This is a genomic window from Helicobacter pylori, from assembly GCF_003636935.1.
In the GTDB taxonomy this organism is placed as follows: domain Bacteria; phylum Campylobacterota; class Campylobacteria; order Campylobacterales; family Helicobacteraceae; genus Helicobacter; species Helicobacter pylori_CH.
The window spans coordinates 1-57,671 of record NZ_MVVH01000008.1; the positions used below are offsets into that span (position 1 = coordinate 1).

Here is a 57,671-nt window from a genome sequence, read left to right on the forward strand (position 1 = left end):
TGAGGGTTAATTATGATGATTTGAGAGCCAATTATGACCGGCTTTTACAAAACGCCTCGCCTTTATTGGAACTCTCTCAAAACACCACTTTTAAAATCTATCGCAAAGCTTATCAAAAATCCTTACCTTTGTTGCGCACCATAAGGAGATGGGTTAAAAAATAAGGCACATTTTAAGACTGATTAAGAAACTGGAGCGCTATTTTAAAATGCGCTAACGCTTCTTTTTTGAGCGTAGGGTTTTTGAGCATGTCCTCTAAAGCATGGGTGCTTAAAAAATGTTTGGTTTTTAAAGACACGATGCGCCCAAAGGATTCTTCTTTAGAAAGGTTTAAAAGGCGTTTGGGCAAAATCTCGCCAAATACGATAATGACTTTTGAAGCGCTGTTGTCTAATTGCCATGTTAAATGAGGCAGGCATGCGTTGATTTCTTCTTCTAGATTAAGGCTGTTAGAGTCGCATTTAAGGAGCGATAAAATACTGCAATCTTTTAAGGGGTAGTTAAAAACCTTTTGGATAATGCTCTCTAACATGGCCGCTTTTAAATTGTTTAAGAAATGTAATTGGCTATCCAGCATGGGGGTGAGCGTGATAAAAGTGATCTTAGATTGAGCGTTAAAAAGCCCAACCACCGGTTTTGAATTTTGATGGCGTTTGCACAGATTGCAATTTTCTATGCCCTCATAAACTTGTTTGTTAAGGGGTTTGTTTTGGGGTTTTGTAAGATTAATATTCGTGTAAGTTTCGCCCAAAAGACGCTCCATATAAAGGGAGCGCAAAGTTTGAAAGCGTGAATGTTGCAAAGCGTTCAGTCTTTATGCTTTTTGAAAGCATGAGGGCTTAGCATGTTTTCTGGCTTGAAAATATCGTCCAGTTGCTCTTTAGTTAAGATTTTCTTTTCTAAAGCGATATCATAGATAGAGCGATCGCTTTTTAAAGCTTCTTTAGCGATCATAGCGGATTTTTCATAGCCGATATGCGGGTTGAGTGCGGTAACGATACCAATGCTGTTGAAGACATAATCATGGCAAATCTTTTCATTAGCCGTGATGCCTTCCACGCATTTAGTCGTCAAGGTTTCAATCGCACGCCCTAAAATCACAAAGGAATGGAAGAGCTTGTAAGCGATAACCGGCTCAAACACATTGAGCTGCAATTGCCCTCCTTCTGCGGCTAACGCCACGCTCAAATCATTCCCGATCACCGCAAAGCACACTTGATTGACCACTTCAGGGATCACCGGATTGACTTTACCGGGCATAATAGAGCTACCCGGTTGCATTTTAGGCAAATTGATTTCATTCAACCCGGCTCTAGGGCCTGAGCTGAGCAGTCTGAGATCGTTACAAACCTTAGAAAGTTTCACTGCAATACGCTTTAACACCCCACTCACTTGCACATACGCCCCCGTGCTTTGAGTGGCTTCTATCAAGTTGTTAGCCATGACAAAGGGGCGACCCGTTACTTCTTGGATTTTCTTTTCAATCAAACTGCGATAATCCGGATGCGAATTGATCCCTGTGCCAATCGCTGTGCCGCCTAAATTAAGCTCTCTTACCCAATTCCTAGCGTCTAAAACCTGCTCAATATCCCTATCAACCATCAAGGCATAAGTTTCAAATTCTTGCCCTAAAGTCATAGGCACAGCGTCTTGAAGCTGGGTGCGCCCCATTTTAATCACATGAGCGAATTCCTTAGCTTTTTGAGCGAAAGCGTCCCTTAAAGCCTTCATGGGAGCGACTAAATTACTCAAGCGCTCATAAATCGCAATTTTTAACGCGCTAGGATAAGCGTCATTGGTGGATTGAGAGCGGTTGACATGGTCGTTTGGATGGCAAAATTGATACTCGCCCTTTTGATGCCCCATGTATTCTAAAGCCAAATTAGCAATGACTTCGTTCATGTTCATGTTCGTGCTTGTGCCAGCCCCCCCTTGAATCATATCCACAATGAATTGATCGTGGTATTTACCATCAACCAACAAATCGCATGCATGGCAAATGGCAATTTTAAGCTTTTCATCAATCAAGCCTAATTGCGCGTTCGCTAGAGCAGCCGCTTTTTTGACTTGAGCGAAAGATTTGATAAAAACAGGATAACTGCAAAGCTTGTCGTTGGTGATGAAAAAATTTTCACTCGCTCTTAAAGTCTGAATCCCATAATAAACCTCGTCGCTAATTTCCATTTGCCCAATGAAATCATGCTCAATACGCATAAAAGCTCCTTATGTAATAATTGAAAAATATTCTAGCTATTGTAACCAAATCTTGGATTATTTTTCTTTTAAGCGCGCAACTTTTGCCCCTAAGGCGTTGATTTTATCCTCCAATCTCTCATAACCCCTATCCAAGTGGTAAATCCTATGCACCCTACTCACACCCTTAGCCACTAAGGCGGCTAAAATGAGAGCCGAAGAAGCCCTTAAATCGGTCGCCATCACATCGCTTCCGGTAAGCTCTGTGGATCCGCTAATGGTAGCCACATTCGTTTTTAGGCTGATATTAGCCCCCAAGCGTTGCAATTCGCTTGCATGCATGAAGCGGTTTTCAAAAAGCGTTTCTTCAATCACGCTCGTCCCCAAACACTGCGTGGCTAACGCCATGAATTGCGCTTGCATGTCTGTGGGAAAGCCCGGGTATTCTTTCGTGGTGATTTCAAAGGCTTGGCGTTTTTTGGCCGGATAAATTTCTATAGAATTTTCTTGAATGTTTAGCGAAAAACCAATTTCTATGAGCTTGTCCGTAATCGCTTGAAGATGGTTAGGGATGATATGATTGACTTTAAGCTGGCTGTTAGTGATAGCCCCCACGCATAAATAAGTGCCTGCTTCAATCCTATCGGGTATGATTTGAATATCTTTTAAATTCAAAGCGTCATTTTCTACCCCCCTAATCTTTAACTCACTACTGCCAACGCCCTCAATTTCTACCCCCCCACTCTGTAAAAACGCGCACAATTGAGCGATTTCTGGCTCTTTAGCGGCGTTAATGATGCGCGTGATCCCTTTGGCAAGACTGGCTGCCATGAGAGCGTTTTCTGTGCCTGTAACGCTGATTTTATCAAATAAAATATCATTGCCTTTCAAGCCTTTAGGGGCTTTTGCATGGATATAGCCTTGCTCAATTTTGATTTCAGCCCCTAATTGTTGCATCGCTTTTAGGTGTAAATCCACTGGCCTTGCTCCTATAGCGCACCCACCGGGCAAACTCACTAAGCATTCTTTAAAGCGCGCTAATAAAGGGCCTAAAACCAAAATGGAAGCGCGCATTTTACGCACCAAATCGTAAGTGGCTTCGGTGTGGCTCAGGGATTTGGCACTGATTTGAAGCGTGTGAGGATTGAGCCATTCTAGTTCTGCGCCTAAATTTTGCAACAATAACGCCATCGCTTTTATATCCACCACTTGGGGCAAAGATTTGATTTTGACTTCTTGTTGGCTTAAAAGCGTGGCGGCTAAAATGGGGAGCGCGGAGTTTTTCGCCCCTGAAATTTCTACCCCCCCTTTTAAAGGGACTTGTCCTACAATCTCTAAAAAATCCAATTCTATCCTTTTTCTTTTTTATTCTTAAGGGCTAAGCCGGTAGCGTTAGCGATTTTTTGCGCATGACTAGGGTTAGCGTTTTCTAATTCTTGTCCAAAATTAATAGCGTCTTCTAATTCAAAAAATTCTGAAGCGACTAAATTTTGGATCGTTTCTAGCCACAGAGTTTCTTTATCTTTGGGGCAAATTTTAAAACGCTCATTGAAGCTGTTTTTAAGTTTTTCTAAAGCTGGCGCGCTTTTAAGGTTTTTGATTTGTTCGCTCAAATTTTCTAAAGAGAGGCTTTTATTGGGCATTTCTTGCTTTAAGGGAGGGCGAGTAAGCCTCCAAACAAGCCCCACCAATAACACAGGGAGCAAGCACACAAAGAGAATCAAATACATGTAAGCGTAATAAGTCAAATTGCCCATGTTGATAAGATTTATAAGCGTTTTTTATAATAGGCGTTACTCGCTTCAATATAGCCTTCCACGCTCCCGCAGTCGTATCGTTTGCCTTTGAACTGGTAAGCGATGATGCGCTTTCTTTTGGCTTGAGCGCGTAAGGCGTCTGTGATTTGGATTTCATTGTTTTTGCCCGGTTGCGTCTCGCTTAAAATTTCAAAAATATCCGGGGTTAGAATGTAGCGCCCTATCACGGCTAGATTGCTTGGGGCGTCTTCTTGGCTTGGTTTTTCCACCATGTCTTTGATCTCATACACCCCTTCTTCTAACCATTCGCCCCTAATCACGCCGTATTTTGAAACTTCTTCTAGCGCCACTTCTTCAATGGCGACAATAGAGCATTGGTATTTTTGATACAATGAAATCATTTGCTTTAACACGCTGGGATACTCATGGCTTATACATAAGTCATCGGCTAAAATCACCGCAAAAGGCTCATTGCCTATGAGGGCTTCTCCGGTTAAAATCGCATGCCCTAAGCCTTTCATTTGCTTTTGGCGCACATAGGAAAAACAGCATTTTTCTATAATGTTACGAATGCTTTTTAGGGCGTTTTCTTTGTTGGTGCCTTGGATTTGATGCTCTATTTCATAGCTGGTGTCAAAATAATCTTCTAAGCTTCGTTTATTCCTGCCTGTAACGATCGCCATCACTTCACAGCCCGCTTCCATCGCTTCTTCTACAGCGTATTGGATTAAAGGCTTATCCACAATGGGCAGCATTTCTTTAGGAATGGTTTTAGTGATCGGCAAAAAGCGCGTGCCATAGCCAGCGGCAGGAAAAAGGCATTTTTTAATCATGGTTTGTCCTTTGTAAGAGTTTGTTCTAAAAACGCATCAATAGGGATGAAATTCCCAAAAATTTCTTGATAAATCAAGTAATTGAGCATGACCCTAAAGCCATACATGCGAGTCTCGCTATAAGGCATAAGCTCCATGCTAAGCCATGGCTCAAAATGATTTTTTTCTTTAAATCGTTTGGAGCTTTCTAGCCACCTCCTTAAAAACCCAGGCCCAGCGTTATAAGCGTAGGCGACAAAAAGGGGGTGGTTGAATTCTTTTTTCAAATGGTTCAAGTAATAATTACCAAATTTGAGGGCGATATTGGGGTTAAACATGTCGTTTAGATCAACATTATCCATGCCAAGGCTTTTAGCGAAAGGCCCTACATTAAAGGGCATGATTTGCATAAGCCCTAGAGCAAAGGAGCGAGAGATTAAAGCCGGGAGCAAGAAACTTTCTTGCCTAGCGATCGCATACGCCATCGCCCTTTCATCAACATTTTGCCACTCAATAATGCCCTCATAAGGGGATAAGTAATAATAAGTATTGTCTTTATTGCGTTGGCTTAAAAGATAGGTCAATTCAGGAGCGCTTTTTTCATAATACAAGCTTTTTAGCATCGCATTAAACGCGCCCTCATCTTTCAAACTCAAGGTTTTTTCCTTAAAAATTTGCCACGAAAAAGGATCGTAAGTGTTAAAAGGAGGATCTTCTTGGCTTAAATTTTGAATGTGAGAAATGATGCGATAACTGGGCGTGGTTTGGAGTTTGCGGTTTGCATAAAGACTATAGAGGTTTAGGGCAGGGCTTTGTGAAAGGCGTTCTAAAGTTTTTTTCTTTTTAGAGACTAAATACTGCCAAAAAACCGCTCTGTTTTTTGAAAAATCATCGTCTTTGACAACCTCTTCAGATCGTTCAAAATACTTGAGCGCTTTAGAGGGTTTTTTGCACAAGATTTCATTGATCCCTAGGATAAAAAAGGTTTGCGCATTGCTGTGGGTGGCGTTACTTTTAGCCAGAGCGTCTTTAAAATGATCCAATTTAGGATCTAAAATAACCTGATAGATCAAGCGGTTAAACGCCGGGTAATCTTCATCTAAAAGGCGGTTTAACTCTTTAATAGGGATATGCTTTTCAAAAATTTGGAGCTTTTTTTCATAACTCAAATGATTGAAAAGCGCGCTAAACACTTGCGCGTTAGCCTTAAACAAAGAAGCGCTCACATGCTTACTTTGCAAAATTTCTAATTCTTCATAGAGAACGGGGTAAGCCTCTTTGATTTTAATTTGTAAGGGCTTAAGGGTTTGAAGGGGGATTTTATCAAAATCTCTGATTTTTGATTTTAAAGCGATAGCGATACAGCTATTTTGGAAAGTGTCTGTTTCTTCTAGAATGCTTTCTAAAGTGATTTGCTTGCAATAAATATCTTCAGGCAATTTCACATCAGGGCTTTTTTCTGAATCGTCTGAGCCTTTTTCTTGCATGGCCTTTTGTAGGGCGTTGTTTTTATTTTGAGTCAATTCATAGGCTTTTTTAGCGTTTTCTAAAGTGGTTTTTTTATCGCTAATATAACGCCATAAATAATAATCCCTAACGATCCCGGCGGGCTTTTTTTCTAAATCTTTTAAACTCAACTCAGTTTGAGAAAAACCAACGCCAAGCGCACCGATAAAAAATAAAATAAAAAAACGCATGCGGTTATTTTCTTTAAAGGCTTTTGGCGAGCATGAAAAGCCACTGAATGAGGGTCAAATCTAAAAATTTCAAAACAATGACCACCACTAAAGGAGCGAAATCCAACCCGTTAAACACCAGCTTGAATTTAGAGCGTAAAAAATAAAACACCGGCTCACACAAGCGAGCGAGAATTTGCATGATGGGGTTATTGGGGTTAGGCTGCACAAAACTGATAAGCGAATAAATGATCACCACCCACATATAAATCGTAAGGAGCGAGCTTAAAATCACCGCTATCGCATTAATAAGGGTAGAAAAGATCATGCTTTGAGCCTTAAAACTTCTTGATAATGGCTTTGGATATAGGGGAAAATCAAAGGCAATTCAACGCCATGCGAGTTCCCGGTCAAAAGGATGCGCAAAGGTTTGAAAAAATCCTTACCCTTAAGCTGGCTTAATCGCATGGCTTCTTTTTTAAAACTTTCAAAATCCTTATACGCTTGAAAATCCATGCTTTTTAGAGCGTTAAAAAGCGCTAAACAACGCTCTTTAAAATCTTCATTTTCATAAGTTTTAGCAATATCTTTTGGCTCTAAAAACAACGAAATTTTTTCTTTCAATTCTAAAAGCGTGCCACATTCTTCTATAAACAATCTTAAAAGCCCTAGGAGGTTTTTATCTTTTATTGAAGTGAGTTCTAATAATTTTTCATCGTCTAAAAGCTTTAAATGCTCGTGGTTTAAGTGTTTTAAATATTTCAAATTAAAATGAGCCGGGGAACTGGAAAGATTTTCTAAACTAAACCATTCTATCGCTTCATCAAGGCTAAAAACTTCCTTAGGCACTTTATTACCGATAGTGATGAGGTAATTCACAATCGCAACCGGCAAAAACCCTTGATTCAAAAGCCATTTCACGCTGGACGCTTCGTCTCTTTTGCTCATCTTTTTACCGCTTACTTCATCTAGAATAATGGGCAAATGCGCATAAACAATCGGATCGTTTGAGCCTAAAGCTTCTTGGATTAAGATTTGTTTAGGAGTGTTGCTCACATGATCTTCGCCTCTAATGATCAGACTGATTTTATAAAGCAAATCATCGCATGCGCAAGCGAAATTATAAGTCGGGCTTTTATCTTTTCTCAAAAGCACAAAAGAATCCAATTCATAAGGCTCAAATCTCACTTCTTTTTTAATCGCATCATTGAAAGACACCGCATGATTTGGGGCTTTCAAACGCACCACAGGGGCATGGTTCTTGTCTTTTTCTAAAGTGGCCCACTCGTCTAAATACCTGAAAGGGCGTTTTTCATTTTTGGCTTTTTCTTTTTCTCTTTCTAAAAACTCCGCGCTCGCATAACAATAAAACGCTTTATGTTCTTTCAGTAATTTTTCTGCCATTTCTCTGTGATAATCTATGTTATGGCTTTGATACACGAGCTTGTCCCAGCTTATCCCCATAAGCTTTAAAATCTCTAAAATTTCTCGGTCTTTGCCTTCAATGTTACGCTCCTTGTCCGTGTCTTCAATGCGGATGAGAAAGGGTTTATGTTGCTGTTTAGCCACAATGTAGTTAAAAATGGCTGCCCTTAAATTCCCTATGTGCATATCCCCTGTAGGCGAAGGCGCAAAACGAAGCATAAAAACCCTTTATTTAAAAATAGTTTTTGATTATACCTAAAGAATACTTAATTATATTGTGGTAGTTCTGTTTTATCAAACATGAATAGGCATTATTCAAGAGATTAGCGCTTGGCTAACGCCAAGCTCTTTATGATTGATTATCAAAAAGCTAAAAGCGTTTTTTATTCAATCACTTCATAAATAACTTCTGTCTTCCAGCGGGTTTTAGGGGTGATTTCTTGGTTACGATAACCAAAACTAGCCATTACCGACACGCCAAATTCTGCCGTGTTCAGATAGCCTTTTTCCTCTAAATAAGCCTCCACTTTTTCTTGATCATACCCTTCAATCGGGCAAGAATCAATCCCTAACATGGCCGCTGCCATCATCATGTTTGCCATTTGGATATAAGTCTGCTTGCTAGCCCAATCAAACAAAGATCGTTCGCTATTGAGTTTAAAATCGTTCTCTTGGAAATTTTTGATGATTTGAGCGAACCTTGAATTAGAATCATAATCCCTTTTTTTAACCTCATGCATCACTTTCTTAACATAATCGCTGTCATAAGTAACGCCTTTTCGCGCAAGATAAATGACAAAATGGCTCGCTCCCTCCAAGCTAGAAAGCCCCCCCCAGGCCATCGGTTTTAAATCTTCTTTCATGCGTTCATTTTTTAATAAAAGCATTTTCCATGGCTCAAGCCCGATTGAAGAAGGGGCTAACCTCCCCACTTCAACCAAAGCTTCCCAATCCTTTTGTGAAATACGACGATTAGGATCGTATTTTTTTGTAGCAAATCGTTGGTGCTGTAAAGCAATCACTTGTTCTCTGTCCATTTTAATGTTCTCCTTTTTCTAAATAATGATAAACGGCTGCCATATCCATTTCGCCTAAACCGGATTTTTCCGCTTGAGAATAAAGTTCTTGCGCCTTGAATAAGAATGGCAATTCAATCGCCTCTCCTGCTTCATTGTTAGCTAAACGAATGTCTTTGAGCATGAGTTTCAAACTGAAAGCGGCCGGATAATTGTCTTGTAGCCACATGCCTTTTTTAGCTTGAAAGAGAGGCGAATTCATGCCAGATTGGCCAATAATTTGTAAAAACAACTCTGCATCAACCCCTAAATGTTTGACTAATAGCAAAGCTTCTGAATAAGCAACCCCCATTTGAGCCAAAAGGCTATTAATGGATAATTTAGCCCCTGCCCCTTGACCAATCTTACCCAAATAAAAGGTTTGACTCCCCAAATGCGCCAAAACAGGTTTGAGTTGAGTGATCACTTCTTCATTACCGGCTGCTAAAATCAATAACGCCCCAGCTTTAGCCGTGCCAACCGATCCTGAAACGGGTGCTTCAAGGTAAGTTACTTGATGCTTTTGAGCGATTTTTTCCAAAGCCAAGCTTTCCAAAGGAGCGATGGTGCTCATATTGACTACGATTTTTTCAGACATCTGTTCCCAAAATTTTGGCACTAAAACAGCATCAATCGCCGTTTTATCCGAAAGCATGATAAAAATCAGATCAACTTTAGCGGCTAAATCTATAGGGTTAGTATAAACCGCTACGCCCTTTTCTTTTAAGGAGGCTGCTTTGCTCTCTGTTCGGTTATAAACCGACACTTCTAAATTTGCATCATGCAAACGAGTTGCCATAGGAGTCCCCATAGCCCCTAGTCCAATCCATCCGATTTTCATTTAATCCTCACTTATTAGCGTGAATACGCCACTAAACCATCTAACCAAGCTTGATGGCCGTTTAGCATCACATTAGGCACAGATTCCGCTAAAGCTTTAGCAGGGACTCCTAACTGAGTTTCTTGGGTTAGAATACGCACACGATCATTATCTAATTTTTCAACTAGCCATGCGTGATAGGCTTCAAGATATTCATCGCCTTTAGCTTCATTCCAACCTCTCCAAGCCAAACGCAGTATGGTGTCTTTCAATTCAAACTCTTCCACTTGCGCTTCAATGAGAAAGCCAAAAGTTTCAAAGCGGAAACGAGTCTTGTCTTTAAGAATGGCATTGTCTTGATGATACACATGGAAATTCCCTGAATTTTTGTAATACTTTTCCCAACAAGACGCATCTCTTAAATGCTGCACCACTTTATTAAAATCCAAACCTTTGACAATGACTTCATTAGACACAAAATTATCAGTCTCTCCTGGAATCCATTTCTTAGGCCATTGAATCGCATTCATCGTTATCATGTTTTCTCTGTTTTTAATTTTTTCTGCCTATTGGCGAAAGGTTTATAGCATCATTAGGTAAATAATGACCCTTAACCCATTCAATCAGCCATTCTAAAGCGTTATTTTTAGGGTTAGCGATGACTAAATCTAAGCATGCGTTTAAAATTTCGCTGATTTTTTGGTGTTGGTAGCCCAAGCTTTGAAGCGCGCCGCCCTTAAGGGCTAGGTGTTCTTTTTTAAAAGGCTCGTTAGAATCAAAGATTTCTTTTAACAAGCCTTTAATTTTTAAAGCGTGTTTGGGGTTTTCTAGCGCATAAAAATCTAAAGCCAAATTAAAAGGCTCTAAATCGTGGTTTTTCAATAAAAATTTTAACTCTGTTTTGTTATGAATATTTAAAAAAGCTTTGTGGCATTCTTTAGCTTTTGAAAATAAAACACAAGTTTTTTTAGGGTAGCGTAAATTTTCCAAACTTTTTTGATGCTTAAAAAACCCCAATAATCTTAATTCCAGATTGAAAGGCGCGTTTTTTAAAAACCCTAAATTTTCTATTTTTTCTTGAGTAACCAACTCCAAAATTTCTTGATATTCTTTGGCCACTTCATAGGCGTTTTTCCCCATAAGAAGCTTATTCAATTCGCTTTGTAAGCGCTCTTTAGAAAGGTGTTTTAACAAATCCTTACACGCAAAAACCGCTTCTTTAGTGCTTGGCGCTATCTTAAAGCCTAAAGTCGCGCTAAATCGTAACGCTCTTAAAATCCTTAAAGCGTCTTCAAAAAACCTTAATCGCGCTTCCCCCACGCATTCAATCACTTGATTTCTAATCGCATTCTGCCCTTTAAAAGGATCAATAATCCCTTTTGTAGGGCTATAAGCGATCGCGTTCATGCTAAAATCGCGCCGCTTTAAATCGTCTGTTAAATGAGCGCTAAAAACCAATTCTTTAGGCTTTCGGTGCTTGATATGCCCTTTTTCAATTCTAAAAGTTGTGATTTCATAGCTCTGATGGTTTTTAAGAGCCGTGATCGTGCCATGTTTGATGCCGGTTTCTAGCACCCTAAAATGGCGCTTTAAAAGAAGCTCTTTACTTTCATTCACTAAAGCGTTTGAGGTTAAATCGTAATCTTTTGGGGTAATGCCCATCAAACAATCGCGCACGCACCCCCCTACCAAGTAAAGCTCATAAGGGGATTTTTCATAAATATCAAACAATTCTTTTAATTCTGTATTTAACTCAAACACGCTTTTTGCTCTTAAAATTTCTTTGTGTTATTATATCTTTTTAGAATTTTTAAGGAATGTTGATGGGACAAGAAATTTGCGTGATCAGTTTTAGCGGTGGGCAAGACAGCACCACTTTAGCCGTATGGGCGAAAAAGCGTTTTAAAAAAGTCTATTTAGTGGGGTTTGATTACGCGCAAAAACACTCCGTGGAATTAGAATGCGCTCAAAAAATCGCTTCTCTTTTACAACTCCCTTATGAAATCATCTCATTAGATTTTTTAGAAAATATCACCCGCTCCGCGCTTTTTAAAAACTCTAACGATTTAATGGGGCATTCGCATGCGCAAAATAAAGATTTACCCAACTCTTTTGTGCCTAATCGTAACGCCATTTTTATCACCCTTTTGCATTCTTACGCGCAAAAAATAGGGGCTAGTAACATCGCTTTAGGGGTTTCGCAAGCGGATTTTAGCGGCTATCCGGATTGTAAAGAAGATTTTATTAAAAGCATTGAATATGCCCTAAATTTAGGATCAAACACGGCGATTAAAATCCTAACGCCTTTAATGTTTTTGAATAAAGCGCAAGAATTTCAAATGGCTAAAGATTTAGGGGCTTTGGATTTGATTATCAAAGAAACGCACACCTGCTATCAAGGAGAGCGAAAAATTTTGCATGCTTATGGCTATGGCTGCGGTGAATGCCCGGCATGCCAACTGAGAAAAAAAGGCTATGAAGAGTTTCAAACTAAGGCTTTGTTTCAATAAAGCTAAAAATGCTCAAAAGCATGGCTTAAGATAAGTAATCAAAGAGCGGTAAAAAGCATGTTTTTAATGCCCTTTAAATGTATATGTATAATTGAGATAACCACTCACCACTCTTCTAATAGTATTATCATAGACACCAAAAGCTGGCACTTTAACCCCTAATTCCACGCTAGAACCCCCAAGATACCTTCCAGCATGATATTTATCACGATTCCAACGAACGCCAAATTTCCCTTGAAATTGAAAAATAGCCGTAGTAGCAGGAGAAAGCCAAGTGCTAGCCCCTATGTTCACGCCAATAACAAACCCAGAAGAGCGTTTGACGATATAGTCTGTTGAGGAATGTCGCTTATCTAGATCATCGTTTTTCCACAAATTAATGAGCAAATCGGTATCAAAACCATAGGGTAAAAAAGCAATTAAACCACCCATATAACCAACTTGGTAACCGAAAAAGAGAGAGTGCCTAAACCCTATAATCTTTTTTTTACCCAAAAAATATTTATACCCAAAGCTGAGTTCATTGAAAAGACCGCCCGATCCGCCATTTCCTGCGAATCGGCTAGCGATTTTGTTTGAATCTTTCACTGCATTTAAGGCGTTTTGCACATCTCTTATGGCTTTTGTGTTTTGTTCGGGGAATAATGAATTTTTTGCGTTATTGATCACTTCATTTAAGGCGTTTTCTGCTGAAGCTTTTTTGCCGATGCTGCCTTGTCCTTTAATATAGCTTCCTTCTAGAAAATTTAAACCTAAATAAAACCCGTTCCTTTCAGCGTGGAGCCAAAGAGAGAGAGAGAGTTAGTAAGAGAGCTTTTTTCATGGTTTTTCTTTATTTTTCTTTGGTTTAAGATTTGATATTATGATTAGGTATTTTATCATAAAAATGAGATTTTAGCGATTGGGTTTTAATGAAAAGCGCAATTAAAATAATGAAATAGCCACAAAACCACCGCTTAATGAATATTAAATTAAAAACATGTTAATCTTTGGTTATTTTTAAAATTTAGGAAATCCCATGCATCAAAACAATAAAACTTTTTTACCCCACCAATCCGCTCACCTCTCTAAAATCATTCTTTTTTTAAACACCGGCTTTTTAGCCTATCTGTTAAGCGCTTGTGGGGCGAATGTGCCTATAGAAGAAGTGTTGGTTAAAGATCCCAAAGAGACCAAAGCCCAAGAAGTCGCTAGAGAAGAAAGCGCCATCCAGCAAGAAAACGCCACTATTGATGCGCGCACCACGCCTTTAATCAATCGTTTCACTAATTATAACGCTTATGGCTCTTTAAACGGCTTTTACAATTCAGTGGATAATCTCAATTCGCCCATGCAAAACGGGATGTATGGAGGCTATTACATGCCCTATTATTACATGCCCTATGGTTTCATGCCTTATGGGTCAGGTCTTATGCCTTATGGGCCTTATGGGTATGGAGCGCCTGGATACTTCCCTTACGCTTTTTATTGATTAGTTTATTCTAACATGCTATGGTGGCGTGATAAAGGAAGGCTATATCAGAGGAGATCTTATGCGTATAATTAAAAGTTTATTTCTTGTATCGTTTGTGGCTTATAGTAGCACGTTCGCAGCGGATTTAGAAACCGAAACTAAAAGCGAAAAAAAAAGCAGTAAAAATTTTTACAAATTCCATAAAAACCATGGATCAGAAACCGAGGCTAAAAACGACAAAAAGCTTTATGATTTCACTAAAAATAGCGCTTTAGAAGGCATAGATTTAGAAAAAAACCCTAACCTTAAAAGCCATAAAAAAAGCGACAAAAAGTTTTACAAACAACTCGCTAAAAACAATATCGCTGAAGGGGTGAGCGTGCCGATTGTTAATTTCAATAAAGCTCTGTCTTTTGGACCTTATTTTGAAAGGACTAAAAGCAAAAAAACCCAATACATGGACGGCGGGTTGATGATGCACATCCGCTTTTAAGCCCTTATTCATAATCCAAAAACGCATGCACTTTAAGAGCAAGGGTTTTGGGGAAATATTGCACAAACAAATCCAAAAACACTTTTTCGCCAAAGAAATCCCCAACGATCGTTACTTCTTGGACGCTAAAATTTTGCGCGTTATCCCAAATGAAATTCCCTAAAAACTCCGCTAAAGAATCCAAAATCCCCAAACTCAAAATTTCATTTTCCACGCCTGCGAGCCTGAAACTCATCGCGCTGTGCATGATCTTTGAAAAGTTTAAAGCCATTTTCAAAGAATCGTCTTTAAGGATTTTATAATCAATCCTAGGGCCTTTAGGGCGTAAGCATTCTTTAGCCAAAGAAATAACGCTCTGCGCGCAAAAATCCTCGCTATAACCCAAAACAAACCCTAAAATGCAAAAAAAATCCAATAAATTCGCGCCCCCTAGATTGTATTTAGAAAGCTCTACAATGCGCGCGTAAAAATCAGGGAATTTAGTAGCGTAGTTTTGTAGCATTCTGGAGGCTTTTTCATCTTGTTTGAGGGTGTTAAATATTTGATTGAAATCAAAACTGACGCTTAAAAGCGTTTTTAAAGAACCATTAGCATGCAATAACAACCTTGTAGGGCGCTTGAAACTGAGATACAAAACGATAGAATTTTGGGTTGTGCTTAAAAACTCTAATTCATCTTTAAAGGGAATGGCAGAAAGGTTGTTTTCTAACACGAATTTTTTAGTGGGTGTGATCAAGCGTTTAGGGGTTCTAAAAAGCGTTTCATAATATAAAAGCGCTTCTTGTGGATCATTTGCATGCATAAAAACAAATTCTATACCCTCATCTTGTAAAATACGGCACAATAAATTCAATATGGGGTCAAAGGGTAGTTGGGCTATGATTTCATCGTTTTTAAAAGTGTCCTTAAACACGCTTTTTAATGGGGCTTTGATAGAGGGTTTTTCCAAACTGGCTAAATATTTAGCGTCCTCTAAAGGCAATTTAGTGCAGCTCAAAACGCTAGAAAGATCGCTAAAAATAACGCTTGAAGAGGGATTTTTTAAAGAAAGGGATAATGCCCCCCTAGAAGTGTGAACAGGGATACAATCTTGCGTTTTAAGCGCCTCTTTTAATTGGGTTAAACAACCTATAAGCTCTTTAGGGCTATGGATTATAGCCCCCTTAAAAGCGGTGTTTTTGACAAAACCCAACGCATTGGCATACAAAGATGCGTTTTTATCTAAAAAATCTTGATGCTCTTTAGCGTTCATAAAAAGGGGCTTTGAAAGGCTTGTTGTTTGGAAAAGATTTTCATCTAAAGGCTCTGTGATTTCCTTTAAAGACAAAAAGCTAAAATCTAAAGAAAAGGGCAAGATCTCGCTTAATTTTTGCGCGAACCCTAAAGTAATCTCAGCACTCGCTTGGAGGTAGAAAGAAGCCGTATTATCCTTATAAACGCTATAAAAACGCGCTTGCAAATTGCATGCCATTTGCTCTAAAAGGGGCGTAAAAATGAGATTCGTCTCTTCATTAACACATTTAAAAAGAAAGACAAACGCCAATTCAAAAACCCTTATAAGAGAGTTCAGCGATACAATCTAGGGCGATATGATCAATGCGTTGCATTTTAACTCCCCATGCGTTGAGTTGGGTTTCTATGGCTTTTAAGGCTGTTTCTAAAGCGTTTAACATTTCGCTTGAAAGCTTGAAAGTGGTCTCGCTCCCTATCACAAAAGGCACAAGCCCCACGATAAAAGTTTTAGGTAAATCCCCTAAAAACTCCGTGAGCCTTAAAGTGTGCAGCATCTCCACTTCATGCGCGCTCCCAGCCCATGTGATTTCTTTAGGAGCGTCCTTAAAATCAAAGGCATAGACTGATCCTATCTCAACGCCTTTAGCGCTCACGCAATCCAAAATCAAAACCTTTTCATACGAAGTGATTAAAGGAATGAGTTGCTGAGCCATAGTCCCCCCATCCACAATATCCACGCTAGGGAAAAAAGAAAAATTCTTTTTAAGGTAGTGGGCTAGATGCACCCCAATCCCTTCATCGCCAAAAAGGATATTGCCAATGCCTAGAATTAAAATTTTTTGACTCATTCTTTGGTATAACCATAACCATTAATCATAGAATCCGCCCCTGAACTATCATACCGGATAGAATGGAAAAACACCATATAAACATGCACAGGGACAAACAAAATAAACCCCCAAGTCGCTAAGTGGTGGATAAAACGAACATTCGCTAACCCCCCACAAAGCGCTTCAAACCACTTAAAAGCGCTCCCTAAAAACGCCCCAAGCCCCGCATGATAGACATTATAATACAGCACTATCCCGCTCAAACTCATCAATACGATCAAAACAACCAAAGTGAAATAAGCCACGAGTTGGATAGGGTTATACGCTCCTTTAGTGTGGGGTTTGCCGCTGATAAGAAAATACGCTTTCATCTGATCTATCCAGGCTTTTGGGCTTAAAAGTTGGCTGAAACTCCTGCGTTCCATTAAGCTTTCTTTAGTGAAAAAAAGATAAGTTCTAAAGATTAATGCGCTAATGAGCAAAAACCCAAACATGACATGAAAAGAGCGCACATAAGCTTGTAAAAGATACACCCCTTTATAAAAACTAGAATTAGGCTGCAAAAAAGGGTAAGCGATGTAAAACCCTGTAGCGATTAAAGCGAAAATACTCAAAGCCCTAACCCAATGGAAAAAGCGCACAAAACCTGAATATTCTTTGTGTAAAACGACCTTATTCATTTTATCCATGCGTAACCCTTTTTAGAATTTAGCGAAATTAGGCTCTACTTTAAACTCGTTTAAAGACTGCCCTTTAAAATCCATCACATGCACGGAGCATGCGATGCATGGGTCAAAAGAATGGATAGTCCTAATGATTTCTAAAGGCTGGGTTAAATCAGCGATTTTAGTGCCAATCAAGCTCATTTCATAAGCCCCCCTTTGATTTTGAGAATCTCTAGGCCCCGCATTCCAAGTAGATGGCACCACCGCTTGGTAATTTTCCACCACGCCGTTTTTAATACGCACCCAATGGCTTAGCATGCCCCTTGGCACTTGACCAATGTAGCGCCCTTTATATTCTTGATTTTTATCAATGTGATAAGGAGCGCAAGTGCTTTGATCGCTCTTTAGATTTTCCACTAACGCATCAAACGCCAAAAGGCCATTATCAGCAATCGTTTTAGCTTCAATACACCTTGCAGCTGTTCGCCCAAGCGTTGAAAACAACGCCTCTAAAGGCAGTTTAGTGTCTTTTAAAAACTTCGTAGCCACTTCAGTAACATAAGGGTTTTTCGCCGCTAAACCCACCACTACGGAACTTAAAGGGCCTACCTCCATGGGCTTACTGTCGTATCTGGGCGATTTGATCCAAGAATATTTATTTTTAGTGTCAAGCACTTTAGCAGGGATTATTTTATTTTCAATCCCCACGCTCTCGCCGTCTTTTAAACCGGTATAATGCGGATTCGTTTGCCCGTCATAAGGGTGGAGTTGCACCTCTTTAGTGTCTTCATATTGGTACCAAGAATGCGTAACCTCTTCTTTAATCAAACTCTCATCAATGGGGTGCAGTTTAGAAATATCCCCATCAAGCACCACCCCACTGCTCAAAAGGTATTTATCCTTCCCGAGCAACACTTCTTCATAAGCGATAAAATTCCTTAAGCCACAGCCTTTAATAACGGATTGCTCGTTAGCGAACATTTCGCCTGCCATCACCAAATCAGGGTAGTAAGCATGGTTGATGAAATTGGCCACCACTTCAAACTTGCTCTTCCACTCCGCCAATCTCGTCGGATCCAATATATCCATAACACTCGTAACACCCCCCACCGTTAGGCTTTGTGGGTGAGGTTGTTTAGCCCCAAAAATAGCGGTCATTTTCGCCGCTTCCCTTTGGATTTCTAAAAGCTTGAGGTAGTGGCTTAAGACGATTAAATTTTGCTCTGGGCTTAAACGATAGGTTTTATGCCCGTAATAGCCGTTACTGAAAGGCCCTAAAGATCCGCCTTTAGCGAAATCATTCAAGCGTTTTTGAACCGCTTTTAATTCGCCCGCACCAGTATTAATGGGATAAGGGCTGTATTTGAAAGAAAGTTTTGCCGCTTGAATGGGATCAGCTTTTAAAGCGCTCATAATATCGCACCAATCAAGCCCATGCAAAGTATAGAAATGCACCACATGGTCATGAAAAAGCAACGCCATGTTCATCAAAGATCGCACCAATTGTGCGTTTAATGGGGGGGTGATGCCTAGAGCGTTTTCTACTGCTGTGATACCGGCCTTATAATGCGAATAAGTGCATACCCCACAAATCCTTTGAGCGATAAAGCCTGCATCTCGTGGGTCTCTGCCTTTAATAATGGTCTCTAGTCCCCTAAAAAGCGTCGAAGAAGAAAACGCATCGGTGATCACATTATCATCATCTACAATCACTTCAATCCTTAAATGCCCCTCAATCCTAGTGATAGGATCGACTACGATTTTTTTTGACATGTTAATCCCTTACTCTTTGTTTTTGATCGCTTTAGAAAGGAGCGCATGCGCGACAATGCCAATAGCGGTTGCGCTGAGTAGAGTCGTGCCTACTTTATCCGCTACTTTATCAGCCCCTAAGCCGTCAAAGGCGGTTTTAATGGAGCGGTTCGCTAAAGGCTCTTCAAAAGGACTCATCGTATCCCAAAAATTAGGCTCAGAACACCCTATGCACCCATGCCCTGCACCTATGGGCCAAGAAGTGTGTGAATTGAAGCGGAGTTTGGAGCAATTGTTAAAAGTGTAAGGCCCTTTACAGCCCATTTTATACAAACAAAAGCCCCTTTTAGCGTTTTCATCGCCAAAATGCTCCACAAATTCGCCCGCATCAAAATGCCCTCTCCTTTCGCACAAATCATGGATCCTGTTCCCATAAGCCCAAGAGGGGCGGTTATACGCATCTAATTTAGGAAGAGCCCCAAACATCAAGTAATAAAGCACATTGCCCACGATATTTTTTTCACTAGGTGGGCAACCGGGAACGTTGATCACGGGTTTATCAATGATTTTATGCAAGGGTTGCGCGTTAGAGGGGTTAGGGTAAGCCGCTTGCACGCCCCCAAAACTGGAGCATGTGCCTATGGCAAAAATAGCCGCTGCGTATTGAGCGGCTTTTCTGCACTCTTCAGCCCCTGTTTCAGCGTTCGGGCCTTGAGTGAGGAAGTATTCGGTGCCTTGGGGAATACCGCCTTCTACCATTAAAATGTAATTGTTTTTATGCTTTTCTATGGCGTCATGCAAGCTTTTTTCAGCTTGAAAACCGCTCGCTACCATGATGGTCTCATGGTATTCTAGGTTGATGTAATCAAAAATGATGCTATCAATGGTGGGGTCTGCACTCCTTAACAAGCTCTCGCTACAACCGGTGCATTCTGCCATGTGCAACCAAATCACAGGCAATCTGTTAGCCACCTCCACCGCTTTCAAAGTCAAGGGAGCAAAACTAGCCGGCAAAGCTAAAGTCGCGCTCATCATGCCCGCCCACTTCAACAAATCGCGCCTGGAAATGCCCGCACCCTTAAACTCGTCTTGCAAGTTTTTATGCTCGTTGTGAGCGTTAAACGAGCTGACTATCTCAAGGCGTTCTTCAATCTTTTGATAGGTCTTTTTTTCATCGTAGAACATGACCACTCCTTAATTGGAAATTTTCATTATCTTAACATAATAAAAATAATGTAGTGGCAATTGATTATTTTTTAACTTTTATTTTAGATGAAAGGAATTTCTTTAACATTAAGTTTCATTTGGATAGAATTTCCCCCTATTTTATTAAAAAAGGAACAAAATGAAAAAAGTACTCATCATTAACGGAGGCAAAGCGTTCGGGCATTCTGGAGGGAAACTCAATGAAACCTTGACTGACCATGCAAAAAAGACTTTAGAATCTTTAGGGCTAGAAGTGGATACAACGATCGTGGATAAAGGCTATGAAAAGAGCCAAGAAGTGGAGAAATTCTTTAGCGCTGATGCGACGATTTGGCAAATGCCTGGCTGGTGGATGGGCGAGCCTTGGATTGTGAAAAAATACATTGATGAAGTCTTCACTTCAGGGCATGGGAAGCTTTACGCTAGCGATGGCAGGAGTTCGCAAAACCCCACTAAAAACTACGGGAAAGGGGGCTTGATGCAAGGCAAAAAATACATGTTGAGCTTGACCTGGAACGCTCCCATTGAAGCCTTTAATGATCCTAGTGAATTTTTTGAAGGGGTGGGCGTGGATGTTGTGTATTTGCATTTGCATAAAGCGTTCCAATTTTTAGGGCTTTCAGCGTTGCCCACTTTTATTTGCAACGATGTGATGAAAAACCCCCAAGTAGAGCAGTATCTTAACTCCCTCACCACGCATTTGTGCCAAGCTTTTGGCAAGTGATTTTAAAATTTTTTTAACCCCCCATTTCTTTGGGGGCTTGTTTGTTACACAATAAAGTCTCTGGGATTGAGCTCACAGCCTAAGATGAGATCTTTAAGATTACTGCCCACATTTTGCAAATTCGCACCGCTTACAAAGTAAAATCCGTATTCTTCAAAAGGCACAACAAGAGTGCCATCTCTATCCCTTAATTGCGCTTTTGCTTTATCCAAATAAATATAGCTTGGATACACATCGCCTATGTAGCTTTCAAAGGCTTCTCTGGCATTTTCTAGCAAGTAGTCTATGACAGCGCTAGTTAATTCCTTAGCGTTTTTTACCGAACGCTTCTCATTATTGGGGAGTCTGACGCTTTGAAACTTATAACAAGTTAAGTTATCATCAAGGGTTTTATGAAGCTCTCTTGTGCGGTATTCTTTAGGCAAATCTTTAAACAATCCCACTTGACAAAATTGATTCGCTAAATATTCGCTCCTGGCTCTCACTTCCTCTATCCCCCAAGAATGGGTGTTATTGATGAAATAGTCGTTTAAATGCAAGGAGCTGTATTTTTCCATAAGCTCTATTTTTGCCTCGTAAGATTTGTTGCCAAGCCTTTGATTTTTCTCCTTCAAAGTTAGATTCCCAAAATTATGGAGGTAATCTTGCTCAAAAGTGAGATAATCCCCCACCCCATCGCGCCATTCTTGTGTGGGGGTTTGGGGGTAGAAATGCTCCACTTCTAAATTTTCTTCTCTTGGCGGTTCGGCGTTGCTTAGCTTTTCTATCTCAAGCAAGATGAATTTGTACACATAATTTGTTGAATAATCGTTACGCACAAGAAACGCCGCTTTAATTTGATCGTCATTAGGAAATACCATTTGACCAATGCTCTTGCCCAGATAGCGCTTGAGCGTATCGGCTGAAACATTTTCTGGCTTTCTGTATAATTCTAGCTGTTTGTATAAAGGATAAAGAACTGTATTGAGCGCATTGTTAGAATTTCCGCACACGCTTCGGCGCACGAAGTAGCTGGTAAGGATTTGCAAAATTTCATGGAAGTTTTCATAATCCAATTTGCCTTCTTCAAAGTCTCTGGCGCAACGCAAAATAAAAGGCTTTGCCACGCCAAATTGGATTTTCACAAGATCCTTAATACGCAAGCGTAAATTCGCTAACTGCTGCGGGTCTCCACGATGCAAAAAATAATGATCTCTGTCTAAAAAGATTTGATAGATTCTGCCATATTCACGCATATCGCTCATAAGGGCTTCTACATCAGAGATATTTTTTCTATGATGGGTTTTTAGCGTGTTATACACTTCACGCTCTTCTTTTTTTAATTTATCTTCAAAATAGATTCTTAAATAGGTTAGAATAAATTCATTCAAATCCTTTTCGCCAAGCCAATTTTCTAAAGGAACCCAATAAGTGTCATAAAGATGTTTCTGCCTGTCAGAATTTTCCCCCATCATCAGATAGTTGCGGATGAGATCCAGCCCTTTTAATTGCACGCCGGTAGCGTTAATGCTTTCAAACACCACTTGCGGATCGTCTTCGCCTAGCTCTAAGCCTATGGCTACGATTTTAAGCCGCAAAAACGCGCCATAAATCTCTTCTATGCGATACCCTTTGCTGATATAATTTTTAAGCTCTTTGATGAAAAATTTATAATTTTTCCCAATGTGCGATTCTCCTTGTATCTCATGCGATCGATTTTGCATGACAAGATCAAAGGCTTCTTTGTCGCTTTTAATGGGCTTTAGGCGCAGCCTTTATCCTGTAAGATTGAGTAATCCGTCAATCTCTTTTTTTATCCCTTCATTTTGTATCTTTGTCTCTATGGCTTTAAGCAAAAGCATGATAGTGGTAATCCTTTGCTGCCCATCAATGATGACAAATTCTTGCAGTTGTCTTAAGCTCTTTTCATCATCAATCAAATGCAAAATATAAGTGATAGAACCCATGAAATGCGTTTTCTTGTTTTGAGAAATACTGACAATATCTTGCAGTAATTTTTCGCAATTTTCTTCTTCCCAAGTGTAGTTTCTCTGGTATACAGGGATGGAAAATATCGTGCCTGGTAGGGCAAAAAATTCGTTAACGGTGCTTTGTGTTACTCTCATCGCTTTTCCTTTTGAATCAAATTATCATTGCACCGAGTATTAAATCAAAAAAAAAAAAAAAGAGCTTAAATTTTTGAAAAAGTCGCAATTTGAGGCCGAATTTATCTAAAAAAGATAAAAGAGCTTGCACAAAGCAAGCACTAACCTCTTAAAAATGCGATCTTTAGGGGGGTTTTAGTTATGGGGCGAGAATGATTTCAAAATACCCTCTATCCCCTTAAGAAAGAGTTTGGCTATTACTAGGGTATCTCATAAGAATTGTATGGCATGAACAAGCGCCCGTAATTAGGATTCACGCGCAATAAATGCTCTTTGAAATTCCCATAATTACGACAGCTTGACTCAAAACCATTATCGCATGCATACGAGAATAAATCCAAAGCCCTTTGATCGTCTTGAGGCACGCCCAAGCCCTTTTGATACAGCACGCCTAAATTGTTACAGCTCCCCAAAATCCCCCCATCGCATGCCATTTGGAAATATTTCGCCGCGTAGTGGTTATTCAAAGGAGCCCCTAAATCCCCATTCGCATAAATCCAGCCCAAATTCGCGCACCCCATCATATCCCCCGCGTTACAAGCCAAATAATTCAAATCCACTTGACTGAGCTGCGCCTTATCAATGCCATAAATATTATTCACATTAGACATCAAACCCAGATTATAGCACCCCATATCATTCCCATTTTCGCATGAAAATTTATAATAACTTATCGCTTTGTAATAATCTTTTGGGACCCCACTCCCGTTAGCAAACATCCACCCCAAATTATTGCATGCGAGCATATCCCCCCCTTGACAAGCCACCGCATACAATTGCAAAGCGTTTTCTTTATCGTTCGTATCCGCATTCTTCTTGTTTTCATACATTTGAGCCAGATTCGCACAAGCGGTCGCATCGCCCCCACTGCAACCCATTTCATAATAGCGAGCGGCCTTTAGTCTGTTGGTTTGGATCCCTACCCCATTAGCATACATCGCCCCTACCGCAAAACACCCGGCCGCATTGCCGTTATCACACGATTGGGAAAAAAGCTTAAAAGCCCCTTGATAATCGCCCTTTTTAGCCAAATCAATACCGGCAGAAAGCTCGGTTTGAGCGTTTTCAGGCGATCCTAATTTGTCTAATAGATTGGAGTTATCGTTTTTAGGGGTGATCTGGGTGTTAGGGTTTGGCGCGCCCTTAGCGTTAGCGGGGTTTAATTCAGGGGGCGTGTTTTTTGGGGCTTGATTGTTTTCTTCAGCGCCGCTAAGCTGTAAGATTAAAAAAACAAGCCATAACAAACTTTGTTTGAGCATTCTTTTAATCCTTAATGCAGGTTTTGATTCAACTCAATTTTTTTCACGCTCCTAAAAGCGATCAGCTTGCCATTTTGACTATTGGAACGAAAATGCACGCCATTTTTTCCGGAAAGCTCTTTGCCTTTGTAAAGATTGTTCGCATGCTTTTCTAAATTGTTATTCACTTCTAAAAGTTTTTTAAACTCATTTTCTTCAATTTCTATCACGCTCCCGGCTAGTATCGCAACGCCTGCATCCACAATACAGCCATCGCCTAGACTGATTCCGGTAACGCTATTAGCCCCTAGCAGACAATTTTTCCCGATGCTAATGGGGTTGTTATTCCCTCCACTTAAAACGCCTAAAACGCTCGCGCCTCCACCAATATCAGTGCCTGCTCCCACCACCACTGACGAAGAAATGCGCCCCTCATTCATGCACACTCCCATAGCCCCTGCGTTAAAATTCACATAACTAGCCCCGGGCATTTGAGTGTAACCTCCGGTCCCTAAATACGCCCCAAAGCGCGTTTTTGAGCTATCCAATAAGCGGATATTATCAAACTCAGGGATCAATTGCATCAAATAGCGCGGGAATTTATCTACAAAATCAATGCTAGGGAAATGGCCTCGCATTTTTAAAGCCACTTCGTTCATTCTGAGCCATTCTAATTCATAAGGCTTGTTACCGCTCCAGGCCGCATTAGAAAGCTGGTTAAAAATACCCTCTAAATTCAAACTCCTCAAAGGGGCTTTCCCTAAAGAAAGCGCTAAAAGTTTCATATACGCGCTCTCCACGCTCTCGCAAGGCTTATCTTCAAACAAGATCACCAAGCGATAAAGAGACTCCCCATCGCTATTTTTCAAACGATTTTCCTCTAAAGCCTTTAAAAGCTCTAAAACCACTTGGATATTTTTATGAGCCATTTTATTAGAGTAGGCTTCATTCAAAAAGGGCGTATAAAACTCTAGCGCTTTTAACACAAAACTTTCATCAATCTCAACGACGCGCTCGCTCGCACTCTCTTTTAGGATTTTGTCTTTAGAAAGCGAATTACAAAACACCGCATAAGAGCCTAGATTTTCCTCTTTCCAATTCAAAATGGGGTAAGTGGCGCATAAAATCTTTTTGGAAATAGGGGCAATATCCACCCTAGCAATGCCAAAACCTAAAGGCTCTTTATAGCTATTAGATTGCTGGTAGTTGCTCACAAAATTTTTAAATTTATTCATCATGCCTAATCCTTTAAACTTTTTTCTCTTTCTTTAGCTAAATTTTCCACTTCTATCACAAAAGTTTCAAACAAATCCTTTTCAGCCAATTTGTGAATGACTTTACCCTCTTTAATGATCAAACCGCTGCGATTCCCAAAAGCGATCGCCATGTCTGCATGCTTGGCTTCACCCAAAGCGTTCACCACGCAACCCATCACGCTAATGTCTAAAGGGGTTTTAATGTGGCTTAGGCGTTTTTCTACCTTGCTCGCCATATCCACTAAATTGGCTTCAATCCTCCCGCAAGTGGGGCAAGAAATCCAATTAATCCCCTCTTTCAAACGCCCGCTATGGCGTAAAATCGCTCGAGCCACTTTGATTTCATTTTCTAATTCCCCTGTAATGGATACGCGCATCGTATCCCCAATGCCTTCCATTAAAAGCCCCCCTAAAGCCATAGCGGATTTGATGCTGGAGCTAAAAAGATTACCCGCTTCAGTAACCCCCAAATGGAAAGGATAGATCACAAGAGGGCGTAGCATTCTATAAGCTTCTGTGGTGCGCATCACATCGCTCGCTTTTAAAGAAATCTTAAAATTGGTAAAATCCAAATCTTCTAAAAGTTTGGCGTTATACAAAGCGCTTTCTACCATGCCTTTTGGGGTGGGTCCGTATTTTTGATCAAACTGCTTTTCTAAACTCCCGGCATTCACGCCAATTCTTATAGGAATGTTTTTTTCCTTACAAGCATCAACCACCGCTTTGATTTTGTCTTTAGAGCCGATGTTTCCGGGGTTAATCCTTATCGCATCCACGCTTTGAGCGGCAATGAGAGCGAATTTATAATGGAAATGAATATCAGCGATTAAAGGCAAAGGAGACACTTTTTTCAATTCTTTTAAGGCTAGAGCGTCCTTTTCATTACTCACCGCCACCCTCACCAAATCAGCCCCAGCGAGTTTGAGTCGGTCAATTTGATTTTTAGTGCTTTCAATATCAGCGGTTTTACTAAAGGTCATGCTTTGCGTGCTAATAGGAGCATCACCCCCTATAGCGACGCCACCGATAAAAATTTGCTTGGTCTTAACTCTATTTTCTAGCATCAAACCTCTTCATCAGTTAAATTCTTATGCGCTATTATACTCTTTTATGCGCTCTCTTTTATGTTCTCTTTCGCTCTTTTTTAACGCTTTCAATGATAAACGCTTAAATTTTAGGTAAGATTAACCATTCCATTTTAAATTAAAGTAGCCCTATGACTTTTGAGCCTTATCCTTTTGAACGATTAAGAGCCTTGTTTAAAGAGATCACCCCTAAAAAAAGGGGGCTAGATTTAGGCATCGGCGAGCCGCGATTTGAAACGCCCAAATTCATTCAAGACGCTCTTAAAAACCACACCCATTCGCTCAATATCTACCCTAAAAGCGCGTTTGAAGAGGGTTTGAGGGCGGCTCAAAAGGGTTTTTTTAAACGCCGTTTTAAGATAGAATTGAAAGAAAACGAATTAGTTTCCACGCTAGGATCTAGGGAAGTGTTATTCAATTTCCCTAGTTTTGTTTTATTTGACTATCCAAACCCCACTATCGCCTACCCTAACCCCTTTTATCAAATCTATGAAGGATCAGCCCAATTCGCTAGAGCTAAAAGCCTTTTAATGCCCTTAACTAAAGAAAATGGTTTCACGCCAAGCTTGAATGAAAAAGAGTTGCAAGAAGTGGATTTAGTGATCCTAAATTCCCCTAACAACCCCACCGGAAGAACCCTTTCTTTAGAAGAATTGATCGCTTGGGTCAAACTCGCCTTAAAACATGATTTTATTTTAATCAATGATGAATGTTATAGTGAAATTTATGAAAATACGCCTCCCCCTTCGCTTTTAGAAGCTTGCATGCTGGCTGGTAATGAAGCGTTTAAAAATGTTTTAGTGATCCATTCGCTCTCCAAACGCTCTAGCGCTCCAGGGCTAAGGAGTGGTTTTATCGCTGGGGACAGCAGCCTTTTAGAAAAATACAAAGCGTTTCGCACCTATTTAGGCTATACGAGTGCTAATGCGATCCAAAAGGCCAGTGAAGCGGCTTGGCTAGATGATAAACATGCAGAATTTTTCCGCAATATTTATGCGAATAATTTGAAACTAGCGCGAAAAATCTTTAAAGACACGCTCATTTATCCTTATAGTTTTTATGTGTATCTGCCCGTTAAAGATGGCGAAAATTTTGCTAAAACGCTTTATCAAAACGAAGGCATTACTACTTTACCGGCTTTGTATTTAGGGCGTAATCATATCGGTGCTGACTATGCGCGTTTAGCCCTTGTCTATGACACCCCCCTTTTAGAAAAGCCTTTAGAAATCATAGAAGCTTACCGAGAAAATCATGCTTGAAACCCCAAAAGTTTTACTCAAAAACTTGCAAGATTGCAAGATCCATTTTATCGGTATAGGGGGGATTGGCATTTCAGGCTTAGCCAAATACCTTAAAGCTCAAGGGGCTACAATCAGCGGATCTGATATTGCCATAAGCCCTAGCGTTAAATATTTGAAAGCTTTAGGCGTAGAGGTTAATATCCCGCATGATCCAAAGGCGATTAACCATCAAGATGTCATTATCCATTCAGCCATTATTAAAGAAGACAATACCGAAATACAAAGGGCTAAGGAACTAGAAATCCCTATTTTGTCTCGTAAAGACGCTTTGTATTCTATCCTTAAAGACAAGCGCGTTTTTAGCGTGTGTGGGGCTCATGGAAAGAGCAGTATCACGGCCATGTTGAGCGCGATTTGCCCCGCTTTTGGAGCGATTATTGGGGCGCATTCTAAAGAGTTTGATTCCAATGTGCGAGAGAGCGCGGATATGAGCTTGGTTTTTGAAGCCGATGAGAGCGATTCAAGTTTTTTATTTTCCAACCCTTTTTGCGCGATTGTGCCTAACACAGAGCCAGAACATTTGGAGCATTATGACCACGACTTGGAGCGCTTTTTCTTTGCTTATAAATATTTTTTAGATCATGCTCAAAAAAGAGTGATCTATAAAGAAGATCCTTTTTTAAAAAACTATTCTAAAGACGCCATTGTTTTAGAAAAAAAAGACATTCATAATATCCAATACATTTTAAAAGACGGCGAGCCTTACACTTCATTTGAATTGAAAGATTTGGGGGCTTTTTTGGTGTGGGGGTTAGGTGAACATAACGCTACGAATGCGAGTTTGGCGATTTTAAGCGCTTTAGATGAATTGCATTTAGAAGAAATTAGAAATAATTTATTGAATTTCAAAGGCATTAAAAAACGCTTTGATATTTTGCAAAAAAACGCGCTCATTCTCATTGACGATTACGCCCACCACCCCACTGAAATCAGCACCACTTTAAAAAGCGCTAGGATTTATGCTGATTTATTAAACACGCAAGAAAAGATTGTAGTGATCTGGCAAGCGCACAAATATTCTCGATTAATGGATAATTTAGAAGAGTTTAAAAAATGTTTTTTAGAGCATTGCGACCGGTTGATCATTTTGCCTGTTTATAGCGCGAGTGAAGTCAAAAGAGACATTGATTTGAAAGCCCATTTTAAGCATTATAACCCCACCTTTATAGACAGGGTGCGTAAAAAAGGTGATTTTTTAGAACTGTTAGTCAATGATAAGGTAATAGAAACGATTGAAAAAGGGTTTGTGATAGGCTTTGGAGCGGGGGATATTACCTACCAATTGAGAGGCGAAATGTAATGGGCGTAGCGGTTGTTTTATTTTTAACGCTAGTTTTATTGTTTTTAGTTTTAAGGGATTTTGGTTTAGCAAGCCCCAAACAAAAACTTGTAGCTTTTGTAATCGTAGGGATTATAGGGGCAAGTATCAGCGTTTATACTTATCAACAAAACCAGCAAAACCAACAAGAAATCGCTTTGCAAAGAGCGTTTTTAAGGGGGGAAACCCTGTTGTGTAAAGGCATTAAAGTCAATAATCAAACCTTTAATTTAGTGAGCGGGACTTTGAGCTTTTTAGGCAAAAAACAAACCCCTATGAAAGATGTTCTTGTGGATTTGGATTCTTGTCAGACGCTTCAAAAAGATCCCTTAATCCAACCTTAATGATGAATAATAATAATACCCCACCCAAACCCCTAGAAGAAAGCCTGGATTTAAAAGAGTTTATCGCTCTTTTTAAAACCTTTTTTGCCAAAGAAAGAGATACTGTTGCTTTAGAAAACGATCTCAAGCAAACTTTCACTTATTTAACTGAAGTGGATGCAATCGGTTTACCCACACCAAAAAGCATGAAAGAAAGCGATCTTATTCTTATCAAGCTCACCAAATTAGGGACGCTCCATTTAGATGAAATTTTTGAGATTGTCAAACGATTGCGCTACATTGTCATTTTACAAAACGCTTTTAAAACTTTCACGCATTTAAAATTTCATGAACGCCTTAACACTATTGTCCTGCCCCCTTTTTTTAATGATCTACTCGCTTTATTGGATGATGAAGGCAAAATCAAACAAGGGGCTAACGCCACTTTAGACGCTTTGAATGAAAGTTTGAACCGCCTTAAAAAAGAGAGCGTAAAAATCATTCACCATTACGCCCACTCTAAAGAGCTTGCTCCTTATTTAGTGGATACGCAAAGCCACCTTAAGCATGGTCATGAATGCCTTTTATTAAAAAGCGGGTTTTCTAGCGCGATCAAAGGCGTTGTGCTAGAAAGGAGCGCTAATGGCTATTTCTATCTTTTGCCTGAGAGCGCGCAAAAAATCGCCCAAAAAATCGCACAAATTGGTAATGAAATAGATTGCTGTATTGTTGAAATGTGTCAAACTCTAAGCCGTAGCTTACAAAAACACCTTTTATTTTTAAAATTCCTTTTTAAAGAATTTGATTTTTTAGACAGCTTGCAAGCCAGACTTAATTTCGCTAAAGCCTACAATTTAGAATTCGTCATGCCAAGCTTTACGCAAAAAAAAATGGTTTTAGAAAACTTTTCGCACCCCATTTTAAAAGAACCAAAGCCCTTAAATTTGAAGTTTGAAAAATCCATGCTCGCTGTTACTGGCGTGAATGCGGGCGGGAAAACCATGCTCTTAAAATCGCTTTTAAGCGCAGCGTTTTTGAGTAAGCATCTCATTCCTATGAAAATCAACGCTCATCATTCCATTATCCCCTATTTCAAAGAAATCCACGCCATTATCAACGACCCCCAAAACAGCGCGAACAATATCTCTACTTTTGCAGGCAGAATGAAGCAATTTAGCGCTCTTTTATCCAAAGAAAACATGCTTTTAGGCGTTGATGAAATTGAGCTAGGGACTGACGCTGATGAAGCGAGCAGCTTGTATAAAACCCTGTTAGAAAAATTGCTTAAGCAAAACAACCAAATCGTTATCACCACGCACCACAAACGCTTGAGCGTGTTAATGGCAGAAAACCAAGAAGTGGAATTACTAGCCGCTCTTTATGATGAGGAAAAAGAACGGCCCACTTACACTTTTTTAAAAGGGGTTATTGGCAAAAGCTATGCGTTTGAAACCGCTTTACGCTATGGCGTGCCGCATTTTTTGATTGAAAAAGCGAAAGCCTTCTATGGCGAAGATAAGGAAAAATTGAACGTTTTGATTGAAAATTCCAGCGCGCTAGAAAGGGAATTGAAGCAAAAAAATGAACGTTTAGAGAACGCTTTAAAAGAGCAAGAAGATTTAAAAAACGCATGGCTTTTAGAAATGGAAAAACAAAAAGAAATCTTTCACCATAAAAAATTGGAATTGGAAAAATCCTACCAGCAAGCCCTAAACATCTTAAAAAGCGAAGTTGCTTCAAAAGATACCAGCTCCATGCATAAAGAAATCCATAAAGCGAGCGAGATTTTAAACAAGCATAAAACAGACCAAGAGATCCCACAAACAATAACAAGCTTTCAAATTAACGAAAAAGCGCGCTATAAAAATGAAAGCGTGCTGGTTATGCAAATTTTAGACAAGGGCTATTATTGGATAGAAACCGATCTTGGCATGCGCTTGAAAGCGCATGGGAGTTTGTTGAAAAAAATCCAAAAACCCCCTAAAAACAAATTCAAACCCCCTAAAACCATCATTCCTAAACCTAAAGAAGCGAGCTTGCGCCTTGATTTAAGGGGGCAACGCAGCGAAGAAGCCCTGGATTTATTAGACGCTTTTTTAAACGATGCGCTTTTAGGGGGCTTTGAAGAGGTGCTGATTTGCCACGGCAAAGGGAGCGGGATTTTAGAAAAGTTTGTGAAAGAATTTCTAAAAAACCACCCCAAAGTGGTAAGTTTTAGCGACGCTCCCATTAATTTAGGTGGCAGTGGGGTTAAAATCGTTAAATTATAGGTTTTAACGCTTGTTTGATTGGAATTGATACAAAAATCCGCTTTAAACTACCCTAAAGCCATTTTATACCAACGCTCAATGAGAACAAAGCCTTTTTAAAAGAGCGTTAAAAAGGGTTTTTATCGCTTAATTGAGCCAAAACCCTTTAAAATCTTTAGCCTTGATAGGCTTTTATCGCTTTTTCTAAAACCTTAATCGCGCTCTCTTTGTTTTCAAACCCCTTGACTTTCACCCATTTATTAGGCTCTAAATCCTTGTAAGTTTCAAAAAAATGTTTGATTTTATCTAAGGTGTGTTTGGATAAATCATCAATATCTTTGACATAGGAATGCGTGGGATCGATCTTATCTATGGGCAGAGCGAGTAATTTTTCATCCATCCCGCTTTCATCTTCCATGTTCAAAACCCCAACCAAGCGCGCTTTTACCACGCTTCCGGCTTGAAAAGCCACATCGCTTAAAACAAGTGCATCTACAGGGTCGCCATCAGATCCTAAAGTGTTAGGTACAAAGCCATAATTTGCGGGGTAATTTTGCGCCCCATAAAGCACCCTATCCACCATTAAAGCCCCGCTTTCTTTATCCAATTCATATTTGATATTAGAATGCTTGGATATTTCAATCACCACGCACAAAGAATCAGCGTCATGGCTCACTTCTAATTGGTCTAAATTCATTGCAAACTCCTTTAAAATAAAAAGACTTATTCTAACATAAAGCCCGCTCTTTTTAAACCTCTTTAGGGGTTTTTAAATGATTGTATCGTCTGCTGTATTTGTGAAACGCCCTCAAGCACTTTCTAGTGTTTAATTGATCATAAAAAAGATTATCAAAATAAGATTTTTTAGGGCCAATCAATGAAATGTCGGATTTTTTTAGATTTTGGATGGTGCTGATTTTGCAATGCTTGTTCAAAGAAACAGGCAAAGGCAAGTAAGTAAGAGTAGCGACATCATGGTAAGTGGGGTTGTTTATGAACATATCTACCGGCTCTATGATTTTGAAACGCTCTGTGGCGTCTATAAAAGTTTTAGCGCCCTTAGGCGTAATATAGTATCCTGCCGTAGAAGCCACATACACGCTAGTGAGGTAAAAATGCTCTAAAAATAGCGCTTCTTTTTCACTATCAGCACGCCTTTCCCAAAAGGTCTCTTTAATGTTTACCTCTTTTGCCAATAAAGATTCGTATTTTCCTGTGAGATCATCGTATTTTCCTGTGAGATCATCGTATTTTCCTGTGAGATCATCGTATTTTCCTGTGAGATCATCGTATTTTCCTGTGAGATCATCGTATTTTCCTGTGAGATCATCGTATTTTCCTGTGAGATCATCGTATTTTCCTGTGAGATCATCGTATTTTCCTGTGAGATCATCGTATTTTCCTGTGAGATCATCGTATTTTGCTACGAGTTTCTTATACACTTCCGTCCGAGCTAAAATGCTTCCAATGAAGCGGTTGAGCTTTCTTTTAATTTTTCTAAAAATCACTGGATTAAAAGAGATTTTTTGGGACGCTATTTTGCAAGACTTAGATAATTCTTCTTGTTGCGTTTCAATAATAGAGTCTTGTTGCGTATCTTGTGCGGGATTGGGGGGGGGGGGGGTAACTTCATGATTTTCAATAGGCGTTTCAGCTTCTTCAGTCTTTTCATGATCTTCAATGGGTGTCTCTCCCACAGATTCTACAGCATCTCTCTCTAGGGGGAGCGTGCACAAATTGGTCTTATGAAAATTCCAATACCACCCAAAAAGCTTGACAAAATCAAAAGGGCTTTTCAAGCAATCTTCTAAGGCTTGCATAAAATTAGACTCTAGCGCTACATCATCTTCTAAAATAACGACCGGTTGGTTTGTTTTAACGCATTCTTTCCACAAAAAATAATGACTCAAATAGCACCCAAATTCTTGGGGCAATAATTCTCCACAACACCAATCAGAATGGAACCAATCGGATTTTAACATGCTTTGCGCATCATAAAGCTCTTGAACGAGTTTTTCAAAATCTTGATGTTTAGGGCTAATAGCGTCAAAGATTTGAAAAACGCAACGGCCTTTAAATTTTTCATTGGATTCTAAAACAAGTTTTTCAGTATCCAAACGCCTTTGACTTTCTTTTAAAGAAATGATATAGACAGAGATCACAGGTCGCATTTAATTCCCAAAAGACAAAATATATTCTTGCATTTCATGCACGATTTCTTCAATGCTTCTTTCACCATTGATGGTTTTATGCAAGCGTTTAGCCTTGTAGAAGTTTTGGATTTCCACTAAGGGGTCTAAAAACACCCGCATGCGGTTATGAAACACCCTTTCATTATCATCAGCCCCCCTAGAGCGCCCTAAAACCCTTTCTTTAGCGGTGTTTTCACTCACTTCAACTTCAATCACACTTTTTAAGATCACTTCGTTTTGAGCGTTCAATTCCTTATCCAAAGCCTGCATTTGTTCCACGCTCCTGGGATAGCCATCAATTAAAATGATCCCTTTACTAGAGCTTTTAATCGCTGCAAGGATCGTTTCTACCACAATTTCTAAAGGTACTAATTCGCCTTGAGAAGTGAATTTCTCAATCAATAAACCTCGCTCGGTCTTTTTAGCGCTCTCAGCCCTGAGTAAATCCCCAGTAGAAAAATGAGCGATTGTTTCGCTGTTATTCTTAGCGATAAGCTCTGCATCAGTGGTTTTACCACTCCCTGGGGCTCCAATAATCAAAAATAGTTGTTTCATATCATATCCTTTTAAATTATTTTCTCAAGCGAATGTGCAATTCTCTTAGTTGCTCTTCATTAATGGGGCTAGGAGCGTCAGTCAATAAGCATGAAGCTTTTTGCGTTTTAGGGAAAGCGATCACATCTCTAATGCTATGAGATTTAGTCATTAGCATGATCAAGCGATCAAATCCTATCGCAAAGCCCCCATGAGGAGGAGCGCCAAATTTTAGCGCTTCTAGTAAAAAGCCAAATTTCTTTTGCGCTTCCTCTTCGTGGATATTGATTTTTTCAAAGACTTTTTTTTGCATTTCTTCTTTATGAATCCTTATGCTCCCCCCACCAAGCTCCACGCCATTAAGTACCACATCATACGCATGCGCTTCAACCTCTTCTATGTCTTCGCATTCTATATTTTTAGGCATCGTAAAAGGGTGGTGCGCGGCATGATAGCCGTTTTCGGTTTTTTCAAACATGGGGAAATTGACTACCCATAAGAAATTCAAAGCGTCTTTATCAATCAAATCAAGCGTTTCAGCTACCTTCAAGCGCAAGCGCCCCATGTAATCTAACACGATTTTTTTATCCCCGGCTCCAAAAAAGACAATATCCCCAGTTTTTGCACCAGTTTTTTCTAAAATATTCTTAAGCCCCTTTTCGCTTAAAAATTTAACTAAAGGCCCTTTAATCCCATCTTCTTTAATCTGTAAATACGCTAAGCCTTTAGCCCCAAACTGGCGCACAAATTCTTCTAATTCTTTTAAAACGCTGCGGCTAAAAAGCGCATCAGCCCCTTTAACGTTCAAAGCTTTGATGCGTTGGTTTTTAGGATCTTTTGCGATATTAGAAAAAATAGCGTTTGAGCTGTCCCTAAAACAATCCCCCACTTCTATTAAAGGCAATTCAAAGCGTAAATCCGGCTTGTCGCTCCCATAACTTTCCATCGCTTCCTTATAAGGCATGCGTTTAAAAGGTGTAGAAATAGTATGCCCAATCGCTTTAAAAATCTCTTGCAACAAATATTCCACCACGCCCATCACGTCATTTTCATCGCAAAAACTCATTTCCGCATCAATTTGCGTGAATTCCGGCTGCCTGTCCGCCCTTAAATCTTCATCTCTAAAGCAACGAGCGATTTGAAAATACCTGTCCATTCCCCCCACCATTAAAAGCTGTTTGAATAATTGCGGGCTTTGAGGGAGCGCAAAAAATTCGCCCTCATGCACCCTGCTTGGCACTAAATAATCCCTAGCCCCCTCAGGCGTGGTTTTAGATAAAATGGGGGTTTCAATCTCTAAAAAACCCTTTTGGGCTAGAGTGTTACGAGTAATTAAAGCCACTTCACTGCGCAATTTAAAGATTTCATAAGAATTAGGAGAGCGCAAATCCAAATAGCGGTATTTCAAGCGCAAATCTTCATTCACGCTTTTATTGCCAATTTCAATCGGTGGGGTAGCGCTTTTATTTTCAATGACTAATTCTTCTAAAACGATTTCAATTTTACCCGTTTTTAGTTTAGGGTTTTCTAACCCAGGTCCTCTTAAACGCGCTTTCCCTTTAGCCACTAGCACAAATTCGCTCCTGACTTCTAAAGCCTTTTCATAAGCCTTAGAGCTAGGATCACAGACTAGTTGCACTAAACCGCTTTTATCCCTTAAATCAATAAAAACCACGCCTCCATGGTCTCTATAAGTGTTACACCACCCGGCCACTTTGATGATTTTACCCACATCTTTTTCACTAATTTCTGTGCAAAAATGACTTCGCATGTTTTATCCCTTTAATTAAAACAAAAATTAAATTTATGAAAGCGTTTTTTTAAGCATTTCATGGATTTCAAGAATGTTAGATTTTACCACAAAACCATCCGCTTCTAAAGATTGGGCTAACTGGCGGTTAGAATCGCTGCTCATGGACGAATTGATGATCACAGGAAGATGTTCGGTTCTGCTATCAGCTTTAATGGTTTTTAACACTTCAAACCCTGAAATAACAGGCATTTCTAAATCCGTAATGACCACGCCAACTTGTTGGTAATGTTCTTTTTCATACAAATAATCCAACAATTCCCTCCCGTTTGGAAAGGCTAAATAACGCAATTCTAAAGTTTGAACGATTTTTTCTAGGGTTTTAAGAGCGCTTAAGGAGTCTTCAGCGATTAAAATGAGTTTTTGGCTTTGAATGGCTTTGATGCAACGCAAAGTCAAATCGTCTAAATCCTTCAAACTAGGGAAAACATCGCTAATCATCTTTTCCACATCTAAGATCTGCACCACTCGTTCTTCATCAAAACGGGTGATAGCGCTAAGCTTACCTTCTTCATTAATGCCTTGTTTGTCCCCAGCGCTAATCTCAGTCCAATTTTTATGAATAATCCTTTCAATTTTTAAAACCTTTAGAGCGATGGAGTGGTTAGAAAAATGGCACACGATCACCAAATTATGGTCATCTTTAACGCTGCATTCTTTCAGATCACGAATCGGATCACTAGCGTTATAATGCAACCACCTTTTCACATCCACTAAAGGGATAGACTCGCCCCTAACGCTAAGAAACCCAAGCATCACGCCATCGCTCCCCCCAAGAATCTCTGTAACCTCTCCGTCATAATGGATAATTTCTCGGATCTTAAAAATATTTAAGCCATAAAGTTGGGCGTCTTTTTCTGCATCTAATCTAAAGCATAGAAATTGCACTTCGTTGTTTAAGTGCAATGAAGTCGTTTTGTCAATGTCTCTTACCACCTAATTTCCCCTAAAGCCCTATCAAAGATTAAATGTTATAATACTACCCTAATTTAGTTTAAAAGGTTTTTACAAACATGATAAAAAGCCAAAAAGAATATTTAGAAAGAATTGAATATTTAAACACCCTATCGCACCATTATTACAACCTTGATGAGCCGATCGTAAGCGATGCAGTCTATGATGAACTTTACCAAGAATTAAAAGCTTATGAAGAAGAAAACCCTAATGATATTCAAGCGAATTCCCCTACCCAAAAAGTGGGGGCTACTACCACTAATCCGTTCAATAAAAACCCCCATTTAATGCGGATGTGGAGCTTAGATGATGTGTTCAATCAAAACGAATTGCAAGCGTGGTTGCAACGCATTTTAAAAACCTACCCTAGCGCTTCGTTCGTGTGTTCACCCAAACTTGATGGGGTTTCGCTCAATCTTTTGTATCAACATGGCAAGCTAGTGAAGGCGACCACTAGGGGTAACGGATTAGAAGGAGAACTCGTTACTACAAACGCCAAACACATCGCTAATATCCCTCACGCTATCGCTTATGATGGAGAAATAGAAATCAGGGGCGAAGTGATCATTTCTAAAAAGGATTTTGACGCTTTAAATAAAGAACGCCTAGACGCTAACGAACCCCTATTCGCTAACCCTAGAAATGCCGCATCAGGGAGTTTGAGACAGCTTGATAGCAAAATCACTAAAAAGCGTAAATTGCAATTCATTCCTTGGGGCGTGGGCAAGCATTCTTTAAATTTCCTGAGCTTTAAGGAGTGTTTGGATTTTATTGTCTCGCTAGGTTTTAATTCTATTCAATACTTAAGCCTAAACAAAAACCACCAAGAAATAGAAGACAATTACCACACCCTGATTAGAGAAAGGGAGGGCTTTTTTGCCCTTTTAGACGGCATGGTGATCGTTGTGAATGAATTGGATATTCAAAAGGAGCTAGGCTACACGCAAAAATCCCCTAAATTCGCTTGCGCTTATAAATTCCCGGCTTTAGAAAAACACACCAAAATCGTAGGAGTCATCAACCAAGTGGGGCGCAGCGGGGCAATCACACCGGTCGCTCTCTTAGAGCCTGTAGAAATCGCTGGAGCTATAATTACGAAAGCGACCTTACACAATTATTCTGAAATTGAAAAAAAGAATATCATGCTCAATGATAGGGTCGTCATTATTAGAAGCGGCGATGTGATCCCTAAAATCATCAAACCTTTAGAATCTTACAGAGACGGCTCGCAACACAAAATTGAACGCCCCAAAGTTTGCCCCATATGTTCGCATGAGCTTTTGTGCGAAGAGATTTTTACTTATTGCCAAAACCTTAATTGCCCAGCAAGGTTGAAAGAAAGCTTGATTCATTTCGCTTCTAAAGACGCTTTAAACATTCAAGGCTTGGGCGATAAAGTCATAGAGCAACTTTTTGAAGAAAAACTCATTGTTAACGCTTTGGATTTGTATGCTTTAAAATTGGAGGATTTAATGCGGCTAAACAAATTCAAAAGCAAAAAAGCTCAAAATCTATTAGACGCTATCCAAAAAAGCAAAAACCCTCCTTTATGGCGTTTGATCAACGCTTTAGGGATTGAGCATATTGGTAAGGGAGCGAGTAAAACGCTAGCCAAATACGGCTTAAATGTGTTAGAAAAAAGCGAAGCCGAGTTTTTAGAAATGGAAGGCTTTGGGGTGGAAATGGCGCGCTCTTTAGTCAATTTTTATGCGAGCAATCAGGAATTTATCCGATCGTTATTTGATTTGTTGAACCCTAAAAACAGCGATATGGCTGAAGAAAAGCAAAAGAGCTCTTCTGTTTTCAATAATAAAACGATTGTTTTAACCGGCACGCTTTCTAAACCACGGCAAGAATACGCTCAAACATTGGAAAATTTAGGGGCAAAAATTTCTTCAAGCGTGAGCGCTAAAACCGATTTTTTAATCGCTGGAGAAAACCCCGGCTCAAAACTCGCTCTGGCGCAAAAACATGGCGTGAGCGTTTTGAATGAAGAAGAATTATTAAAGCGCCTTAAAGAATTGGATTGAAATTAAACTCTTTTATAGTTTGTTTTAAAATTTGATGTTTAACACTCGGTTAAATTCTAAAGAAAAATTCCAATTTTCATTCTTACTAGAATGTTAGTTTCTGTCTTTAAGTCTCATAGAAAGGGACTTGAAAACTATGGCAAAGACATTAAAACCTAATTTAGATAAAGATGAGTTAAACACACTTTATAAGGCAAATCTTGCTTATGCTAAAAACACGCATGAGCATTATTTCAAATTTAAAAAAGATTTAGACTACAAACTCTTTAATCCTAGCATTATGCATGAGCAAGGTTCTATAAGCTTTGTAGGCGGACAAGGAGCTAAAAGATTATTAGACATACTCTACAAGCTCGCATTTAATGCTAAGTCTAATAAGATTGCCCTAGATAGACATTACGCCAAAATGTTTTTGCAAGTTGTAGCAAGAACTCTAAGAAAGAATGTCAATATATTAGAAGAGCAAGGTTTTATTGAAGTCATTAAAGGAAAACAAAGATACTTGTATGTGTATCTTAAAGATTACAGAGAATTAGAGGGCTATAACTACGTAGGAGCTAATCAAAAGAACAATATCCCATCGCCTTTTTTCTTACAGATTATGCGTTTCTTAGAAAAGTTTGCCAAAGAAATTGAGAGAGTAAAAATTAACAACAAAGAATGTGTTATGCATATTCCTAGCCAAGAGCTTATGCAAATAGTTAATAATGTTGTTTTAAAATTCACGCCTATTTCTAATCCTAATACCACTTACACTTTATCCTACAAGGATTTAACAAACAAAGACATTCCTTCTAATCTTTGTTTCTATCAAACAGCCATTGTGAAGAAAAATCTCTTAAAGGCTTTAAAAGACAAAGAATGTGTAGGCGAACCTATTAACAACTCACCCAAAGTTTCAAACTACTTTCAAGAGAGTGCTTAAGAATGACACCAAGCACAACTTTAAATATTTGTTTCAATAAGAAAAACAGCAAACTGATTTTACAAATTGATTTTTCGCAAATGGATACCGAAACACAAGAAAAGTTTTTAGCGGATTTGTTTGAAAAAGCTTTACAAAAAAATCTACAAGCTTATTGGATAACAACAGGAAAACAATGATTGAACTAATCTTACACAAGAAGTCCATACAAATTGATGAAACATTGCTGAATGTAAAAGAGCATTTAGAAAAGTTTTATTCAAACAAAGAACAAGAGACAATCGCAAAAACCTTAGAGAGCCAAACAGAGCTTACTTGCAGTTATTTATGGGATAAAGATTTTTCATTGCTAGAAAAGCATTTAGAAAATAGCTTAGGGCATTTTACTTTTGAGAGTGAGTTTGCCCTACTAAAAGACAAAGAGCCTTTGAATTTAGCTCAAATCAAACAAATCAGTGTTTTAAAGGTTATTACCTATGAAATGACACAAGCCTTAAAAAATCAAATCATTCATTTAACGCAAGTTGTCAATGAAGAAAATTTAGAGTTTGATGAAGAACTTGTTATTTATCACTTAGATTTTAAGCTCAATCAAAATACTTACAAAGTGTTAGCAAAATTTTGCGTGATTAAAAAAGAAAGGAACATTACATGAAAAAATTAAAGCATTTTAGAAAGCTTATCGCCTTTTTAGGTTTTTCACCTCTTTTATTACAAGCGGATATGACTACCTTTTTTAATTCCATTGAACAACAGCTCACTAGCCCTACGGCTAAAGGCATTTTAATGGTTATTTTTTTAGGACTTGCTATTTTTATATGGAAAAATTTAGATAGATGGAAAGAAATTTTAATGACCGTGCTTGCTATTGCAATTGGTGCTGCAATCTTTTTTAAAGCCCCAGCCTTAGCTAACTGGTTTATGAGTATTTTTTAAAAGAAGTCCCCATGCAATTAGTTGGTATTTCAGTTTCTAATCTCAAAGAAATCAGCTCCAAAGAAAAATTTCTTTGGCTCAATGCTAAGAGTTTTTTACTCTCAGGATTTGTGCCTTTTATTATGATACCTTGGCTAGATATATTGAACTCTTTTGTGCTTTATGTGTGCTTTCTCTTAATTTTTAGCATAGCGGAGTTCTTTGATGAAGATATAAGTGACATTTTAATCGCTCATTCCAAAATTAAAACCAAAGCTAATTCATTTTACGCTTAAAAGGAAAAAATATGCAAAAAGAAGTCTTAGTAGAAAAACCTAATCCATTAACCATTTCTTACAACTTAGAACAAGCTATCTCTAGCTTAAAATCAAGTGTGAATGCGTTAATGAAAAAAGAAGCTTATTTAGATGCCTATATTCTTGTTACTAATATTAGAAATATTGTAGATGAGTTGCATAAAGAAGTTGTTTTAGCTAATCAAAGCAATAAAAACACCCCTAAAAGAAAAAGAAAGTCTTCTTAATGTTAGAAAGCGCCCTTAAATATTGCAAGGAAAAAGCCATAGACCTTTTAGCAGGGTTTGTGCCAAAAACCTATTCTATGGCACAGGAGTGCAATATTTTAGGTTTGTATGATGATACTTTCATTATTACCAAACAAGAAAATCTAGTAGGCATTATATCCTTACAAGGACTAAGCTATTCTAATTTAATGCAAAAAGACTTAGAGGGCTATTTTGATACTAGACAAAATGTTCTCAACACCATTAGTAAAGATATTCAATTAAGAATTGTGGCTAAAAGGCGTAAGGAATTTATCAATCAAAGTCCAAATATTGACAATATTTATGCCAAAGCTATTATCACACAATTTGAAAGCAAGGAAATCTATAAAACAGAGTATTTTTTAGTGTTTGAAACTATCACTTCTAATGTCAAGTCTTTCTTTGAAAAAAAGAAATTGGAAATGACTACTTCAATTAATGAAGAGTTAGAAGAAAGCTCTAAAGAAGATAAACAAGAGAATGAAAATAGCTCCAATGAAACTCATTCAAACACAAGCTCTAAAAAAGACAAGAAAAACAAGTTCAAAAAAAAGATAACCTTTAGCGCCACAAGTAAAAGAGCCTTACTCATTCAAACCATAGAAAGAGTAAAAAACGCTCTTAAAGAATTTAAACCCACTTTACTAAATTCTAAAGAAGTATTAAATTTCTACGCAGAATACATCAATGGCAAATACATCGCCTTTAATCCTAAATTAAAGCGATTAAGCGATAGCTATATTGCATCTAATGTGCATTTTAAGAAAGATTACTTTGTCATTGAATTTCAAAATCAAAACACCTTTTGTGCGTGTGTGGGGATTAAGGCTTATGAGAGCGAAGAAATTTCTTCGCTCCCTATATCTACTCTTTTACACACCCAAATTGAACTAGATTTAATCTTTCATATCCGCTCTTTAGGGCAATTTGAAAGCCTGAATTTTTTAAAAACTAAGAAAAAGCTCACGCTTTCTAAAATAGTAAAAGCTGATATTGATAATTATATAGAATTAGTGCAAGCCAATCGTTTGAGCATGCAAGAGTGTGCTTTAAACTTAGTTATAAGGGCTAAAAGTAAAGCTAAATTAGACAAGTCTTTAAAAGAGATTTTATCCTTGCTTAATAATGCTGGACTAGGCAGTGTTACAGAAACTATAGGGCTAAAACCATCTTATTTTTCATTCTTCCCAAATAACGCCAATATCAACCCTAGAATGAGACATCAAACTTCCCAAGTCATAGCATCTTTGATTTTGTTTGAGAAAAATAATACAGGTTTTAGAGCAAATTCTTGGGGGGATATGCCCTTATCTGTGTTTAAGAACCTAGACCATAGCCCTTATTTGTTTAATTTTCATAATCAAGAAGTCAAACATAAGGGCGTGTTAGCCCATAATGTCGCACGAGTAGTGGGACATACCATGATTATAGGAGCAACAGGTGCTGGTAAAACCACACTCATTAGCTATTTGATGATGAGTGCCTTAAAATATTCTAACATTGATATTTTAGCTCTTGATAGACTAAATGGGTTGTATTCCTTTACCAAGTATTTTGATGGGATTTATAATCAAGGCGAAAACTTTCATATTAACCCTTTTTCATTAGAAGATAGCGCAACTAATAGAGCCTTTTTATTGCATTTTTATGCCCAAATGGCAAAAGTGGATAGTTATGATGACCATAAGGATAAAGTAGAAGATAGAACAGCCCTTTTAAATGCTATTGATACGATGTATAGAAATTATAACGATGAAGTCAAACAAGCCAAATTTAGCAACCAAGAATTACCCCTTCCTTTTGATTTAAAAGAGTTTATCAATGCCATTGTTAAAACCAATACAGACATTTTAGATAGTAGTTTTGAAGACTATTTAAAATCTTCCTTATTTTCTAGCCGAATGGATAGTCTAGATTTTAAAACTCGTATTAGCACCATAAATACCGATAGCATTTTACATAATGATGATGACGCTGGGCTTTTAGCCTACTATGTCTTTCATAAGATGATTGACAGAGCCTTAAAAATCAATCGTGGGTTTTTATGTTTTATTGATGAGTTTAAGTCTTACGCTCAAAATGAAATGATGAATAAAAAAATCAATGAAATCATTACTCAAGCTAGAAAGGCTAATGGGGTGATTGTTCTAGCCTTACAAGACATTAACCAACTAAGCGAAGTGAGAAACGCTCAAAGCTTTATAAAAAATATGGGGCAATTGATTTTGTATCCCCAAAGAAATATTGATACCAAAGATTTAAACGATAAATTTGGCATTAGACTAAGCGATACAGAAAAACATTTTTTAGAAAACACCGCCGTTAATGAATACAAAGTCTTACTCAAAAACATGAATGATGGCTCATCTAACATTATAGATGTGAGCCTAAGTTCTTTGGGTAATTACCTACAAATCTTTAGCTCTAATTCTAACATGGTAGAACACATTGATAATCTCATTAAGCATTACCCTAAAACTTGGCGAGAAGTCTTTGTGAGTAACAAACACGAAAATTTTGATGACAAAAAACACTTAGAAAAGGTGCTTAAATGAAAAACATCATGCGTTTAGTTTTTGTGATAGTGGCTATGTTTCTATGTGCATGCTCATATAAATTCATAGAAATGAAAAAATCCCCTTGTGCGTTAAAGGACTTAAACAACTCTTTTTTAAGGGGGACACATGTCTAATTTGCAAGAACTTAGAGAGCATTTAAAAGAATTAGAAAATTCCTTTGAAATAGGCTCTTTTACTAAAGAAAATATTAAAGAATACGCTAAATGCTTTTTTATGAGTTTAAGCATGTTTTTAGAAGAACAAGAAAAAAACCAACAAGAAGAGTTTTTAGAACAAGATACCAAAGAAAATCAAGAAGAGCTCATTAAAAGCATTCAAACAAGCATTGCTAAAAACCAAGAGTTAGAAAAAATCTCTTTTGAAAAATGGGAGAATAAAATTCAAGAAAGGGTTTTGCCTAAGTTAAAACGCATTGTTACGCATAAGTTGCAAGAAAGTATCACATCTAGCATAAACACGCAATTAGAGAGTTTTAAAAAAGATGAGTTAGATTCATCTAGCGTGTTTGAAATCCAAAGAAAGAACACTCAAATAGCGTATAGATTAGCTATAGGGGGGCTTATAGGTATCATTGCTTTAAGTATAGCCATTTTTATTATGATGCCCTTAAAAGAAAACACGCCTTATTTTATAGACTTTGCTAATAGCGATAAGCATTTTGCTGTGGTGCAAAGAGCGGATACCAAAGTAGATTATGGCGAGGCATTTTTAAGAAATCTAGTCGGCTCTTACATTACAGCTAGAGAAACTATCAATCATATTGATGACAAAATCCGCTTGAATGAAACCATAAGAGAGCAAAGCTCTGAAGAAGTGTGGAAAACTTTAGAGCAGTTAGTATCAGGCAAGGGCAGTATCTATTCTAACTCTAATATGGATAGAGAAATTAAAATCATCAATATTTCTATCTATAAGCAAGGCAAACAACAAAATATCGCTGTAGCAGATATTGTAGCTAAGGTCTTTGATAAAGGCTATTTAATCTCTGAAAAACGCTACAGAGTATCTTTAATCTATCACTTCAAACACCTTATTCAATTTGATTATAGTTCTATGCCTAAAAACCCTACAGGCTTTATCGTAGATAAATATTCCTTGAGTGAAATCGCAAGCATTAAAGCCCTAGATAAGACTTATAAAAAAGTGGAAAGACCCCATTCTAAAATTGAATACAAAAAACAAAATCCAACTAACCCCCAAAACAACCCAGCTAATATGCCTAATAATAAGGAAGAACAATGATTAGGGCATTTAGGGGAATTAGTTTTACTTTATCGCTCTTAGCTCCCTTATTAGCAGAAAATAACATTCAAAATTATAATGAGCCTATGGATTATTCAAAAGGCGATGTTTCCTTACAACCCTTTAATAACCAGACTAACCAAGAAACACAACCTAGCACTAACTACAACACACAGCCTAATTCTATGCAAACACCTATGCCAAATCAAAACCCTTATTCACAACCCACTACACCTATACAAAATAACCAACCAAATAACACACAAACTCAAACAATGCTAAATAACGCCAAGCAATTCACTAATAACGCTCTTAATAACACCAAGCAAACTATCACTAACGCCACTAATTATGTTAATGATAAACTCACCCCAAAACCTAATGATGTACCTATTAGTGCGTTTAGTGCTAATAGCCCTTATGCAAATAAAGAAAACTCCAAACAAACTCAAAAGAGCGATGAAGTTTTAAGCGATGATAATAGCGATGAAGATAATTCTTTAAAACCTATGACAAACTTCAATGCCATCCAAGCCAATTTTTTTGCTAAAAATCGCTCTATCAAAGATAACGCCCACTTTATCCACTACACCATAGGCGATACTTTCAATATTCGCCTAAGATATGCTATGACAACCACTTTTATTTTTGATGAGCCAATCGCACAAGTGGTTCTAGGCGATGATATAGGCTTTTCTACTAAAATGCTTGGCGAAGATAAAGAGCATTTAATTTCTAATATCTTACTCATTAAGCCCTTGCAAATTGGCGTAGATAGCAATTTAACTATCATTGGAAAAAGCGGTAAGGTCTATAGCTTTTATATGTTTTCAACCACATATACTAGCTCTAAAAACCCAGCCTTAATAGTGTATATTTCTTCTAAAGAGTATTTTAAAAATTTCACTACCACTAAGAAAGAAATCAACAAAGAAAATAAACCCACTCATAGCACCCAAAACAAAGACATTAAAACAAGCCATAATGTCCCTAAAAAGATAACTAAAAAATCACCAAATATTAAAGAGCAAAACCCACTTACAAAATCTAAAAACACTACTACCACTAAAATAGCGTTAGCAAATGCTCCCATTTCTTTAAATCGTTTCAAATCCCCTAGCTATCCACCTAGTAACGCTTTAGCTAATTCTAGAAAGGCTTCAGAAAATTTTAAAGTGATTAGCAATCAAACTAAAACTTTCAAAGAGCATAGACACAGCCAAGATGAAATGAAATATGTGGATTACTCCGCCAAAATCAAAGATGATGGCAAATTCATTAAAATTGGGGACAATGTCAATCACATCTATATCAACAAGAAAAAAATGGAATATGGCTATGTCATTATAGACAAGAAAAAACGCAAATGGTATTGCTTATGGATGTGCAAAAAGGTTGTCAAATCCAAATACAAAGATGATTTACCCACTCAAATCTTTAATGATGAGCAATTTACCTATTTTAAATTTAACCGCTCTAATGCTAGAAGTAAATTCCCTGTAGTTTATAAAGTTAATCCTGTTAATAGCAGAGTAGTAGGCGATTACTTAATCGCTGAAGATGTCTCAAATCAATGGAATTTAAAGCTTGGTAAAGCCTATCTTTGTATAGAAAAGATAGCAAAGAGGGCAAAATGAAACAATCCTTGCTTAAAAAGATAGGCTTAGGTGTTGGGGGCTTTGTTGTTTTAATGGCATTAGGATTGCTTGCTAATAAAGGCTCAAACAATAACAATAAAGAAGAAATCTTTCAAGTAAGTGAGAGTAAATTCCCTTTAAGTGATTATTTCTTTGAAGAAGTCAAAGAAGAGCCAAAAGAAAAAGCCAAAGAAACACCAGAAGTAACTACCCAAGAGCCTACAACACAAACTAGCCCCAATCCTAGTGTTTCAGCTAATCCTAACATTAAAGATTATAGTCATCTTAACAACAATCTTAATCAGCAAAATAATACTATCACGCATTTACAACAAGTTTTACAAAGCCCCTCTAAAATAAAGCCTAAACCAAAGCATACTAAAGAGCAATTAGAATTTTTAAACACACGCCTTAAACCTTTAGAACCAACTAAACCAGCCACTAAGCCTGAGACGGAATACGGCGTGGATAGTTTTACTAATTTAAAATATAAAGACATCGGCACTAATGAGCATAAGCTTTTAAGAACCATAACCGCTGATAGAATGATACCAGCCTTTTTAATCACGCCTATTAGCTCTCAAATTGCTGGAAAAGTAACCGCCCAAGTAGAGAGCGATATATTTGCTTCTATGGGTAGAGCGGTGCTAATTCCTAAAGGCTCTAAGGTTATAGGCTATTACAATAATAACAATCAAATTGGACAATACCGCCTTAACATTGCTTGGACTAGAATTATCACGCCTCAAGGCATAAACATCATGCTCACTAACGCAAGGGGGGCTGATGTGAAGGGTTATAATGGCTTAGTAGGCAAATACATTAGCCGAAACTTTCAACGCTATGGTATCCCCTTACTCACCAACACGCTCTCTAATGGTCTTTTAATAGGAATTACTTCAGCCTTAGCTAATAGGCAAAATAGAAAGGGTGATGGCAACCCTTTTTTTGGGGATTACTTGCTTATGCAACTCACTAGAAATACAGGCATGGGCATCAATCAAGTTATCAATCAAATGCTAAGGCAATATGGAGCGCAAAACCCCATTATCATCATTAGAGAGGGGAGCAGAGTGTTTATTAGCCCTAATTTAGACATCTTTATCCCTAAACCAAAAGATGGGGAGGTTTTAGCGGAGTTCTTTAAAGAGAAAAAACCCCCAATCAAAACAAAAGAGGAAATTAACAATGAAGAAGAAATCTAATGTGTTTAAAATTTTAATGAGTTTATGTGTAGCACTTTCAAATAGCCATGCTCTTGTCATTCAGACTATGCAAGATTGGAATTTAAGAAAAAATAGCGAATTTAAGGCTTTAGTTGTTGTGGGTAATAAGGTGCAAGAAAATACCATTGCTATGGGTAATTACAAGGTTTCTAAAAAAAGAGCTAATCTTTCTATTAGTGTAACTCATATTAAAAAGGGCAATGATTATAAGACCTTACAAAGCCCCCCAAACGCCATTAAAGAAATTAAAAGCAAACTGGTTCTTAAAAAAGGCACAAGGATTGTCTTAGGCGGTGAAAACGATAGTGAGATGTCTAATGCCATAGGGGTGAGTAAAAGTGCGTATGTCTCTAGTAAAAATGGCAAAGGTTTTAGTGGGAGTGGGGCAAGTGGCATGGGATATGCAAGTGGTTATGGAGGCACAAGCAATAACACTGGCTCTAATGGCACAAGTGCAAATGGAGTAAATGGCACTTCTGGTAATAATGGGGCTAAAGGGGAAAATGGAAGTAGTGGAGCAAATGGAGCTAATGGCACAAGTGGTTATCAAGGCGTAGGCTCTAACCCATTCCCCCCAATTGCTGGGAGTGGAAATGGCTCTAGTGGGAGTTCTAATAGTGGCTATACCCCCTTTATAAGTGGAGGCGGAGGTATAGGAGGCATGGGAGGGGGCTTTATTCCTTTCCCTTATTCCCCCGGACTTCAAAATGGTAGTGGTGCTAATGGAATTAATGGCACTAATGGAATTGATGGCACAAGCGGAGCTAATGGGAGTAATAGTGCTAATGGAGGCACTGCTAGTGCAGATAGCCATTATACCAATGAATTTTGCACCGCTCCTATTAGAAATGGCAATACGATGAATATAGACATTGTGGATAGAAATGGCTCTTGCTTTAAAATGCAAGCTTTTAGAAATGACAATGTCTGTCAATACAACTACGACTTTGAAAATATGAAAGCCATTAAGCAAACACAATTTTATTTTATCAACAGAGAAAACAAAAGTATTAACATTGGGGGTTGTGTGGATTTATATGGGGAGCAATTTGAATTTCCTATGTATGAAGATGCCAATAAATGCAAGCTAGATACCACCACTAATAAAGGCTATGGAAGTGGCATGGCAAGTTTTTTTCAAACAGAAATTTTATTTCGTGGGCTTGATAACTTAATCCATGTAGCTAAACCTTGCACTGATTTTGCAAATGTGCAAGAACAATTAGTTAAATACGATAATGACCCAAGCACTCGCACTGTTCAAAGAGTGATTAATCAATACTATATTAACCCCATTACTAAAGAAAAAGTCTTTATCAGTCATAATGTGGTTAGTCCTTTAAAATTTAGCTACCAAACTTATGCGTGCGGTAAATGGCAGTTTGATAACGCTAAATTAGAGGCTTATCGCCCCACTCAAATTCGTATCTTTGATACGGTGTCTAACCAATACTACAATGTAACAGGCTGTGATTACACTTCTGATATGGGTAAAGTGCCTAAAATTATCCAACCTTATACCAAAATCAATGTAGAAAGTAGCGTTAAAGGCGAAGATGTAGGCGATTTAGACACTATTAGTGGCTCAAATTATGATTTGCCACAATATACCACTTTTGAAATTCAAGAAATGTCTTTAAATAGCAGTCAATGGATAACCACTTCTTATTGTGATGATGGATGGGGGTCTTGGACTAAAACACACAGCTATACAGGCTATTCTCAAGGTAATTTACGCACCCTAGCTAAGTGGGTTACACGATATCAGACTATCAATCAAGGCACTACGATTGGATATATCCGACCTAGAAATGAGGGCGATAGTGATGCTGTGTATGACACCTATAAGTATTACTATGTCTCACAAGCTCAAAAAACACTCAAACGCTTTCCATCCACTATCTATGTGAATACCCCTAATTTAAGCGATGAGTATCGCAAAAATTTTGAACTCACTGTATTAAGCCAAAAGCTTAATCTCAATAATGGTGTTAAACAACTCATTAACACACAAGAATTTACCAATTGGCAAGCGACTTATTATCGCCCTAATGGGAATGGCAATCTTTGTATGAGTTATAACTTTAGCTCTGGAAATGCTTGGAAATCTAACACTAAGGGTAAATATTGCTCATGGGCGCAGACGCCTAATGCTAATTACTCATGCGCTTCGCACAACAATTGGGTTGTCCCAAACAATTAAGAAAGGAAAAAAATGAACACTAATTTAAAGAAAGCCTTGTTTTTAACTACTCTTGGTTATTTGCAAGCTAATGAGGGCTTTTTAGCCATTATGCCTGATGAAAATAAACAAGAAGACATTTCTCAAGAACAGAAATTAGAACACAAAATGGAGCAAAAAATTGCTCCACAAAATACCCTTAAAAAGCAACAATCAGATCCTTTACAAAGTGCTGAGTTGTTACAAAGTCAAGCTAAAAGAGAAGTTAAAGAGCAAAAAAAAGTCTCAAAAACACCTAGTAGCTATGCAAACTAAAAATGGCTTTTTCTTAGGCTCAGAAATTGCTATTACAGGCACAAGTTTAAAACAAAGTTTAAGCTTTATTTCTAATGCTACAAATGATTTACTCACTTATAGCAAGACTTCTAAAAACGCTAATTTTAATATGGGACTATTAATAGGTTATCAGCATTATTTTGGAGCTAGTAAAAGGCATGGGATTAAAATCTCAAGCCATTTGTATGGAGGCACACCTAGTGATGTAAGCACAGACATAAAAATTTACAAATCTAAAGTTAGCGCTAATTACACGCCTTTAAATTTTGGCATAGATGTGAAGTATTTGTTTGATTTTTTAAATGTCATTAAAAAGAACCGCCATACACTAGGATTAAGTGTGGGCTTTGGCTGGCGTATGCAATATTATTTTGCAAAAATAGACCCCATAAAAACCAGCCATAGTGAGTTTATCACTAATAAACCTAAAGATATTTTTAATCATGGTTTTTATCCCACTATTGGACTACATTATTACTTAAACCATCATCAATTTGAAGTGAATTATCGCTTTGGAGGAGCAATTAACTATCAGTCAGTTGTGCCTAGCAAAATTGTCGTTCAAAATGGGAATTTTAAGGGCGAGGTCTTGTTTTCTAATTTTCTTACCAAAGCGACTAATTCTAGCTACATAGCGTTCAACTACGCTTATTTATTTTAATTTTAAGGAGCCAATGATGTCAGATGAAATCACGCAAGAAAACGAGTTAGAAATTAACTCCAATAATCAAAACCAAGAGCCAAAGGAAGTAGAAAAAATGCCATTGAATAATATTCAAAAAGCTAAGGAATTAAAAAACAACGCCAATTTAATTGTTCGACGCACTGATGAGTTAGATAAGGCTATCAATAAGCGTGAAAGCTTGCAAAGAGAGTTTGAAAGACGCATTAAGCACTTGGATAACAAGATTGAAACGCTTAGTAACAATATTGAAGAATTAAAAAGAAAGTAATTCTATGGACTTAGACAAACTCAAAGATTATAGGGCTTTAAGAAACGCTATTTTAAGGCTATTGCCTTATTTAGATAGCGGTATTACAGAGCTAATTATGAATAAAGAAAAAGAAATTTGGCTCTATAAGCTTAATGGAGTAAGAGAAAAAGTCTTTGATGAAAATTTAGACAAAGCCTTTATTCTGGGGTTTGGGGAACAATTAGCGAGTTTTAGAGATTTGTTTTTTAATGCTAATTACCCCACCCTTAATACTTCCATTCCTACTTCTAGATACAGAGTGAGCATGAACCACTTTGCTATTAGTGCGGATAATGAATTGAGTTTGAATATTAGAGTGCCAAGTGATAAAAAGTTTGATTTAAAAGCTTTCAAGCTTTCTAGTATCTGTCAATACGATTATGAGTATTTACAAAACTTAATGATTGAGGGCAAAAACTTACTCATTAGTGGAGGCACAGGCAGTGGAAAAACGAGTTTTTTAAACGCTCTAATTGAGTTTATCCCCAAACACACACGAATAGTAAGCGTTGAAGATAGCGAAGAATTAGATTTAAGAGCGTTTGAAAATCATAAATCCTTGTTAGTGGATAAAACTGAAAGCTCTAAATTTACCTATGAAAACGCCTTGAATATGGCAATGAGAATGTCTCCTGATAGGCTTATGGTAGGCGAGATTGACACACGAAATTCCATGCTCTTTTTAAGATTTGGAAACACTGGGCATAAAGGCATGGTTTCTACTTTACATGCAGATAGTGTGCATGGGGTTATAGAGGCGATTGCTTTAAATTTACAAATGAATAAAAGTGGTTTAGATGTCAATGTAGCAAAAAAATTCTTTAAAAGCAGTGTGGATATTGTCGTTCAAATTGTATTAGATAAAGCCACTAACACTAGATACATTCAAGAAATCTTACCAGCAAAAGATTTAAGAGATAGCCTATGAAAAAATATCAAAACAAACGAAAGCTGGGTAAGCGTATCAATTGCTTTATTTCAAATGAGTGTAAAGATATTTTAGAAAACTATTTAAAGGTCAAAAAGATTAGTGTTACGCAGTGTGTAGAAAATCTTGTATTAGGGCTAGACCCTAGCAAAGAAACGCTAAAAACAAAAGAATTTTATGAAAGCTTGTTTAAAGTCATTAGTATCAATCAGCATGTCTATAGAGAACTCATTGCTAATAGTAATAATCTCAATCAATTAACTAAAAACACTAACATTGCCATTAAGTATAACAAACCCTTTTATTTGCAGAATTTAGCATTCTTAGAAGAGATTTTTAAGGTTATGGATACACTTAATAAAAATGTAGAAGAGTGTAAAAAAATCTCTTTGGAATTACTACTTCAAATTTACAAAGAACAAAAAAGACAAACAGAATTTAACGCCATTTCAAAAATTCTCAACGCTCTTAATGAAAAACAATCTACTACTGAGCCAAAAAAGGACAACGCATGAAAATGCAATTTGTGAAGGCTTTTTGCGTGCTTTTCAGCATTTTACTTATCCCCTTATTTTTTATCTTGGCAAATTATTACACTTTTGATGCCTTAAAGTCGTTGAGACAGGCTTATTTCTTTTCTCAAAGCGTGTTTGTAGGGCTTTATCATGGGGCAAGCATCTTTGATTTAAAATTTGAAGTCTATCTTACTATGCTAATCTCTTTAATGCCCTTTGTGGCTACGATTTATATCAATTTCCCAAAAACCACAGAAACTTCGCATGGCTATGCGAGATGGGCTAATGTTAAAGATATAGAATGCTTTAAAATTTTTAGCAAAGAGGGCTTTTGTAAAGTGGTGCATAGATTAGGGGTGCAATTTGATAATGGCTTTATTCTAGGTAAATTTGGTTTTCCAAAGCTTAGAAATGTGTGCTATGACAAGCCTTTAGGAGCGATGATTGTTGCACCCCCTGGTGCTGGAAAAACTGCATGTGTGGCTTTGCCAAATTTATTGACTTTGCCTAATAGCTGTATTATCACTGATATTAAAGGCGAACTAAGAGATAAGACCGCAGGTTATAGACAAAAATTCTTAAATAATAGAATTTTAATTTTTAATCCTTATGGTGATGATAACACTTGCTATTTCAATCCTTTTGATAAAAGGATTGTTGAAAAGATGACCTTTGCGGAGCAATTAAGGCATGTTAAAGCAGTAGGCGATGGTATTTTTGTAGATGAAGAAGACCATTGGGTATCTAAAGCTAAAGAGCTTTTTGTCTTTTTTGCTCTTTTACAAGTAGTAACCAAAGGGCATAGCTCTTTTTATGATGTCTCTATCGCACCAGCTAATGATTATGCCCCCTTAATACACCCTAAAAGCCCTTATTACAAGCAACTTTACCAACACGATAAAAAGACAGGCGAAGTTATCTTAGACCCACAAACTAACGCCCCTATGAAAAATCCCCAAGCTAATGTTTTAAAACTCTTTTTAAATCAAGTGGCTGACCAAAAATACATAGATATGAATGATGAAAAAAACTATGACCCAAGAGAACCTGAACCCCCTTATGGAACAAAAGGGGCGTTAGATGAGATTATAAGGACAGATGCTAGGAGTTGGGCAAACACTCCTGATGATGAATTTGGGAGCATTATGTCTTCTTTTAAGCGTTTTATGTATGTCTATAAAGACCCAAAAGTGCGTGAAGCTACTTCTAAAATGAGCTTTGATTATGAAGAATTAAGAACGGGCAATATCAGTATTTACATTGTAATCGCTCAAATTGATATAGGCACACTTTCTTCTTTAGTAAGAGCCTTTTTAGAGAGCATTGCTAAAAACCTTATGGTCAAAGAAAGCTCTAAACCTGAAGAGCGTATTTTTATCATTGCTGATGAATTTGTTAGATTTGGTAAGTTGCCTTTCTTGTTAGAAATGCCAGCACTTTGTCGCTCTTATAATGTTGTCCCCTTATTCATCACGCAAGATTATGCGATGATTAGAAAATACTATAGCGATGATGATTTGAAAATCTTAAAAGGCGTGGTGCATTATAACATTGTCTTTAAGATGAATAGTGCTGAAGATGCTGAGATTGTCTCTAAGGAAGTGGGCGAATTTACAAGACAATCTAAAAATTATTCTACCGAAAAAGGTCAATTGGTCTTTGGAGGTAGCTCTTCTTATAGCCATGAGGGTAGAAACTTACTCACAGCCCAAGATATTATGAATATCAATTCAGATGAAGTCATTGTTATTGTTACAGGGGCTAAAGCTACCCCCTTAAAACTCAAAGCTAATTATTGGTTCAAAGATAAAGAGCTTTTAAAAAGAGCTAATTTGCCTATTGATTTAGAAGTAGAGAGACAAAGAGTTGAAGAGCCTATACAACCCACTACAGAGATTGAAACAACCCCTAATCAAAACAAAGCTGACTTAGAACCAAGTAATAAGGGGGAAAAAGTAGAGAATGAGAGCAATGAGAGAAACACTAACGAGAATAATTCCACTACACCACAAGAGTTTGAAAATTCAAACTTAAAAGAAAGCGAGAAAGACAATGAAAGTCCCATTACCTTAGAAAATGCTAATGAAAATATAGAGCAAGGAAATCACAATGAAATTGATGAGATTTTAAAAAAGCCACTGAGTGAAATCAGTATGGAAGAGAAAAGAGCCTTGTTTAAGAAAATGCAACAAGGCAATGAAGAAAGCGAACAAGAAGTTACACAAAGCACCCAAAGTTAAATTTTAAAAGGAGCAACAAATGGCTTACAAACCTAACAAAAAGAAGTTAAAAGAATTAAGAGAGCAACCCAACTTATTCAGTATCTTAGATAATGGCAATATTACAACAAACAACCCTACTAAAGAATCAGACAAGATCAATGAAATACAAGATCCACTCCCTTATGTCGTGAAAACGCAAATCAATAAAGCAAGCATGATTTCTAGAAATCCTATTGAATGGGCGAGGTATTTAAGTTTTGAAAAACGAGTATATAAGGATAATAGTAAAGAAGATGTCAATTTCTTTGCTAATGGTGGGATAAAAGAAAGTTCTCGTGTTTATGAAGCGAATAAGGAAGGGTTTGAAAGGCGCATCACTAAAAGATACGATCTGATTGATACTATAAACAACAAAGAGTTTTTTCCAAGAGAAATTGAAATTCTAACCCACACAAACAGCTTAGAAGAATTGAAAGAGCAAGGTTTAGAAATCCAATTGACCCACCATAATGAAACGCATAAGAAAACCTTAGAAAATGGCAATGAAATCGTTAAAGAATACGACTACCTTAAAGATATTTACCAAGAAGTAGAAAGAACACAAGATGGTAAACTAATAAGAGAAATAATCCCCAGTATTTCTAGCGCTGAGTATTTTAAGCTCTATGACAAACTGCCTTTTGAATCAATAAACAATGAAAATACCAAATTGAACACCAACGCCAATGAAGAAGTTAAAAAACTAGAATTTGAATTAGCCAAAGAAGCGCATGCTTTAATCCTAGAGCAACAATTGCTTTCAGCAACAGATTATTATCCTTGGATAGACAAAGATGATAATGCGAATTTTGCTTGGAAAATGCATAGGCTTATCAATGAAAATAAACTCAAAGAAAACCATCTCAGCGCAGATAACGCTAATAAGATTAAACAATTTTTCTTTAATAATGGTTTTATTTTAGGCTGGACTAAAGAAGAGATAAGCGCTATGCAAGAAAACAGAGATTACTCTTTAAAAAGCGCTCTTTTAAGTTTAGAAGAAATCGCTCAAGCAAAAATTGAATTGCAAAAATACTATGAAAGCGTTTATCTTAATGGCGATGGGAATCAAAGAGAAATCAAGCCTTTTAAAGAAATCTTAAGAGACATCAACAATTTTGAAAAAGCTTATCAACAGCGTTATAACAAATTGGTAAACTTGAATGCAGCAATCATTCAAGCTAAAGAGAGCAGTAATGAGCGGCAAAATTCTAACGCAAATAACAATAACACTATTAAAAATACAATAGAGACTAATACTTCTAACAATATTATTAAAAATAATGATAATAATCATCCAAATTTAAGCATGGCTGATTTAGAATTAGAGCAACAAAATTCAGGAGAACCAAATGGAAAAGAAAGAACAAATCGCGCAGATGAGCCGAGCAGAGCTAGAGCAGGAATTCCGCAAGAAATTCACCGCAGAAGCGAACATAGAAGACAGCAAGAGGGAGTGGAGCGATCGAGTGATGGAGAACTTTCACACCAAGACCCTAGTTTATTTATTGAGCCTAGAGAGCAGGGAGGAACAAGAGGAATTTATAGATCTAGCGACCAACAGGCAGTTTCAGAAAAACCCCATAGAGAGCGAGATAGAATACATGAACATGTATCTAGAGGAGATGGAGTATCAGCAAGAGCGGATGCAAGAGCAAATAGCAATGGAGCATCAAGTCCAGCAAGCCGAATGGAAAATGGAGCAAGAAGCGAAGAAAAGGGGGATAATCCCAGCGATGAGAGAGGAATATCACTCCCACCGCAAACCCGATCTCATCAACAAAATAGCTCCAGAGATTTGGGGCTTTCTCTCTCTAGAGAACAGCCAGGACAGACTGGACGCTTACGCCTTTTTGATCATGGACAGATGGGCTCATTATTTCCCACAGACCATGAAAACCAAAGATCACAGAACGATAATGAGCTTGATAAAAGCAGTGATAGAGCAAACGAAAATGGAGACAAAAGCCCTAGACAGAATGGGAGCGCAAATCAAAAGGGCGCAAGGGGTGAGCGACATGGAATTGCTCCAGGAAGCTCAAATCAATCAGTATTATTACCTGCTCAAAGCCGATTACATCATGCAGGACTCAGCGCACCAAATGGACTTAGAGACCTTGAAGAAAACAGGGATCAAGAGGGAAGACTTCTATCAAATTTAGATAATTTAGAAAGCTTGCTTAACGCTATTAGAAACAACACCATAGCGAGTGAGCCTGACTTTAGATCCAGGCTCTTAGAAGCTATTTACCACAACGAGCCTTTAAAGGATAGTATTGTGGGGGCACAACTCCTTAAAGACCCTACGACTAAAATCTTTTATGACAAATTCCAATTAAAAATCAGCC

The 57,671-nt window shown here is 38.0% G+C and carries 52 protein-coding genes and 3 pseudogenes (1 of these 55 running past the window's edge); 28 read left to right on the forward strand and 27 right to left on the reverse strand.

The window, feature by feature from the left end; translation table 11 throughout:
* Positions 1–164: pseudogene (locus tag EAL87_RS08245) on the forward strand (glycosyltransferase family 10 domain-containing protein); the annotation flags it as partial.
* Between the two features lie 8 nt (positions 165–172).
* On the opposite strand, the gene EAL87_RS05610 reads toward EAL87_RS08245, so the two are convergent.
* From EAL87_RS05610 to EAL87_RS05660, 12 genes are all read right to left on the reverse strand, one after another.
* Positions 173–763: a uracil-DNA glycosylase family protein gene (locus tag EAL87_RS05610; RefSeq protein ID WP_120913647.1), complete on the reverse strand. Its 591-nt coding sequence runs from the start codon at positions 761–763 to the stop codon at positions 173–175.
* Between the two features lie 44 nt (positions 764–807).
* A complete protein-coding gene (gene aspA, locus EAL87_RS05615; RefSeq protein WP_001217501.1) occupies positions 808–2,214 on the reverse strand; it encodes an aspartate ammonia-lyase in 1,407 nt (468 codons plus the stop codon).
* Between the two features lie 57 nt (positions 2,215–2,271).
* Positions 2,272–3,540: a UDP-N-acetylglucosamine 1-carboxyvinyltransferase gene (gene murA / locus EAL87_RS05620; protein WP_120913586.1), complete on the reverse strand. Its 1,269-nt coding sequence runs from the start codon at positions 3,538–3,540 to the stop codon at positions 2,272–2,274.
* 2 nt (positions 3,541–3,542) lie between these two features.
* Positions 3,543–3,950 (reverse strand): hypothetical protein, encoded by a 408-nt coding sequence (locus EAL87_RS05625; RefSeq protein WP_120883966.1) that lies wholly within the window; start codon positions 3,948–3,950, stop codon positions 3,543–3,545.
* A gap of 11 nt (positions 3,951–3,961) precedes the next feature.
* Positions 3,962–4,783: a UTP--glucose-1-phosphate uridylyltransferase GalU gene (gene galU / locus EAL87_RS05630; protein ID WP_120913588.1), complete on the reverse strand. Its 822-nt coding sequence runs from the start codon at positions 4,781–4,783 to the stop codon at positions 3,962–3,964.
* A complete protein-coding gene (locus EAL87_RS05635; RefSeq protein ID WP_120913590.1) occupies positions 4,780–6,459 on the reverse strand; it encodes a lytic transglycosylase domain-containing protein in 1,680 nt (559 codons plus the stop codon). The genes galU and EAL87_RS05635 overlap by 4 nt, the downstream gene beginning before the upstream one ends.
* A gap of 13 nt (positions 6,460–6,472) precedes the next feature.
* On the reverse strand, positions 6,473–6,766 hold the full coding sequence (locus tag EAL87_RS05640) for a YggT family protein (protein ID WP_023527106.1): 294 nt from the start codon (positions 6,764–6,766) through the stop codon (positions 6,473–6,475).
* Positions 6,763–8,082 carry a glutamate--tRNA ligase gene (gltX, locus tag EAL87_RS05645; protein ID WP_120913592.1) on the reverse strand — a complete coding sequence of 440 codons (1,320 nt, stop codon included), beginning with the start codon at positions 8,080–8,082 and terminating at the stop codon, positions 6,763–6,765. Before gltX ends, EAL87_RS05640 begins: the two co-directional genes overlap by 4 nt.
* A gap of 164 nt (positions 8,083–8,246) precedes the next feature.
* On the reverse strand, positions 8,247–8,900 hold the full coding sequence (frxA, locus tag EAL87_RS05650; RefSeq protein WP_120913594.1) for an NAD(P)H-dependent flavin oxidoreductase FrxA: 654 nt from the start codon (positions 8,898–8,900) through the stop codon (positions 8,247–8,249).
* A gap of 1 nt (position 8,901) precedes the next feature.
* On the reverse strand, positions 8,902–9,759 hold the full coding sequence (locus EAL87_RS05655; protein ID WP_120913596.1) for an NAD(P)-dependent oxidoreductase: 858 nt from the start codon (positions 9,757–9,759) through the stop codon (positions 8,902–8,904).
* 14 nt (positions 9,760–9,773) lie between these two features.
* Positions 9,774–10,277 (reverse strand): SRPBCC family protein, encoded by a 504-nt coding sequence (locus EAL87_RS08070; protein ID WP_162972653.1) that lies wholly within the window; start codon positions 10,275–10,277, stop codon positions 9,774–9,776.
* Between the two features lie 13 nt (positions 10,278–10,290).
* Positions 10,291–11,499, reverse strand: coding sequence for a CCA tRNA nucleotidyltransferase (locus EAL87_RS05660; protein WP_162972655.1), 1,209 nt, complete (start codon positions 11,497–11,499; stop codon positions 10,291–10,293).
* A 62-nt stretch (positions 11,500–11,561) separates the two neighbouring features.
* Here EAL87_RS05660 and queC point away from each other — a divergent pair, with 62 nt between their 5' ends.
* Positions 11,562–12,248: a 7-cyano-7-deazaguanine synthase QueC gene (gene queC, locus EAL87_RS05665; RefSeq protein ID WP_120913598.1), complete on the forward strand. Its 687-nt coding sequence runs from the start codon at positions 11,562–11,564 to the stop codon at positions 12,246–12,248.
* 63 nt (positions 12,249–12,311) lie between these two features.
* Here the strand turns inward: queC and EAL87_RS05670 are convergent, their stop codons facing one another.
* Positions 12,312–12,917, reverse strand: a complete 606-nt coding sequence (locus tag EAL87_RS05670) for an outer membrane beta-barrel protein (protein ID WP_423750103.1) — start codon at positions 12,915–12,917, stop codon at positions 12,312–12,314.
* Between the two features lie 349 nt (positions 12,918–13,266).
* Here EAL87_RS05670 and EAL87_RS05675 point away from each other — a divergent pair, with 349 nt between their 5' ends.
* Both EAL87_RS05675 and EAL87_RS05680 read left to right on the forward strand, forming a co-directional pair.
* Positions 13,267–13,719, forward strand: coding sequence for a hypothetical protein (locus tag EAL87_RS05675; RefSeq protein WP_000554062.1), 453 nt, complete (start codon positions 13,267–13,269; stop codon positions 13,717–13,719).
* A gap of 28 nt (positions 13,720–13,747) precedes the next feature.
* The gene (locus EAL87_RS05680; protein ID WP_120913600.1) at positions 13,748–14,194 is read left to right on the forward strand and encodes a hypothetical protein; all 447 of its coding nucleotides are present in this window, start codon (positions 13,748–13,750) and stop codon (positions 14,192–14,194) included.
* 4 nt (positions 14,195–14,198) lie between these two features.
* Here the strand turns inward: EAL87_RS05680 and hydE are convergent, their stop codons facing one another.
* From hydE to EAL87_RS05705, 5 genes are read right to left on the reverse strand one after another with little or no spacing between them, the layout of a single operon-like run.
* The gene (gene hydE / locus EAL87_RS05685) at positions 14,199–15,737 is read right to left on the reverse strand and encodes a hydrogenase biosynthesis protein HydE (RefSeq protein WP_120913602.1); all 1,539 of its coding nucleotides are present in this window, start codon (positions 15,735–15,737) and stop codon (positions 14,199–14,201) included.
* Position 15,738: 1 nt separating this feature from the next.
* Positions 15,739–16,275 (reverse strand): hydrogenase biosynthesis protein HydD, encoded by a 537-nt coding sequence (gene hydD / locus EAL87_RS05690; RefSeq protein ID WP_120913604.1) that lies wholly within the window; start codon positions 16,273–16,275, stop codon positions 15,739–15,741.
* Positions 16,272–16,946 carry a Ni/Fe-hydrogenase, b-type cytochrome subunit gene (gene cybH / locus EAL87_RS05695; protein WP_108528862.1) on the reverse strand — a complete coding sequence of 225 codons (675 nt, stop codon included), beginning with the start codon at positions 16,944–16,946 and terminating at the stop codon, positions 16,272–16,274. The genes hydD and cybH overlap by 4 nt, the downstream gene beginning before the upstream one ends.
* A gap of 12 nt (positions 16,947–16,958) precedes the next feature.
* Positions 16,959–18,695, reverse strand: a complete 1,737-nt coding sequence (locus EAL87_RS05700) for a nickel-dependent hydrogenase large subunit (protein ID WP_000038046.1) — start codon at positions 18,693–18,695, stop codon at positions 16,959–16,961.
* A gap of 9 nt (positions 18,696–18,704) precedes the next feature.
* The gene (locus EAL87_RS05705; RefSeq protein WP_000499057.1) at positions 18,705–19,859 is read right to left on the reverse strand and encodes a hydrogenase 1 small subunit; all 1,155 of its coding nucleotides are present in this window, start codon (positions 19,857–19,859) and stop codon (positions 18,705–18,707) included.
* A 160-nt stretch (positions 19,860–20,019) separates the two neighbouring features.
* Between EAL87_RS05705 and mdaB the strand changes: the two genes are divergently transcribed.
* Positions 20,020–20,604, forward strand: a complete 585-nt coding sequence (gene mdaB / locus EAL87_RS05710) for an NADPH:quinone oxidoreductase MdaB (protein WP_120913606.1) — start codon at positions 20,020–20,022, stop codon at positions 20,602–20,604.
* Between the two features lie 44 nt (positions 20,605–20,648).
* Here mdaB and EAL87_RS05715 read toward each other — a convergent pair.
* The 4 genes and pseudogenes from EAL87_RS05715 to ispG form a co-directional block, all read right to left on the reverse strand.
* Positions 20,649–22,709: pseudogene (locus tag EAL87_RS05715) on the reverse strand (DUF262 domain-containing protein).
* A gap of 239 nt (positions 22,710–22,948) precedes the next feature.
* Entirely contained in the window at positions 22,949–24,007 is a 1,059-nt protein-coding gene (locus EAL87_RS05720) for a tetratricopeptide repeat protein (protein WP_120913608.1), read from the reverse strand.
* An 11-nt stretch (positions 24,008–24,018) separates the two neighbouring features.
* Positions 24,019–25,224 carry a 2,3,4,5-tetrahydropyridine-2,6-carboxylate N-succinyltransferase gene (locus EAL87_RS05725; RefSeq protein ID WP_120913610.1) on the reverse strand — a complete coding sequence of 402 codons (1,206 nt, stop codon included), beginning with the start codon at positions 25,222–25,224 and terminating at the stop codon, positions 24,019–24,021.
* A gap of 2 nt (positions 25,225–25,226) precedes the next feature.
* Positions 25,227–26,306 carry a flavodoxin-dependent (E)-4-hydroxy-3-methylbut-2-enyl-diphosphate synthase gene (gene ispG / locus EAL87_RS05730; RefSeq protein ID WP_120913612.1) on the reverse strand — a complete coding sequence of 360 codons (1,080 nt, stop codon included), beginning with the start codon at positions 26,304–26,306 and terminating at the stop codon, positions 25,227–25,229.
* A gap of 152 nt (positions 26,307–26,458) precedes the next feature.
* On the opposite strand from ispG, the gene EAL87_RS05735 reads away from it, so the two are divergent.
* Genes EAL87_RS05735 through EAL87_RS05750 form a run of 4 tightly spaced genes read left to right on the forward strand, consistent with a single transcriptional unit; the run spans position 26,459 to position 31,539 of the window.
* Positions 26,459–27,586 carry a succinyldiaminopimelate transaminase gene (locus EAL87_RS05735; RefSeq protein ID WP_120913614.1) on the forward strand — a complete coding sequence of 376 codons (1,128 nt, stop codon included), beginning with the start codon at positions 26,459–26,461 and terminating at the stop codon, positions 27,584–27,586.
* Positions 27,579–28,928, forward strand: a complete 1,350-nt coding sequence (murC, locus tag EAL87_RS05740; RefSeq protein WP_120913616.1) for a UDP-N-acetylmuramate--L-alanine ligase — start codon at positions 27,579–27,581, stop codon at positions 28,926–28,928. Before EAL87_RS05735 ends, murC begins: the two co-directional genes overlap by 8 nt.
* Positions 28,928–29,290, forward strand: coding sequence for a hypothetical protein (locus EAL87_RS05745; protein WP_120913618.1), 363 nt, complete (start codon positions 28,928–28,930; stop codon positions 29,288–29,290). The genes murC and EAL87_RS05745 overlap by 1 nt, the downstream gene beginning before the upstream one ends.
* Positions 29,290–31,539, forward strand: a complete 2,250-nt coding sequence (locus EAL87_RS05750) for an endonuclease MutS2 (RefSeq protein WP_423750104.1) — start codon at positions 29,290–29,292, stop codon at positions 31,537–31,539. The genes EAL87_RS05745 and EAL87_RS05750 overlap by 1 nt, the downstream gene beginning before the upstream one ends.
* 154 nt (positions 31,540–31,693) lie before the next feature.
* Here the strand turns inward: EAL87_RS05750 and ppa are convergent, their stop codons facing one another.
* The 5 genes from ppa to EAL87_RS05780 are packed head-to-tail and all read right to left on the reverse strand — an operon-like array spanning position 31,694 to position 36,990.
* Positions 31,694–32,215 (reverse strand): inorganic diphosphatase, encoded by a 522-nt coding sequence (gene ppa / locus EAL87_RS05755; RefSeq protein WP_001047002.1) that lies wholly within the window; start codon positions 32,213–32,215, stop codon positions 31,694–31,696.
* 52 nt (positions 32,216–32,267) lie between these two features.
* Positions 32,268–33,680 (reverse strand): glycosyltransferase family 25 protein, encoded by a 1,413-nt coding sequence (locus EAL87_RS08250; protein WP_240444242.1) that lies wholly within the window; start codon positions 33,678–33,680, stop codon positions 32,268–32,270.
* A gap of 9 nt (positions 33,681–33,689) precedes the next feature.
* A complete protein-coding gene (locus EAL87_RS05770) occupies positions 33,690–34,265 on the reverse strand; it encodes an adenylate kinase (RefSeq protein WP_120913622.1) in 576 nt (191 codons plus the stop codon).
* A 16-nt stretch (positions 34,266–34,281) separates the two neighbouring features.
* Positions 34,282–36,015: an aspartate--tRNA ligase gene (aspS, locus tag EAL87_RS05775; protein ID WP_120913624.1), complete on the reverse strand. Its 1,734-nt coding sequence runs from the start codon at positions 36,013–36,015 to the stop codon at positions 34,282–34,284.
* A gap of 33 nt (positions 36,016–36,048) precedes the next feature.
* On the reverse strand, positions 36,049–36,990 hold the full coding sequence (locus EAL87_RS05780) for a chemotaxis protein (RefSeq protein ID WP_120913626.1): 942 nt from the start codon (positions 36,988–36,990) through the stop codon (positions 36,049–36,051).
* 77 nt (positions 36,991–37,067) lie between these two features.
* On the opposite strand from EAL87_RS05780, the gene ligA reads away from it, so the two are divergent.
* From ligA to EAL87_RS05875, 19 genes and pseudogenes are all read left to right on the forward strand, one after another.
* Positions 37,068–39,038, forward strand: a complete 1,971-nt coding sequence (ligA, locus tag EAL87_RS05785) for an NAD-dependent DNA ligase LigA (protein WP_120913628.1) — start codon at positions 37,068–37,070, stop codon at positions 39,036–39,038.
* Between the two features lie 136 nt (positions 39,039–39,174).
* Positions 39,175–39,963, forward strand: coding sequence for an integrase (locus tag EAL87_RS05790; RefSeq protein ID WP_120913630.1), 789 nt, complete (start codon positions 39,175–39,177; stop codon positions 39,961–39,963).
* Positions 39,964–39,965: 2 nt separating this feature from the next.
* A complete protein-coding gene (locus tag EAL87_RS05795) occupies positions 39,966–40,142 on the forward strand; it encodes a hypothetical protein (RefSeq protein ID WP_100961331.1) in 177 nt (58 codons plus the stop codon).
* The gene (locus EAL87_RS05800; protein WP_120913632.1) at positions 40,139–40,618 is read left to right on the forward strand and encodes a hypothetical protein; all 480 of its coding nucleotides are present in this window, start codon (positions 40,139–40,141) and stop codon (positions 40,616–40,618) included. The genes EAL87_RS05795 and EAL87_RS05800 overlap by 4 nt, the downstream gene beginning before the upstream one ends.
* Positions 40,615–40,899 carry a TrbC/VirB2 family protein gene (locus EAL87_RS05805; RefSeq protein ID WP_120909869.1) on the forward strand — a complete coding sequence of 95 codons (285 nt, stop codon included), beginning with the start codon at positions 40,615–40,617 and terminating at the stop codon, positions 40,897–40,899. The genes EAL87_RS05800 and EAL87_RS05805 overlap by 4 nt, the downstream gene beginning before the upstream one ends.
* 11 nt (positions 40,900–40,910) lie before the next feature.
* Complete coding sequence (locus EAL87_RS05810; RefSeq protein ID WP_001177716.1) at positions 40,911–41,174, forward strand: hypothetical protein; 264 nt, start codon at positions 40,911–40,913, stop codon at positions 41,172–41,174.
* An 11-nt stretch (positions 41,175–41,185) separates the two neighbouring features.
* The gene (locus EAL87_RS05815; RefSeq protein ID WP_097690922.1) at positions 41,186–41,422 is read left to right on the forward strand and encodes a hypothetical protein; all 237 of its coding nucleotides are present in this window, start codon (positions 41,186–41,188) and stop codon (positions 41,420–41,422) included.
* The gene (locus tag EAL87_RS05820; RefSeq protein WP_120913634.1) at positions 41,422–43,998 is read left to right on the forward strand and encodes a VirB4 family type IV secretion/conjugal transfer ATPase; all 2,577 of its coding nucleotides are present in this window, start codon (positions 41,422–41,424) and stop codon (positions 43,996–43,998) included. Before EAL87_RS05815 ends, EAL87_RS05820 begins: the two co-directional genes overlap by 1 nt.
* Complete coding sequence (locus tag EAL87_RS08255) at positions 43,995–44,135, forward strand: hypothetical protein (RefSeq protein WP_000789929.1); 141 nt, start codon at positions 43,995–43,997, stop codon at positions 44,133–44,135. Before EAL87_RS05820 ends, EAL87_RS08255 begins: the two co-directional genes overlap by 4 nt.
* Positions 44,128–45,264 (forward strand): VirB8/TrbF family protein, encoded by a 1,137-nt coding sequence (locus EAL87_RS05830; protein WP_120913636.1) that lies wholly within the window; start codon positions 44,128–44,130, stop codon positions 45,262–45,264. Before EAL87_RS08255 ends, EAL87_RS05830 begins: the two co-directional genes overlap by 8 nt.
* A complete protein-coding gene (locus EAL87_RS05835; RefSeq protein WP_120913638.1) occupies positions 45,261–46,901 on the forward strand; it encodes a TrbG/VirB9 family P-type conjugative transfer protein in 1,641 nt (546 codons plus the stop codon). Before EAL87_RS05830 ends, EAL87_RS05835 begins: the two co-directional genes overlap by 4 nt.
* Entirely contained in the window at positions 46,898–48,106 is a 1,209-nt protein-coding gene (locus EAL87_RS05840; RefSeq protein ID WP_000814188.1) for a DNA type IV secretion system protein ComB10, read from the forward strand. Before EAL87_RS05835 ends, EAL87_RS05840 begins: the two co-directional genes overlap by 4 nt.
* Positions 48,090–50,330, forward strand: coding sequence for an autotransporter outer membrane beta-barrel domain-containing protein (locus EAL87_RS05845; RefSeq protein ID WP_120913641.1), 2,241 nt, complete (start codon positions 48,090–48,092; stop codon positions 50,328–50,330). The genes EAL87_RS05840 and EAL87_RS05845 overlap by 17 nt, the downstream gene beginning before the upstream one ends.
* Before the next feature lie 12 nt (positions 50,331–50,342).
* A pseudogene (locus tag EAL87_RS05850) lies at positions 50,343–51,306 on the forward strand (hypothetical protein).
* A 16-nt stretch (positions 51,307–51,322) separates the two neighbouring features.
* Positions 51,323–51,598 carry a hypothetical protein gene (locus EAL87_RS05855; RefSeq protein ID WP_001278752.1) on the forward strand — a complete coding sequence of 92 codons (276 nt, stop codon included), beginning with the start codon at positions 51,323–51,325 and terminating at the stop codon, positions 51,596–51,598.
* A gap of 4 nt (positions 51,599–51,602) precedes the next feature.
* Positions 51,603–52,547, forward strand: coding sequence for a CpaF/VirB11 family protein (locus EAL87_RS05860; RefSeq protein ID WP_000362459.1), 945 nt, complete (start codon positions 51,603–51,605; stop codon positions 52,545–52,547).
* Positions 52,544–53,062 carry a replication regulatory RepB family protein gene (locus EAL87_RS05865; RefSeq protein WP_100973850.1) on the forward strand — a complete coding sequence of 173 codons (519 nt, stop codon included), beginning with the start codon at positions 52,544–52,546 and terminating at the stop codon, positions 53,060–53,062. The genes EAL87_RS05860 and EAL87_RS05865 overlap by 4 nt, the downstream gene beginning before the upstream one ends.
* Positions 53,059–55,302, forward strand: coding sequence for a type IV secretory system conjugative DNA transfer family protein (locus EAL87_RS05870; RefSeq protein ID WP_120913643.1), 2,244 nt, complete (start codon positions 53,059–53,061; stop codon positions 55,300–55,302). The genes EAL87_RS05865 and EAL87_RS05870 overlap by 4 nt, the downstream gene beginning before the upstream one ends.
* Before the next feature lie 19 nt (positions 55,303–55,321).
* Positions 55,322–57,671: part of an SNF2-related protein coding region (locus EAL87_RS05875; RefSeq protein ID WP_120913645.1), annotated on the forward strand (this coding region is incomplete at its 3' end). The annotated region continues 5,935 nt past the right edge of the window; the window shows 2,350 of its 8,285 annotated nt.

Bases quoted from the DNA above. Each gene is read 5' to 3' on its own strand.
- EAL87_RS05610 (WP_120913647.1), bottom strand. From the start codon at position 763: ATGGAGCGTCTTTTGGGCGAAACTTACACGAATATTAATCTTACAAAA.
- aspA (WP_001217501.1), bottom strand. From the start codon at position 2,214: ATGCGTATTGAGCATGATTTCATTGGGCAAATGGAAATTAGCGACGAG.
- EAL87_RS05625 (WP_120883966.1), bottom strand. From the start codon at position 3,950: ATGGGCAATTTGACTTATTACGCTTACATGTATTTGATTCTCTTTGTG.
- galU (WP_120913588.1), bottom strand. From the start codon at position 4,783: ATGATTAAAAAATGCCTTTTTCCTGCCGCTGGCTATGGCACGCGCTTT.
- EAL87_RS05635 (WP_120913590.1), bottom strand. From the start codon at position 6,459: ATGCGTTTTTTTATTTTATTTTTTATCGGTGCGCTTGGCGTTGGTTTT.
- EAL87_RS05640 (WP_023527106.1), bottom strand. From the start codon at position 6,766: ATGATCTTTTCTACCCTTATTAATGCGATAGCGGTGATTTTAAGCTCG.
- gltX (WP_120913592.1), bottom strand. From the start codon at position 8,082: ATGCTTCGTTTTGCGCCTTCGCCTACAGGGGATATGCACATAGGGAAT.
- frxA (WP_120913594.1), bottom strand. From the start codon at position 8,900: ATGGACAGAGAACAAGTGATTGCTTTACAGCACCAACGATTTGCTACA.
- EAL87_RS05655 (WP_120913596.1), bottom strand. From the start codon at position 9,759: ATGAAAATCGGATGGATTGGACTAGGGGCTATGGGGACTCCTATGGCA.
- EAL87_RS08070 (WP_162972653.1), bottom strand. From the start codon at position 10,277: ATGATAACGATGAATGCGATTCAATGGCCTAAGAAATGGATTCCAGGA.
- queC (WP_120913598.1), top strand. From the start codon at position 11,562: ATGGGACAAGAAATTTGCGTGATCAGTTTTAGCGGTGGGCAAGACAGC.
- EAL87_RS05675 (WP_000554062.1), top strand. From the start codon at position 13,267: ATGCATCAAAACAATAAAACTTTTTTACCCCACCAATCCGCTCACCTC.
- hydD (WP_120913604.1), bottom strand. From the start codon at position 16,275: ATGAGTCAAAAAATTTTAATTCTAGGCATTGGCAATATCCTTTTTGGC.
- cybH (WP_108528862.1), bottom strand. From the start codon at position 16,946: ATGGATAAAATGAATAAGGTCGTTTTACACAAAGAATATTCAGGTTTT.
- EAL87_RS05700 (WP_000038046.1), bottom strand. From the start codon at position 18,695: ATGTCAAAAAAAATCGTAGTCGATCCTATCACTAGGATTGAGGGGCAT.
- EAL87_RS05705 (WP_000499057.1), bottom strand. From the start codon at position 19,859: ATGTTCTACGATGAAAAAAAGACCTATCAAAAGATTGAAGAACGCCTT.
- mdaB (WP_120913606.1), top strand. From the start codon at position 20,020: ATGAAAAAAGTACTCATCATTAACGGAGGCAAAGCGTTCGGGCATTCT.
- EAL87_RS05720 (WP_120913608.1), bottom strand. From the start codon at position 24,007: ATGCTCAAACAAAGTTTGTTATGGCTTGTTTTTTTAATCTTACAGCTT.
- EAL87_RS05725 (WP_120913610.1), bottom strand. From the start codon at position 25,224: ATGATGAATAAATTTAAAAATTTTGTGAGCAACTACCAGCAATCTAAT.
- ispG (WP_120913612.1), bottom strand. From the start codon at position 26,306: ATGCTAGAAAATAGAGTTAAGACCAAGCAAATTTTTATCGGTGGCGTC.
- EAL87_RS05735 (WP_120913614.1), top strand. From the start codon at position 26,459: ATGACTTTTGAGCCTTATCCTTTTGAACGATTAAGAGCCTTGTTTAAA.
- murC (WP_120913616.1), top strand. From the start codon at position 27,579: ATGCTTGAAACCCCAAAAGTTTTACTCAAAAACTTGCAAGATTGCAAG.
- EAL87_RS05745 (WP_120913618.1), top strand. From the start codon at position 28,928: ATGGGCGTAGCGGTTGTTTTATTTTTAACGCTAGTTTTATTGTTTTTA.
- EAL87_RS05750 (WP_423750104.1), top strand. From the start codon at position 29,290: ATGATGAATAATAATAATACCCCACCCAAACCCCTAGAAGAAAGCCTG.
- ppa (WP_001047002.1), bottom strand. From the start codon at position 32,215: ATGAATTTAGACCAATTAGAAGTGAGCCATGACGCTGATTCTTTGTGC.
- EAL87_RS05770 (WP_120913622.1), bottom strand. From the start codon at position 34,265: ATGAAACAACTATTTTTGATTATTGGAGCCCCAGGGAGTGGTAAAACC.
- aspS (WP_120913624.1), bottom strand. From the start codon at position 36,015: ATGCGAAGTCATTTTTGCACAGAAATTAGTGAAAAAGATGTGGGTAAA.
- ligA (WP_120913628.1), top strand. From the start codon at position 37,068: ATGATAAAAAGCCAAAAAGAATATTTAGAAAGAATTGAATATTTAAAC.
- EAL87_RS05790 (WP_120913630.1), top strand. From the start codon at position 39,175: ATGGCAAAGACATTAAAACCTAATTTAGATAAAGATGAGTTAAACACA.
- EAL87_RS05795 (WP_100961331.1), top strand. From the start codon at position 39,966: ATGACACCAAGCACAACTTTAAATATTTGTTTCAATAAGAAAAACAGC.
- EAL87_RS05800 (WP_120913632.1), top strand. From the start codon at position 40,139: ATGATTGAACTAATCTTACACAAGAAGTCCATACAAATTGATGAAACA.
- EAL87_RS05805 (WP_120909869.1), top strand. From the start codon at position 40,615: ATGAAAAAATTAAAGCATTTTAGAAAGCTTATCGCCTTTTTAGGTTTT.
- EAL87_RS05810 (WP_001177716.1), top strand. From the start codon at position 40,911: ATGCAATTAGTTGGTATTTCAGTTTCTAATCTCAAAGAAATCAGCTCC.
- EAL87_RS05815 (WP_097690922.1), top strand. From the start codon at position 41,186: ATGCAAAAAGAAGTCTTAGTAGAAAAACCTAATCCATTAACCATTTCT.
- EAL87_RS05820 (WP_120913634.1), top strand. From the start codon at position 41,422: ATGTTAGAAAGCGCCCTTAAATATTGCAAGGAAAAAGCCATAGACCTT.
- EAL87_RS08255 (WP_000789929.1), top strand. From the start codon at position 43,995: ATGAAAAACATCATGCGTTTAGTTTTTGTGATAGTGGCTATGTTTCTA.
- EAL87_RS05830 (WP_120913636.1), top strand. From the start codon at position 44,128: ATGTCTAATTTGCAAGAACTTAGAGAGCATTTAAAAGAATTAGAAAAT.
- EAL87_RS05835 (WP_120913638.1), top strand. From the start codon at position 45,261: ATGATTAGGGCATTTAGGGGAATTAGTTTTACTTTATCGCTCTTAGCT.
- EAL87_RS05840 (WP_000814188.1), top strand. From the start codon at position 46,898: ATGAAACAATCCTTGCTTAAAAAGATAGGCTTAGGTGTTGGGGGCTTT.
- EAL87_RS05845 (WP_120913641.1), top strand. From the start codon at position 48,090: ATGAAGAAGAAATCTAATGTGTTTAAAATTTTAATGAGTTTATGTGTA.
- EAL87_RS05855 (WP_001278752.1), top strand. From the start codon at position 51,323: ATGTCAGATGAAATCACGCAAGAAAACGAGTTAGAAATTAACTCCAAT.
- EAL87_RS05860 (WP_000362459.1), top strand. From the start codon at position 51,603: ATGGACTTAGACAAACTCAAAGATTATAGGGCTTTAAGAAACGCTATT.
- EAL87_RS05865 (WP_100973850.1), top strand. From the start codon at position 52,544: ATGAAAAAATATCAAAACAAACGAAAGCTGGGTAAGCGTATCAATTGC.
- EAL87_RS05870 (WP_120913643.1), top strand. From the start codon at position 53,059: ATGAAAATGCAATTTGTGAAGGCTTTTTGCGTGCTTTTCAGCATTTTA.